General features: G+C 37.9%; 41 protein-coding genes and 1 tRNA gene (2 of these 42 running past the window's edge). 23 read left to right on the plus strand and 19 right to left on the minus strand.

Annotated elements, in window-relative coordinates:
• From DCS32_RS04705 to DCS32_RS04740, 8 genes are all read left to right on the plus strand, one after another.
• Positions 1 to 59, plus strand: partial view of a RagB/SusD family nutrient uptake outer membrane protein gene (locus DCS32_RS04705; RefSeq protein ID WP_108879238.1) — the 3' portion only. Its footprint begins 1,558 nt before the window's first position; 59 of the gene's 1,617 nt are visible here — the last part of the coding sequence; its start codon lies off the left edge, out of view; its stop codon occupies positions 57 to 59.
• Positions 60 to 171: 112 nt separating this feature from the next.
• Complete coding sequence (locus DCS32_RS04710) at positions 172 to 3,426, plus strand: VCBS repeat-containing protein (RefSeq protein ID WP_108877214.1); 3,255 nt, start codon at positions 172 to 174, stop codon at positions 3,424 to 3,426.
• 5 nt (positions 3,427 to 3,431) lie between these two features.
• Positions 3,432 to 6,770, plus strand: coding sequence for a VCBS repeat-containing protein (locus tag DCS32_RS04715; RefSeq protein ID WP_108877215.1), 3,339 nt, complete (start codon positions 3,432 to 3,434; stop codon positions 6,768 to 6,770).
• Between the two features lie 3 nt (positions 6,771 to 6,773).
• Complete coding sequence (locus tag DCS32_RS04720; protein ID WP_108877216.1) at positions 6,774 to 10,013, plus strand: VCBS repeat-containing protein; 3,240 nt, start codon at positions 6,774 to 6,776, stop codon at positions 10,011 to 10,013.
• Positions 10,013 to 11,368 carry a vanadium-dependent haloperoxidase gene (locus tag DCS32_RS04725; protein WP_108877217.1) on the plus strand — a complete coding sequence of 452 codons (1,356 nt, stop codon included), beginning with the start codon at positions 10,013 to 10,015 and terminating at the stop codon, positions 11,366 to 11,368. Before DCS32_RS04720 ends, DCS32_RS04725 begins: the two co-directional genes overlap by 1 nt.
• An 8-nt stretch (positions 11,369 to 11,376) precedes the next feature.
• On the plus strand, positions 11,377 to 12,270 hold the full coding sequence (locus tag DCS32_RS04730; RefSeq protein WP_108877218.1) for a GyrI-like domain-containing protein: 894 nt from the start codon (positions 11,377 to 11,379) through the stop codon (positions 12,268 to 12,270).
• A gap of 1 nt (position 12,271) precedes the next feature.
• Positions 12,272 to 12,841, plus strand: coding sequence for a pentapeptide repeat-containing protein (locus DCS32_RS04735; protein WP_108877219.1), 570 nt, complete (start codon positions 12,272 to 12,274; stop codon positions 12,839 to 12,841).
• A gap of 170 nt (positions 12,842 to 13,011) precedes the next feature.
• Positions 13,012 to 13,617, plus strand: a complete 606-nt coding sequence (locus DCS32_RS04740) for a DUF4230 domain-containing protein (RefSeq protein WP_108877220.1) — start codon at positions 13,012 to 13,014, stop codon at positions 13,615 to 13,617.
• A 76-nt stretch (positions 13,618 to 13,693) separates the two neighbouring features.
• Here DCS32_RS04740 and DCS32_RS04745 read toward each other — a convergent pair whose 3' ends face one another.
• The 3 genes from DCS32_RS04745 to DCS32_RS04755 form a co-directional block, all read right to left on the minus strand.
• Entirely contained in the window at positions 13,694 to 15,985 is a 2,292-nt protein-coding gene (locus tag DCS32_RS04745) for a glycoside hydrolase family 65 protein (protein WP_108877221.1), read from the minus strand.
• An 89-nt stretch (positions 15,986 to 16,074) separates the two neighbouring features.
• On the minus strand, positions 16,075 to 16,731 hold the full coding sequence (gene pgmB / locus DCS32_RS04750) for a beta-phosphoglucomutase (protein WP_108877222.1): 657 nt from the start codon (positions 16,729 to 16,731) through the stop codon (positions 16,075 to 16,077).
• Between the two features lie 78 nt (positions 16,732 to 16,809).
• On the minus strand, positions 16,810 to 17,850 hold the full coding sequence (locus DCS32_RS04755) for a LacI family DNA-binding transcriptional regulator (protein WP_108877223.1): 1,041 nt from the start codon (positions 17,848 to 17,850) through the stop codon (positions 16,810 to 16,812).
• Positions 17,851 to 18,056: 206 nt separating this feature from the next.
• Here DCS32_RS04755 and DCS32_RS04760 point away from each other — a divergent pair, with 206 nt between their 5' ends.
• Genes DCS32_RS04760 through DCS32_RS04770 form a run of 3 tightly spaced genes read left to right on the plus strand, consistent with a single transcriptional unit; the run spans position 18,057 to position 21,923 of the window.
• The gene (locus DCS32_RS04760; RefSeq protein WP_108877224.1) at positions 18,057 to 19,598 is read left to right on the plus strand and encodes a glycoside hydrolase family 32 protein; all 1,542 of its coding nucleotides are present in this window, start codon (positions 18,057 to 18,059) and stop codon (positions 19,596 to 19,598) included.
• 41 nt (positions 19,599 to 19,639) lie between these two features.
• Complete coding sequence (locus tag DCS32_RS04765) at positions 19,640 to 20,989, plus strand: sugar porter family MFS transporter (RefSeq protein WP_108877225.1); 1,350 nt, start codon at positions 19,640 to 19,642, stop codon at positions 20,987 to 20,989.
• The gene (locus tag DCS32_RS04770; protein WP_108877226.1) at positions 20,979 to 21,923 is read left to right on the plus strand and encodes a carbohydrate kinase family protein; all 945 of its coding nucleotides are present in this window, start codon (positions 20,979 to 20,981) and stop codon (positions 21,921 to 21,923) included. Before DCS32_RS04765 ends, DCS32_RS04770 begins: the two co-directional genes overlap by 11 nt.
• 147 nt (positions 21,924 to 22,070) lie before the next feature.
• On the opposite strand, the gene DCS32_RS04775 is transcribed toward DCS32_RS04770, so the two are convergent.
• Positions 22,071 to 22,152 (minus strand) — tRNA-Leu (locus DCS32_RS04775).
• 179 nt (positions 22,153 to 22,331) lie between these two features.
• Complete coding sequence (locus tag DCS32_RS04780) at positions 22,332 to 23,717, minus strand: cell wall anchor protein (protein ID WP_239057563.1); 1,386 nt, start codon at positions 23,715 to 23,717, stop codon at positions 22,332 to 22,334.
• Positions 23,718 to 24,005: 288 nt separating this feature from the next.
• Here DCS32_RS04780 and DCS32_RS04785 point away from each other — a divergent pair, with 288 nt between their 5' ends.
• The 5 genes from DCS32_RS04785 to DCS32_RS04805 all read left to right on the plus strand — a co-directional run bounded on the left by DCS32_RS04785 (position 24,006) and on the right by DCS32_RS04805 (position 30,856).
• On the plus strand, positions 24,006 to 25,394 hold the full coding sequence (locus DCS32_RS04785) for a dipeptidase (RefSeq protein ID WP_108877228.1): 1,389 nt from the start codon (positions 24,006 to 24,008) through the stop codon (positions 25,392 to 25,394).
• A gap of 262 nt (positions 25,395 to 25,656) precedes the next feature.
• The gene (locus DCS32_RS04790; RefSeq protein ID WP_108877229.1) at positions 25,657 to 26,028 is read left to right on the plus strand and encodes a BlaI/MecI/CopY family transcriptional regulator; all 372 of its coding nucleotides are present in this window, start codon (positions 25,657 to 25,659) and stop codon (positions 26,026 to 26,028) included.
• Positions 26,025 to 28,178, plus strand: coding sequence for a M56 family metallopeptidase (locus DCS32_RS04795; protein ID WP_108877230.1), 2,154 nt, complete (start codon positions 26,025 to 26,027; stop codon positions 28,176 to 28,178). Before DCS32_RS04790 ends, DCS32_RS04795 begins: the two co-directional genes overlap by 4 nt.
• An 85-nt stretch (positions 28,179 to 28,263) precedes the next feature.
• Entirely contained in the window at positions 28,264 to 29,541 is a 1,278-nt protein-coding gene (locus tag DCS32_RS04800; RefSeq protein WP_108877231.1) for a mechanosensitive ion channel family protein, read from the plus strand.
• A 211-nt stretch (positions 29,542 to 29,752) separates the two neighbouring features.
• A complete protein-coding gene (locus tag DCS32_RS04805; RefSeq protein WP_108877232.1) occupies positions 29,753 to 30,856 on the plus strand; it encodes a DUF4407 domain-containing protein in 1,104 nt (367 codons plus the stop codon).
• A 59-nt stretch (positions 30,857 to 30,915) separates the two neighbouring features.
• On the opposite strand, the gene dinB is transcribed toward DCS32_RS04805, so the two are convergent.
• Complete coding sequence (gene dinB / locus DCS32_RS04810) at positions 30,916 to 32,028, minus strand: DNA polymerase IV (protein WP_108877233.1); 1,113 nt, start codon at positions 32,026 to 32,028, stop codon at positions 30,916 to 30,918.
• 57 nt (positions 32,029 to 32,085) lie between these two features.
• On the opposite strand from dinB, the gene DCS32_RS04815 reads away from it, so the two are divergent.
• Genes DCS32_RS04815 through DCS32_RS04835 form a run of 5 tightly spaced genes read left to right on the plus strand, consistent with a single transcriptional unit; the run spans position 32,086 to position 34,464 of the window.
• On the plus strand, positions 32,086 to 32,754 hold the full coding sequence (locus DCS32_RS04815) for an NAD(P)H-binding protein (RefSeq protein ID WP_108877234.1): 669 nt from the start codon (positions 32,086 to 32,088) through the stop codon (positions 32,752 to 32,754).
• Positions 32,738 to 33,106: a VOC family protein gene (locus DCS32_RS04820; protein ID WP_108877235.1), complete on the plus strand. Its 369-nt coding sequence runs from the start codon at positions 32,738 to 32,740 to the stop codon at positions 33,104 to 33,106. The genes DCS32_RS04815 and DCS32_RS04820 overlap by 17 nt, the downstream gene beginning before the upstream one ends.
• Before the next feature lie 5 nt (positions 33,107 to 33,111).
• Positions 33,112 to 33,489 (plus strand): VOC family protein, encoded by a 378-nt coding sequence (locus tag DCS32_RS04825; protein WP_108877236.1) that lies wholly within the window; start codon positions 33,112 to 33,114, stop codon positions 33,487 to 33,489.
• A gap of 23 nt (positions 33,490 to 33,512) precedes the next feature.
• Positions 33,513 to 33,980 carry a CYTH domain-containing protein gene (locus tag DCS32_RS04830; protein ID WP_204161800.1) on the plus strand — a complete coding sequence of 156 codons (468 nt, stop codon included), beginning with the start codon at positions 33,513 to 33,515 and terminating at the stop codon, positions 33,978 to 33,980.
• 1 nt (position 33,981) lies between these two features.
• Entirely contained in the window at positions 33,982 to 34,464 is a 483-nt protein-coding gene (locus DCS32_RS04835) for a YciI family protein (protein ID WP_108877238.1), read from the plus strand.
• 3 nt (positions 34,465 to 34,467) lie between these two features.
• Here DCS32_RS04835 and pbpC read toward each other — a convergent pair whose 3' ends face one another.
• The 6 genes from pbpC to ruvC all read right to left on the minus strand — a co-directional run bounded on the left by pbpC (position 34,468) and on the right by ruvC (position 45,501).
• Positions 34,468 to 36,837: a penicillin-binding protein 1C gene (gene pbpC / locus DCS32_RS04840; protein WP_108877239.1), complete on the minus strand. Its 2,370-nt coding sequence runs from the start codon at positions 36,835 to 36,837 to the stop codon at positions 34,468 to 34,470.
• A gap of 2 nt (positions 36,838 to 36,839) precedes the next feature.
• Positions 36,840 to 42,428: an alpha-2-macroglobulin family protein gene (locus DCS32_RS04845; protein WP_108877240.1), complete on the minus strand. Its 5,589-nt coding sequence runs from the start codon at positions 42,426 to 42,428 to the stop codon at positions 36,840 to 36,842.
• Positions 42,429 to 42,642: 214 nt separating this feature from the next.
• On the minus strand, positions 42,643 to 42,957 hold the full coding sequence (locus DCS32_RS04850; protein ID WP_108877241.1) for an antibiotic biosynthesis monooxygenase family protein: 315 nt from the start codon (positions 42,955 to 42,957) through the stop codon (positions 42,643 to 42,645).
• The gene (locus tag DCS32_RS04855) at positions 42,957 to 43,715 is read right to left on the minus strand and encodes a cyclase family protein (protein WP_108879239.1); all 759 of its coding nucleotides are present in this window, start codon (positions 43,713 to 43,715) and stop codon (positions 42,957 to 42,959) included. Before DCS32_RS04855 ends, DCS32_RS04850 begins: the two co-directional genes overlap by 1 nt.
• Before the next feature lie 81 nt (positions 43,716 to 43,796).
• Positions 43,797 to 44,930 (minus strand): radical SAM family heme chaperone HemW, encoded by a 1,134-nt coding sequence (gene hemW / locus DCS32_RS04860; RefSeq protein ID WP_108877242.1) that lies wholly within the window; start codon positions 44,928 to 44,930, stop codon positions 43,797 to 43,799.
• Between the two features lie 16 nt (positions 44,931 to 44,946).
• Positions 44,947 to 45,501, minus strand: coding sequence for a crossover junction endodeoxyribonuclease RuvC (ruvC, locus tag DCS32_RS04865; protein ID WP_108877243.1), 555 nt, complete (start codon positions 45,499 to 45,501; stop codon positions 44,947 to 44,949).
• Positions 45,502 to 45,544: 43 nt separating this feature from the next.
• Here ruvC and DCS32_RS04870 point away from each other — a divergent pair, with 43 nt between their 5' ends.
• Both DCS32_RS04870 and DCS32_RS04875 read left to right on the plus strand, forming a co-directional pair.
• Positions 45,545 to 46,504: a lysylphosphatidylglycerol synthase domain-containing protein gene (locus DCS32_RS04870; RefSeq protein WP_108877244.1), complete on the plus strand. Its 960-nt coding sequence runs from the start codon at positions 45,545 to 45,547 to the stop codon at positions 46,502 to 46,504.
• Between the two features lie 3 nt (positions 46,505 to 46,507).
• Entirely contained in the window at positions 46,508 to 47,644 is a 1,137-nt protein-coding gene (locus DCS32_RS04875; RefSeq protein WP_108877245.1) for a glycosyltransferase, read from the plus strand.
• A gap of 26 nt (positions 47,645 to 47,670) precedes the next feature.
• Here the strand turns inward: DCS32_RS04875 and DCS32_RS04880 are convergent, their stop codons facing one another.
• The 7 genes from DCS32_RS04880 to DCS32_RS04910 all read right to left on the minus strand — a co-directional run.
• Positions 47,671 to 48,132, minus strand: coding sequence for a hypothetical protein (locus DCS32_RS04880; protein WP_162533594.1), 462 nt, complete (start codon positions 48,130 to 48,132; stop codon positions 47,671 to 47,673).
• An 84-nt stretch (positions 48,133 to 48,216) separates the two neighbouring features.
• Positions 48,217 to 49,419 (minus strand): tetratricopeptide repeat protein, encoded by a 1,203-nt coding sequence (locus tag DCS32_RS04885; protein WP_108877247.1) that lies wholly within the window; start codon positions 49,417 to 49,419, stop codon positions 48,217 to 48,219.
• A 3-nt stretch (positions 49,420 to 49,422) separates the two neighbouring features.
• Positions 49,423 to 50,934 carry a M56 family metallopeptidase gene (locus tag DCS32_RS04890; RefSeq protein ID WP_162533595.1) on the minus strand — a complete coding sequence of 504 codons (1,512 nt, stop codon included), beginning with the start codon at positions 50,932 to 50,934 and terminating at the stop codon, positions 49,423 to 49,425.
• An 89-nt stretch (positions 50,935 to 51,023) separates the two neighbouring features.
• Positions 51,024 to 51,383: a BlaI/MecI/CopY family transcriptional regulator gene (locus DCS32_RS04895; protein ID WP_108877249.1), complete on the minus strand. Its 360-nt coding sequence runs from the start codon at positions 51,381 to 51,383 to the stop codon at positions 51,024 to 51,026.
• 445 nt (positions 51,384 to 51,828) lie between these two features.
• Positions 51,829 to 53,778 (minus strand): OmpA family protein, encoded by a 1,950-nt coding sequence (locus tag DCS32_RS04900; RefSeq protein ID WP_108877250.1) that lies wholly within the window; start codon positions 53,776 to 53,778, stop codon positions 51,829 to 51,831.
• Between the two features lie 35 nt (positions 53,779 to 53,813).
• Positions 53,814 to 54,761: a type IX secretion system membrane protein PorP/SprF gene (locus tag DCS32_RS04905; protein ID WP_108877251.1), complete on the minus strand. Its 948-nt coding sequence runs from the start codon at positions 54,759 to 54,761 to the stop codon at positions 53,814 to 53,816.
• A gap of 55 nt (positions 54,762 to 54,816) precedes the next feature.
• Positions 54,817 to 57,671, minus strand: partial view of a gliding motility-associated C-terminal domain-containing protein gene (locus tag DCS32_RS04910; protein ID WP_108877252.1) — the final stretch only. It continues 13,825 nt past the right edge of the window; 2,855 of the gene's 16,680 nt are visible here — the last part of the coding sequence; its start codon lies off the right edge, out of view; its stop codon occupies positions 54,817 to 54,819.

Genomic DNA, 57,671 nt, shown 5'->3' on the forward strand with positions numbered 1-57,671 from the left:
CTATTCCAGCAAGTCAGGTAACATTAAACCCTAATCTTACTCAAAATCCAGGCTACTAAACTTGGTAATTTAATTAGCTTAAAAGAGGGTTAGATAATATCTAGCCCTCTTTTTATATATACAACTTAGACGTACATCATCTTGAAACAGGTTTTTACATTCATAGCTTTAATGTTCTTCATATTTTCATGTAAGAACAAAAAAACAGATGCAAGATTTACACTTAAAACAGATTCAGGAATCACATTCATAAATGACTTATCTCCTGACTCAGATTTAAATATCTTAAACTACCTCTACTATAATAACGGAGCAGGTGTAGCCACTGGAGATTTTGATAATGATGGATTAATAGATATTTACTTTACTTCAAATCAAGGACCTGATAAGCTATATCACAATCAAGCTAATCTCACTTTCAAAGATATTACAGCACAAGCTAGCATCTCTAATGATACTGGCTGGACCACAGGTGTAACTACCGTAGACATAAACAACGATGGCTTATTAGATATCTATATATCCAAAGTAGCTGGTCACCTCAAGCTTGAAGGACATAATCTTCTTTATGTTAATCAAGGTCTCAAAAATGGCCAACTTACCTTTAAAGAGGAATCAAAAAAATACCAATTAAATCTATCTGGATTATTTACCCAATCTGCATTTTTTGATTATGATAATGATGGTGATCTCGACGCCTATATTATGGGGCATTCGTTATATCCCAATGCATATTTTGGACGTGGAAGTCAGCGTACAAAAATAGATAGTATTAATGGCGACAAACTATTAGAGAATCGAGATGGTGTTTTTATAGACGTTTCCGCGAAAGCGAATATATTTTCATCTAGAATAGGTTACGGACTGGGACTTGCCATAAGCGACATAAACAATGATGGTTATCCTGACATTTATATAGGTAATGATTTCTTTGAAGACGACTATCTATACATAAATCAGACGGATGGAACATTTAAGGAGGTAAACACTAGAGAAGGGAAACTAGGACACACTAGCCATTTTTCTATGGGTAATGATATTGCAGATGTCAATAATGATGGTCTTACCGATATTCTATCTGTAGATATGCTACCAGAAGATCTAAAAACTTTAAAATCATCTGGAACGGAATTTAATTTCCCTATTTTCCAAAATCAGTTACGTCAAGGATATCAACCTCAATTTATGCAAAACACCTTGCATATTAATCAAGGGAAAGAACAATTTTCTGAAACTGCTTTTCTAAGTGGTATTTCAAGTACAGAATGGAGCTGGTCTCCCCTACTAGCAGATTTTGATAACGATGGTGATAAAGACATCTATATCACCAATGGTATTGTGGGTGCAACAAATGATATGGATTTTATAAATTTTATATCAAATGAAAATATTCAAAAAAGAATAGGCAGTCGCATGACTGATAAAGAGCTTCCGCTATTAGAAGAAATTCCACAAAAGAAAACGTCCAATTATTTCTTCTCAAATAATGGTGATGGCACATTTAGGAACACCTCAAAGTCGTGGATAAAGAGTACTACCTCCTTTAGTAACGGAAGTAGTTATGCAGATTTAGATAACGATGGCGATCTAGATCTCATCGTAAATAACGTAAATGAACAAGCGTATCTCCTAGAAAACAGAACCCAACAATTAAAAGATAGTGTGCATTATCTAAAAATTCGTTTTAAAGGATCTCCACAAAATACCTTGGGTATAGGAGCAAAAGTTCATGCATACACCTCAACAGACTATCAATATTTTGAAAACTATACTACGAGAGGCTACTTGTCTTCTATTGCGCCCGAGTTATCAATTGGTTTAGGAGAACACAAGAGTATCGATTCGCTCACTGTTATATGGCCGGACGGTAAACTACAAACTTTACAAAATATAAAAGCAGATCAACTAATCACACTTTCTTCTATTGCATCTTCTAAGGTTCCTTTTACAAAAAGAGAGCATATAAAAGAACAAAAAACGGATAGCCTTATCCCATTTAAACATCAAGATAACGCAACACTAGAATTCAGCAGAAATCCACTTGTGCCTTATGCATCTACTAATCTAGGTAAAGCTATTGCAACAGGAGATTTAAATAACGATGGACTTGATGATATAATCGCTCTGGGTTCAAAAAAGCAACAATCCACTACTTATATTCAAAAACCTTCAGGTACCTTTAGAGAACTAAAACTTCCTAAGAGCAAGGAGCATCAAATACATGAGGACATTAATGCTGTCATTGCAGATGTAAATGGTGATTCTTTCAACGACTTAATTATGGTAAGCGGTGGAAATGAAATAAAATCTGGTAAACCCCTTCACCCGCGGTTATATATTAACAATGGAACATCATTCACCTATGATGAAGCTGCATTTTCAGATATAGCAGTAAATGCGTCTACCGTAAAAACCATAGATATCGATAATGATGGAGATCTTGATATATCTATAACGAGTGATGTGGTTCCTCAACAATTTGGCACAACTCCACTCCAATATATTCTTGAGAATAATGGAAAAGGTGTTTTTAAGGATGTAACTGCACAATACAGCACTTCTTTTCAGCGTATAGGAAACGTGCGAGATATTCAATGGATAGATATAGATAATAATGGATATGAGGATGCCGTGGTTATAGGTCACTGGATGTCTCCTGTAATTTTTCTTAATGATGGAACTAAGCTTACAAAACAAGATAATAATGGATTAGAAGCGTCTACAGGGTGGTTCAATTCATTGAAAGTAGCAGATTTTGATAATGATGGAGATTTAGATATCATTGCTGGGAACTGGGGACTTAATTCAAGGCTTACTGCTTCTGCAAATCAACCGTTACAGTTTTATATTCAGGACTTTGATAGTAATGGAAGCTTAGACCCTATTGTAACATATTATTATCAAGGAGAAGAAACTACGATTGCAACAAAGGATGAACTCGTAAAACAGCTACCTCAACTTAATAAGAAATATTTATCTTATAACGCTTTCGCGAAAGCGAGATTTAAAGAAATACTACCTGAAGACAAATTGAAAGAAGCTCAAGTAAAATCTATCACAACACTTGCCTCCATGTATTTTGAGAATGATGGAGACAATAGATTTACAGCACATGAGCTACCACTACTTTCTCAAATCTCATCTGTACATGACATCCTAGTAGATGATGTAAATGATGATGGATACAAAGATGTATTGTTAGTGGGTAATGATTATGAAATAAGTACTCAAATAGGAAGACTAGATGGGTCACAAGGTGTTCTCCTTATCAATGATAAAAAGGGCTTCTTCCGCATAGAAAAACAACCAAAATTTAATATTTTAGGAGCCTCTAGGAGTATACAAACAATTACTATTTCTGGAACCACCTATTACCTTATAGGAAGGAATAATGACACCCCATTATTCATAAAAAAAGACGATTAAACTTTATGGAAACACTACAAAAATATGGGCTTTTATTAATAGTCCTTCCCCTATTATTACTTTCTTGTGATGAGCAGTTTAGCACAAGCCAAAAGAAAGAGAGTGATACATTATTTACAGAGATGTCCTCGGACAGCACAGGAATCAATTTTATAAATAGCATTAAAAATGAATCCGACTTCAACATTTTTAAATACCGAAACTTCTATAATGGCGGTGGTGTTGCCATAGGTGACATCAACAATGACGGTCTAGCCGATATTTATCTCACGGCAAATATGGGTAAGAATAAACTCTTCTTAAATAAAGGAGATTTTAAATTTGAAGATATTTCAGCATATGCTGGAATTGAAGGTAACAAGCCTTGGTCTACAGGAGTAACAATGGCAGATGTAAATGCAGATGGACTTCTTGATATTTATGTAAGTAACGCAGGAAACCTCGAAGAAGATAGTCATGATAATGATTTATACATAAACAATGGCGACCTCACCTTTACTGAAAAAGCAAAGGAATATAACCTAGCGACTTCAGGATTTTCAACCCAAGCTTCCTTTTTTGATTATGATAAAGATGGAGATCTTGATGTATATATCCTTAACAATAGTAACGTACCTGTAAATAGCCTTGGTAATAAAGGACAGCGTGATAAACGCGCTCAAGATTGGGCAAATGTAAATGAAGACATACGCGGCGTAGGAGACTTACTAATGCGTAATGATGGTGGAGTATTTACAGACGTAAGTGAAGAGGCAGGTATTTATGGTTCGTTGATAGGCTTTGGACTGGGTGTCGTAGTTACTGATATTAACCAAGATTTATGGCCAGACATTTACATCTCAAATGATTTCTTTGAGCGTGACTATTTATACATCAACAATCAAGATGGAACATTTACAGAAGAAATAAAAGAATGGACCTCTCACTTATCACTGTCGGCGATGGGAATTGATATTTCTGATATAAATAACGATGGTTTACAAGATATTTTTATCACCGATATGTTGCCCGAAAATGAGCAACGTGTTAAGTCTGTTATGGAGTTTGATGGGTACAATATTTACAAGCGCAAGCAACGTGATGATTTTTACCAGCAGTTTATACAGAATACATTACAAATAAATAATGGTAATGGTTCATTTTCTGAAACTGCATATCATAGTGGAGTGAATGCTACAGACTGGAGTTGGTCTGGACTCGTATTTGACATGGATAATGATGGTTACAGAGATATTTATGTTACAAATGGTATAAATCATGACCTAACAGATCTTGACTTTGTAGACTTCTTTGCAAATGAACTTATAAGAAGTAAAGCTAATGGCAAAACACATCCTGTAGATTCTATTATAAATAAGATGCCAATCAAACCGCTGGCAAATTATGCGTATCACAATCAAAAAGACATCACGTTTAAAAATAAATCTAAGGATTGGGGACTTGCTACACCAAGCATGAGTAATGGTGCAGCCCATGCAGATCTTGATAATGATGGTGACTTAGACATTGTGGTCAATAATGTAAATATGCCTTCCTTTGTGTACCGCAACAACACGAAGGTTGATAAAGATCACAACTATATTAAACTCACTTTTAAAGGAAGTGACAAAAACAAGTTTGCCGTAGGCACCACAGTAAGGCTATACCACAATAATCTTTCTGTATTGCAAGAACTTATACCCTCTCGCGGATTCCAATCATCTATGGATCATGATATGACTATAGGACTAGGAAGCTCTACAACCATAGACTCACTTCGCGTGATATGGCCTAATGACAAAACACAATTCTTAACAAATGTAAAAGCAAACCAAACACTTAGGTTATCAATTACAGATGCTTCTGAAACATATATCCCTGTAAAAAAGAATAAGCCTACATTACTTAAGGAAATTACAAACCCTACACTCATTGCTCACAAAGAGAATAATTATAGTGACTTTGATTTTGAGGGACTCATTGCCAAAAAACTTTCTCAAGAAGGTCCTGCAATTGCAATAGGAGATATAGATAATGATGGCAATGACGATATCTTCATAGGTGGGGCCAAAGGGCAAACTAGCATGCTCTATCTTCATAAAGGGAAAGGTAATCTTGTCCCATCTAGTAAAATTACTTTTGAAAAAGCTGCATTATTTGAAGACACAGCAGCCACTTTTGTAGATGTAAATAATGACGGCTTTTTAGATCTTATTGTATCCACTGGAGGTGGTCAAGTGGATGCGGAGGCTTACTATATTTCTAGACTTTACATAAATAACGGCAATGGAACTTTTAAAGACGCACGTAGTTTACCATCTGCACATCAAAGTGCATCTGTAATTGCATCTAACGACATTGATGGCGATGGAGATATCGATTTATTTATTGGTAGTAGAAGCGTCGCAGGTGTTTATGGTATTGACCCACCGCACGTAATCTTAATTAATGATGGAAAAGGGAATTTCACTAAAGACAATGTGTTATCTAAGCAGCTCAACCCTGCTGGAATGGTAACAGACGCGCTATGGTTAGATCTTGATGGTGACAACAACAAAGAATTAATAACGGTTTCAGACTGGGGAACTCCTACCGCATTTAAAGTCACAAGCGAGTCCATTAAACTTATAGATACTGGACTATCATCTTATGCAGGATGGTGGAATGCTATACAAAGCGCAGATCTGGACAATGATGGCGACTTAGACCTTATACTTGGTAATGATGGAACAAATGTGCATTACAAACCAGGAAGTGACGGCCCGCTTAAAATGTTTATCACAGACTTTGATGGAAATGGTACGATAGAACAAATCACAACCTACTCAGAAGATGGCAAAGACTTTCCAATACATCAAAAGAGCGAAATTACATCACAAATAGTTTCTCTCAAAAAAAGAAATCTGAAAGCATCAGATTATGCAAGGAGATCTATTGATGAGCTTTTTTCCGAAGATATCTTAGCTAATGCAATTGTAAAAGAAGTCAACACTGCCGAAACAATAATTTCAATAAACGAAGGAAATGGAAACTTTACCATGAAAGCATTACCTACCCGAGTACAACTATCTTGTGTTTGTGGTATTACGTGTACAGATGTAAACAATGACGGTAATCTTGATATTTTAATGGGAGGTAATAATTTTGAATTCAAACCTCAGTACTCCCAACTTGACGCTGGATATGCTCATGTGTTACTAGGTGATGGTAAAGCAAATTTTGAATGGCAAAATTACACAGACACCGGATTCTTTGTTCGCGAAGAAATGAAACATCTAAAGTCATTTAAAGATGCTCAAGGCAATGTATTTCTTGTAGCAGCAATTAATGATGGAAAACCTAGAATCTTCACTGCAAATAAATAATTCATGAAGTGGGGAGTTCTATTAGTTCTGTGTTATCTGCTCACTGGTTGTACTAATCAACCAGCACAAGAAGCGCCTGCATTATTTTTAAACCCTACAAGCACGAGTACTGGAATCACTTTTTCAAACAATCTCACAGAAACAGACAGTCTCAATATACTCGACTACTTGTACTTCTATAATGGTGGTGGCACTGCTGTAGGAGATATTAACAATGACGGGTTGCCAGACATCTATCTCTCTGGAAACCAAGTAAAAAATAAGCTCTACCTCAATAATGGCGACCTTACATTTAATGATATCTCGGCTAGTGCTGGCGTAGAAGGCAAAAGCTCTTGGAGTACTGGTGCAATAATGTTTGACGCAAACTCAGATGGACTGTTAGATATCTATGTGCGTGCCGTAGTAGGCATAAATGATTTCCAGGGACACGACGAGCTCTTTATAAATAATGGCGATAAGACCTTTACAGAGCGTGCTGCAGAGTTTGGCCTTGCTTTTCAAAATTATGGAACCACTGCCGCCGTTCTTGATTATGATAAAGATGGTGATCTCGACTTATATATACTCAACCATGCGGTACATACAGAATCCTCATTTGGACATGCCGATTTACGCCTAGAACGCAACGAATTTACGGGAGACAAGCTTCTTAGAAATGACGGAAATACCTTTACAGATGTCAGTGAAGAAATGGGCATTTATGGCGGTATTAATGGTTATGGGCTCGGTATTTCTATTGCAGATTTTAATCAGGATGGTTATCCAGATATTTACGTAGGTAATGATTTTCATGAGGATGACTATTACTATATCAATAAAGGAGGATTACGCTTTCGCGAAAGCTTAAAAGAGCAATTCCCACATACCTCAAGATTTTCAATGGGTAATGACGTAGCCGATATTAATCATGATGGTTTTCCTGATCTCATGTCGCTAGATATGTTACCAGAAGACGAGAACGTCCTAAAGGCATCCGAAGGTGATGATAATATACAGACACAGAAACTGCGTACAGAACGTTTTGGTTACCACTACCAGTTTACTCGTAATATGTTATTTATAAATCAGCCAGGGTATCAATTTCAAGAACGAGCGCTCTCCTCTGGAGTTGCTGTGACAGACTGGAGTTGGAGTGCTCTCTTTGCAGATTTTAATCAAGATGGTAATCAAGACTTATTTATTTCAAATGGTATCCCAAAACGCCCTAATAATCTTGATTTTATTAATTTCATTTCTAGCGGTAAGATTCAAAACAGGCTCAACGAGACTAGGCTTTTAGATAACGAAGCTCTTAATCTTATGCCTAACGGTGCTTCACATAATTATGTCTACCAAGGAAGTAAAGACCTCGTATTTACAGACCAATCTGGAGTATGGATTGACAAAAAACCTACGGTGTCTGGCGCATCTGCGCTTGCAGATCTTGATAATGATGGAGATCTTGATGTCGTTGTTAATAACATCAATCAAGAGGCAACTATCTACGTGAACCAAACTGATACTACCGCAACCTACCTAAAATTAAAATTTGAGTATTCTAAGGATAATTCGCTAGGTATAGGCACTAAGGTTTTTGCATATCAAAATGGAGCCTTACAATATAAAGAATTATACACTGCACAAGGATTTCAGGCATCCTCTGAGCCTATTGTTCACTTTGGTTTTAAAAAGAATACTTCAATAGACTCACTTCGTATTATTTGGCCAGATAACAAGCAGCAAGTGCTATACGATATCCCTACAAATCAAACATTATCCTTATCACCAAAAAATACAACCGCTTTTGACTATAGTTCGCTTCAAATAAAAAGCAAGCCGCTATTTACTAAAGTAGCAGGAAATCTAGGTATAGACTATGTACACAAGGAGGATGCCTATATAGATTTTAACAGGCAGCAATTAATACCTTATCAGATATCTGACCGTGGTCCTGCAACGACAATTGGTGATATAAATGGTGATGGTATTGAAGACGTCTACTTTGGAAGTTCTAAGTTTACACCTTCAGCCGTGTATACTGGAGGAAATAACGCTTTCGCGAAAGCGTACTCAGCCCCACTAAAATCTCTTTCAAAAACTGAAGATGTCGCGGCTACTATCATAAATAATGAAATTATTATAGGTACAGCAGGAGGTGATTTTTCTGAAGTGAACGAGGCTTTAGAAAACTATTATTTAAAAGTATCAGACACCTTAACCTTGGAGATGTCAGGCATACGAGCTAACACCTCAATCATTATCGCAAGCGACTATGATCAAGATGGAGATGAAGATTTATTTGTAGGCAATTATGCCGTTACGGGTGACTTTGGAAAAGTTCCTGCATCGTTTCTTTTAAAGAATGATGGAGGTAAGTTTGTCAAAGATCAAGACAACCCTCTAGGCAAGATAGGCATGGTTACAGATGCCGTCTGGACAGATTTAAATAACGATGGCGCCGAAGATTTAATTGTCATAGGAGAATGGATGCAGCCACTTTTTTACAAAAATGAAGATGGCATTCTTAACAAAGAAGAAGTACTAGACGCTACGCTCAATGGTTTATGGCAAAGAATACAACCGTTTGATATGGATCATGATGGTGATATGGATTACCTTCTTGGCAACTGGGGAACAAACAGTAAGTTTACAGCATCTCCAGCGTTTCCCATGACAATGTATTATTCAGACTTTGATAATAATGGGCAAACAGAAACTGTTGTTACTACGGCAAAAGAAGGAAACTACTACCCTATTCAAAATCTTCAAGAGCTAGGAGCTCAACTTGTATTTCTCAAAAAGAAATATGCAAATAATAATGACTTTGCTGGAGATACCGTGTCCCAAATTTTTGGAGAAAGAGCACTCAATACCGCTCAGCGATTTGAAGTAAACACCTTAGCCTCCGGATATTTAAAAAATGAAAAAGGAATTTTTACTTTTGTACCTTTCACTGGTGAATTGCAAGTAGCGCCTATTATGGATTTCGTGGTTCACGACTTTAATGGCGATGGCCGCGAGGAAGCACTGGCTGGAGGAAATTATTTTGGCACAAAACCATATCACGGCAGGCTAGATTCATTTTCTGGGGCACTCATAGCATCCGAAAATAAAGTAACTTTAGGATATGAACTAGGTCTAGATTTTGCACAAAAATCCATAAGACATTTAAACATTATAACCGTTAACAATATCTCATACTTGCTCGTAACCTTCAATAACGAAGCCGCACAAGTTTATAACATACAAATCCCTGATTAATGAAAACAGCATACCACTTTCTTATAGTTGTCCTTATTACTGCATGCATCACTTCTTGCGCGTCAAAAGATGAGCCTATTGTCATTACTCCAGAGCACTTTCATAATGCAATAGATAAGGTTACCGAGGTTATTATACATGACATTTTCTCACCACCTGTTGCGAGTCGTATTTATGCGTATCCTAATATTGCAGCTTATGAAATACTAGCCGTAAATGATACTCAATTTAACTCTCTTTCTGGACAGCTAGCAGGCCTTAAAAGTATTCCAACTCCATTAAAGGACGCGACTATAAACTTTGAACTTGCAGCACTCGTTGCTCACATGGAAATGAGCAAGCGTCTCATATTTTCTGAGCAAGAAATTGAGACATATAGAGATAGCCTATACACAACATGGAAAGAGAGTAATGAGGATGTTTTTATACAGTCTCGAGATTATGGGCTAGAAGTAGCAGGCCATATCGCACAATGGATGGACGGTGATAACTATAAACAGACGCGCACAATGCCAAAGTTTTCTGTGTATGCAGATGAGCCTTCTCGCTGGCAGCCTACGCCTCCAGCATACATGGACGGCATAGAACCTCACTGGAATAAAATAAGACCATTTACACTTACATCTGCAGACCAATTTAAGCCTGTACCACCACCTGCTTTCTCACTAGAAGAAGATTCAGATTTTTATAAGGAGCTTAAAGAGGTTTATGACATAAGCAAGCAAATCACAAAAGATGGTGACACCTCAGAAGAGATTGCGATTGCTCAGTTTTGGGATTGTAATCCATACGTATCTGTAACTCGTGGTCACTTAATGTTTGCTACCAAGAAGATTACTCCTGGAGGTCACTGGATAGGTATTACAAAGATTGCTTCAAAGAAGGCAGGTTTTGATGTAATGAATACATTACATGCCTATGCAAAAACATCTATCGCCATGAACGATGCGTTTATCTCTTGCTGGGATGAAAAATATCGATCTAACCTGATACGCCCAGAAACACTAATCAACAATCACATAGACGACTCGTGGAAACCTATATTACAAACGCCTCCGTTTCCTGAGTATGTGAGTGGACACTCTGTAGTATCTGGTGCGGCATCTGAGACATTGACTAGCATTTTTGGCGATGACTTTTCTTTTGATGATGATACAGAAATAGCATACGGACTTCCGGTGCGTAGCTTCACATCTTTTAAAGCCGCGGCTGAGGAAGCTGCTGTGAGCCGTATGTATGGAGGAATACACTATCGTGCTGCAGTAGCAATAGGACTAGACCAAGGCAAAAAGCTAGGACAGTTTGTTGTCTCTACACTCGAGATGAAAAATGAAACAATGGTTGCAACTAACTAAGGTTCGAAATGATGAAAAAAGTTATAGCGCTATTATTTATTATCTTAATTGCAGTTGCAGGCTGGTACTTCTTTTTAAAACCAGGAGACTTTACTGCAAAAATAAAAGCCAAAGGAAACCTAGGAACCATCGAGCAATCTATAAAAAACTGGAACGAACGAGCTCTAATTACTGATGTAAAAATAGGAGAGGAAAATATCCAACTTACACAAGAGTTCACAAGGCAAGACTCCACTCATATCTATGAGTGGAATATAGTTAAAATACACGACTCGCTTTCTGAGATTACTGTACACGTAACAGATCCTACACATTCAATAAGCAATCGTTTGCATAGTGTTTTTAAGACTACAGATTTTAAGAAAAGTGCGACGGCAACGGTTTTAGAATTTAATGAACTACTACAAGATCACTTAGACAGAATTACAGTAACTATAATAGGTGAAGAAGAGTTACCAGCAAAGTTTTATGCCTACACAACTTTAGAGGGGTTACAAATTCTCAAAGCAGGCGGAATGATGCGTGACATAAACCACCTCCAAGGCACGATGGCATCTTATGACATAGCACTTGATGGCCGTCCATTTGTACAAATAACAGACTGGAACCGCGAGACAGATAGTATAAAATATCACTTTGCTTTCCCTATAATTGAGCGTGACTCGCTCCCGCAAGTAAAAGATATAAAGTATGGATCAAGACCGGCCACAAAAGCTATTAAAGCTATCTATAATGGCAATTATATCACTTCAGATCGCGCTTGGTATGCCTTACTTAATTATGCAAAAAGCAATAACATCAGAGTAGACCCAAAGCCAACTGAAGTATTTTATAATAATCCTAACATGGGTGGAGACGAGAGCAATTGGAAAACAGAAATCTACATGCCGATAATAAACTAGTATGTCTAACTTTTTTGATGACCAAGATTTTGAATCCATAGATTTTACCTTACAATCCTTTAAAAAAGGTGAGTATGACAATTGCACATTTACAGACTGTAACTTTGAAAATCTTCATGTCTCAAATACAAGCTTTCTAGAATGTACATTCATAGATTGTAACCTTACTAATGTAAAATTTGGCGGCACCACTCTCAATCAAGTTATATTCGATTCGTGCAAGTTATTAGGCGCAGATTTCAGCGTTTGCCAGCCATTTATGTTAGATATACGCTTTCGCGAAAGCATACTACAGCTAGCAAATTTCACACAATTACCTTTAAAAGGAACATCTTTTACTTCTTGCCAAGTTACCGAGGTAGATTTTACTAGTGCAGATTTATCGCAGGCCACATTTACTGGATCAACATTGAGTAAAACCATCTTTGACAATACAAATCTTACTAAAGCAGATTTCATAGGGGCAATCGACTTTACTATTGACACTACAAATAACAATATGAAAGGTGCTATATTTTCTAAAGACAACTTGGAAGGACTCGTAACACACTTACAACTCAATCTTAAGTGAGATTTGTAATACAGAAAAGGGGGTAAATGCCCCTACTAAAAAGCTATCCCTCAAACTATATTTACATCAATAATCAATGAGGGATTAAATTGGGGGATTTATAAACTCATATGGCCACACTAACGTGTGGCTTTTTATTTTATGTACCTTAGTTATGGAAAAACACAACTATGCGTAACATACTTTTTGGTGCAATACTCACCTTACTTATTGTCTTTGGCTTACGTTATTGCGAGCATACTCAAAATGAGAAAGAACAGCTGCGAGCAAATACCGCTCTTATAGAAAAACAAATTAAAAATGTAGGTAAGCTTATTGTTACAGAAGGTAACTATGCACAAGTTTTCACCTATGAAGATTCAAAAAAGTTCTATGTAGATGTACTTTCTGCTACAAAAAAGGCACTAGTGATAGTAAATGCCGAAGCAACCATTGCCTACGATCTTTCTAAGGTTACTACAGAAATTGATGAGGTCACAAAAACTGTAAGCATTACCTATATCCCAGAACCTGAGTTGAAAATTAATCCTAATATAGAATATTACGATGTGCAGCAGGACTACCTCAACCAGTTTAATGCTCGAGATTATAATATCATAAAATCACGCGTACAAAAAGGACTTGAGAAGGAAATTAAAAATTCTACCTTGTACACAAATGCACAAAACAGACTCATCTCGGAGCTGTCTAAAATTTATCTCCTTACTAGTTCGCTAGAATGGACGCTAGAATATAATGGCAATATTATAGATGAAGCACACCCTATTAAACCTTAACAAACTAGTTTTATTAAATAAAAACGCATCATAAAGTGAATCTCTATGATGCGTTTTTTGCTATGTATAAGATAGCTTATGCTTTTACTGTTTGCTCATTACCATTTACAATAATATCTAGCGCTTCTCCGCTCACAAGTGTAAATGCTGTCTCACTTTTATTGACCTCAACCTTAAGAATCTGTCCTCTAAAGTTTACTTTAAAAGAATAAGCTTCCCATGCGTCTGGAATTTTAGTTTCAAAAGATAGTGTGTCATTTTTAACTCGCATTCCTCCAAAGCCTTCTACTACGCTCTGCCAGGTTCCAGCCATACTCGTGATATGTAAACCTTCTTCTACTTCTTTATTGTAATCATCTAGATCAAGTCTTGATGTACGCAAGTAGAATTCGTAAGCCTGGTCCATTCTTCCAAGTTTAGCTGCTTGTATAGCATGCACACATGGCGACAGCGAACTTTCATGTACCGTAAATGGTTCATAGAAATCAAAGTGCTTTTCTAGATTTTCCTGAGTAAAATGATCTTCAAAAAAGTAAAAGCCTTGTAACGTGTCTGCTTGTTTAATATACGGCGAACGCAAGATGCGATCCCAAGACCATTTTTGATTAATAGGTCGGTTGGATTTTGGTAAATCTGCTACAGTGATTAATTCTTTATCTAAGAAGCCATCTTGTTGCAAGAATACGTCATGCTCTTCAGAATATGGGAAATACATCTGTTCTGCCGTAGATTTCCAAGAGAGCATCTCGTCGTAAGACAGATGAGTTTTACCAGATATACGTGACCAGTCTTGCTTTTGAGTATCTCTTATCAATTCTGCTTTCGCAAAAGCGAACTCCATACACCACTTTGCGATATAGTTTGTAAACCAGTTATTGTTTACATTATTTTCATATTCATTAGGCCCTGTAACTCCTAGAATCACATAGGCATTCTTAGCCTTAGAAAAAGTTGCTCGCTGTCTCCAGAAACGTGCCACAGCTATAATCACTTCTAGCCCCATTTCTGGAATATAAGTAGTATCGCCTGTGTAACGCTCATAGTTATAAATAGCATATACCATAGAGCCATTGCGGTGTATCTCCTCAAAGGTAATCTCCCACTCGTTATGACACTCTTCCCCGTTCATTGTGACCATAGGGTATAATGCAGCACCTCCTGAGAAGCCTAGCTTCTCTGCATTCTCAATAGCTTTATCCAGCTGATTATAACGATAGGTGAGTAACTGCCTAGCTACTTGTTGATCCTTAGTTGCCATGTAAAAAGGTATACAATATGCTTCCGTATCCCAATAAGTTGATCCTCCATACTTCTCACCTGTAAATCCTTTTGGACCTATATTAAGGCGGCTATCTTGTCCCGTATATGTTTGATTGAGATGAAAGATATTAAAGCGTATACCTTGTTGCGCCTTTACGTCACCATCTATAGTAATATCAGACATTTCCCAGGTCTTCGCCCACACCTCCTTTTGAAATTGTTGTAACGCATCAAAACCAACTGCAGCTGCTTCATTAATTACAGTCGTAGCAGCGTTTACAAGATTATCTTGCTCATGATTAAGGCTACTTACATATCCTCCTAATTTATGAATACTAAACGTTTCTCCTTGAGAGATTTCTGTTTCATAAACATGCCCAATATATGTTTCTGTAGTATTAGTACGCTTTCGCGAAAGCGCAACCTTTCTACCATCTATATTAAAGCTATTATGCATCATAGTGCACACATGAAACTCTGTCTTCATGGTGTGTGCCGTGATAAAAGCCATATCACCATCTTCTGAAACCTCTAGCGTGTTCCAAAACTTATCATCCCAATTAGAATCTTCATTAGTTATGCCGCTATCTAAATATGGTTCATAACTTATAGTTGCATCTTTATTAATAGGTGTTACTTCGTAGTTAATAGCACCTAGCTCATCCATTTTCATGCTCAAAAAGCGAGTAGACTTTACTGTAATATCTACATCATTTTGTAAGGTCGCATTAAAGCTTCTGTACAATACACCGCTTTTCATATCAAGTTCGCGACGGAAATCTTTTACCTCTTTACACGTATGTAAATCTAGGCTCTCACCATTTACAGTCACTTTTATACCTATCCAGCTAGGAGCATTGAGCACTTTTGCAAAGTATTCTGGATATCCATTTTTCCACCAGCCTACACGAGTTTTATCTGGATAATAAACACCTCCTATATAGCTTCCTTGAAAAGTTGCTCCGCTATAATCTTCTTCAAAATTTGCGCGTTGCCCCATGGCTCCATTTCCCAGTGCCATTAAACTCTCTGAAGATTTTATGTTATCTGGGTTCCATCCCTCTTCTATAATGGACCAACTATTTGGTGTGATATAATCTATATGCATACTCTCAATAAAATTTTAAACAATAGTCCTAACCCTACAAATTAGTGCGACAGAACGTTTATTAAATAAATTGTTATTTTTCTAGTACCTTATGCTTCAATAAGTGAGGATAAAAATGCGTCACTCATTTCTGTAAAGTCTGTAAATACATAATCTGCTTCATGTAATACATCTTTTTCTCCTATACCTATACTTACCATTCCAGCAGCATTTGCCGCCTGTACTCCCGCAATAGAATCTTCAAAAACAATACAATCTGTACGTTCTATTTTTAAAGCCTCTCCTCCTTTTAAAAATACTTCTGGATCTGGCTTTGCAGCCGTTACATCATTACCATCTACAATAGCCTCAAATTTCTGTATGAGATTAAGTTTTGTTAAGATAGGCCTAGCGTTTTTACTAGCACTGCCAAGAGCGACACCTTGATTCTTTTCGTGTAAAAAGTTTAATACACGTACTACATCTGGAAGAATCTCACTATCATCCATTCCCTCTATATATTTGAGGTATTCTTCATTCTTCTGTATAAGCCAGTGTTCTTTTTGTTCTTGCGTAGCTTCGTAGGATGCTAGATCAAGTAAGATTTCAAGCGATCGCACACGGCTTACTCCTTTAAAAAGTTCGTTCTGTTCTTCTGTAAAATCAAAGTTCATTTCCTTAGCGAGATTGCGCCATGCCAAGTAATGAAATTTTGCTGTATCTACTATTACGCCATCTAGGTCAAATAAGAATGCTTTTTTTTTCAATGTCAAGTTATTTTCATGCCTATTGGTTTATGGATAAACCAATCGCTTTTGTGATTTTAATTTTTCGCGAAAGCGTTATTATTTAATTCGCTTCGTACTCTCTCGTTCTACAAGACTCGTTTCTATATAAGCCGTTGTGTATTCCTCTATTTCCTCTTCTGGACGTTCTAATTTATTGATAAGAAGCTCTGCTGCCTTGCGTCCCATTTGTTCTCCGTGCTGGCTTACTGTAGTGAGGCTAGGTACAAAGTGCTGTGACAACTCACCATCTGAGAAGCTCACGATACTCACATCTTCAGGTATGCTTTTGTCTGCCTCCATAATATATTTGGCAGCGGTCACAGCAAAAATTTCATTTATCGTAAATACACCATCTATGTCCTTCCCTTTTAAGAAATGTTTGATACGTGCTTTTGCCTTATCATTGAGCTCATCTATAGCATCTAGTTTTAAAATAAGATCTGGATCTATTTTTATACCTGCAGATTCTAATGCTTCTATGTAACCCTTTGTTCTTAATTTACCTATCGTTATATAGTCATCTGTAGTGATGATAGCTATTTTTTTACAGCCTGTTTTTATCAAGTGGTTTACGCCTAGCTTTGCTCCCTCGCGGTCATCTATAAGTACTTTGTCACAAGGTATCTCATCTACTACACGATCAAACATTACAACAGGCATTCCTTGATCAATAGCCTCTGTTAGGTGTCTAAAGTCGTCCTTTTGCATTGTTTCTTTTGATAAAGAAAGGATAAATCCATCTGTACTACCATTTGCGAGTAGCTCCATATTAAGGACCTCTTTATCAAAATCATTATTAGAAAGGGTGATAATCACATTGTAATTGTGCTCTCTCGCCATTTGCTCAACTCCACGTATTACAGTGGTAAAAAAGTGATGCACTATTTGCGGTATAATAATCCCGATAGTGCGTGTCTTCCTGTTTTTAAGACTTAACGCGATATTATTAGGCTTATAATTATACAGCTTTGCAAAGGCTTTAATCTTCTGGCGTGTGTCTTCACTTATTTCTGCACTATCACGCAGTGCTTTTGAGACAGTAGAGATAGAAACATCAAGTTCTTTGGCAATTAATTTTAAGGTGAGTTTTCTTTTCATAATGGTATCGTAAAAATAGGCTTACTAAAAGCTATAGTACAATTTAAACAAATCCTTTTGGGTACGAAAACGATGTATTCTTAATAAGTTATTATATTTATTATCAAAATGTGAATTTTTGCTCTATTTTAGGATGTTTTAAATAGCATTTAGATCATTTTAAATTAATCTACTTGTTCAATTTATGTCTAAAAACTAGTCAAAACATGAAGCAGCTTCTTATCATTCTTGCACTTTTTACTCTTATAGGTTGTAAAGAAAAAACAACTCCTGTAAATGAAGTGGCAGTGGTAGAAGACCGCTTTCGCGAAAATTATCGCCCTCAATACCACTTCACTCCTCCCACAATGTGGATGAATGACCCTAACGGCCTCATATACCACAACGGCACTTATCACTTATTTTATCAGCATTACCCAGAAGACATTGTCTGGGGACCTATGCACTGGGGTCACGCCACCTCAAAAGACCTTATCTCTTGGGAGCACAAACCCATTGCCTTATATCCTGATGAGCTAGGTCTTATCTTTTCTGGTAGCGCTGTGATGGATATACATAACACCTCTGGCTTAGGGACAAAAGACAATCCTCCTATGGTTGCTATTTTCACCTATCACCTTATGGAAGGTGAAAAAGCAGGACGCAAAGATTTTCAAACTCAGGGTATAGCTTATAGTCTAGATGAAGGTGAAACTTGGAAAAAATACAGTGGCAACCCTGTTATAAGTAATGACGGAAACATCAAAGACTTTAGAGATCCTAAAGTATTCTGGGATGAAAATACTGAGCAATGGGTGATGACACTTGTCGCTGGCGATCACGCCAAATTTTATAGTAGCCCAAATCTCAAATACTGGACTCTTATGAGTGAGTTTGGAAAAAATATAGGGGCACATGGTGGAGTTTGGGAATGTCCCGATTTATTTCCATTACAGATTGCAGGAAGTGATGAGACAAAATGGGCATTACTAATCAGTATAAACCCAGGAGCACCTAATGGAGGTTCTGGGACGCAATACTTCATTGGTGATTTTGATGGAACTACATTTACCCCAAATCAAACAGAAACAAAATGGCTAGATTATGGGACAGATAATTATGCTGGCGTCACATATAACGGCCTAGCAGATAATGACCGAACATTTATAGGATGGATGAGTAACTGGAACTATGCTAGAGATACACCTACAGAAGTATGGCGCAGTGCAATGACGCTTTCACGAAAGCTAACGCTTCATAAAAACGAAGAAAATGGATATTATTTAAAAAATTATCCTGTACCATCGATTGAAAATTACAATTATGATAAAGTGACACATGAAACAATGAATGATGGCATGTCACTTTCCAGTGATAATTATAATGAACAACGATTAGATTTTATAATTCCTGGAGAATTAGACACATTTACATTGACATTTTCTAATGCAAATAACGATTCTCTCAAATTTGGGTATAACGCTGAAGGTCAATTTTGGCTAGACCGCACCTCATCTGGACTAACAGATTTCTCCACTACATTTGCCGAAAAAACTCATATCGCACCAGCAATTTTAGATGATAATATGGACGTATCAATTTCCATTTTTATGGATGCTTCCTCTATAGAAATATTTATAGATGGTGGAAGTACTGTGTTTACAGATCAAATTTTTCCTACCACGCCATTTACTGCACTCACATTTACAAGTGAGGATGCTACAATCGCAAATTTAAAAGTGAGTAAAATAAAACGAATCTGGAAGTAGTGTACTAGAACATCACCTCTCACAACCATAAAAAAAAGCATATGAAAGAAATTACAAAATGGAGTATCACCGTAGCCTTAGCCGGATTTTTATTTGGGTTTGACACGGTAGTAATAAGTGGGGCAAACTCACCTATTAAAGAACTATGGAACCTATCTCCATTTATGCATGGCACTTTCATTATGAGTATGGCTTTATGGGGAACCGTGATAGGATCATTGTTAGGTGGCCTTCCTACAAAAATGCTGGGAAGAAAGAAGACATTATTCTGGATAGGCATTTTATTTTTTGCCTCTGCCCTAGGATGCGCACTTACTCAAGATCCGTATACCTTTTCTGCCTTTCGATTTATAGGAGGCATAGGTGTAGGAGTATCGTCTGTAGCTGCACCTATTTATATCACAGAGATAAGCTCAGAGTCTAATCGTGGCAAACTAGGTGGGTTATATCAATTTTGGCTAGTATTTGGTATTCTCATTGCCTTTGTATCAAACTGGTTACTCAAAGGCGTAGACGGCACAAACGACTGGCGATGGATGCTAGGTGTAGAAGCTATACCTGCACTTATATACACTCTTATGGTAATGAAAGTGCCTAACAGCCCGAGGTGGCTCGTACTACAGAAAAAAGATGATGCAGGCGCAATGCTTGTTTTACAAAAAATATATGAAGGAGCTGGGGCTGCACAGTCTAGACTAGAAGAAATAAAACTAGATTTACAGCAAACTAAAACCTCAGAAAATCTTTTCCAAAAGAAATATTCAAAAGTACTATGGCTAGGATTTCTCATTGCATTTTTTAATCAGTTATCTGGAATCAACTTTGTGCTATACTACGCGCCTCAAATCTTAGAACAAGCAGGTTTAGGGGGAACCGAGTCACTTTTTAATTCCATCTCTATAGGGATTGTAAATCTCATATTTACTTTTATAGGAATACGTTTACTTGATAAACTAGGTAGAAGGCAACTCATTATCATAGGCTCCATAGGCTACATTATAAGTCTAATTATGGTAGGTATATGTTTCCAGATGGAGCTAAGCGCTACATTGTTACTTATATTTATCTGCACATTTGTTGCATCACACGCTATAGGTCAGGGAGCTGTAATATGGGTATTTCTCTCAGAAATATATCCCAACCGCGTGCGAGCTTATGGTCAATCATGGGGAACTAGTACCCACTGGGTATTTGCAGCTATCATCACACTCGTGACACCATTTTTTATAGATGATAAAGAAGGGATCATGAGGGACCATCTTTGGAATATTTATTATTTCTTTGCAGGGATGATGGTACTCCAATTGATATGGGCAATTACATATATGCCAGAAACCAAAGGACGCACCCTTGAAGAACTAGAAAAAGACCTTGTAGACCATGCCAAATAATCCACTTAAAGTTGCCTGTTATGGCGAAATCCTTTGGGATGTATTTCCAGATAAAAAACATCTAGGTGGCGCTCCACTCAATGTGGCGTTGCGCTTACACTCTTTTGGAGTAGATGTAGCTATGATTTCCACCCTAGGTAATGATGCTTTAGGCAAAGAAGCACTTGCCGAAATTAAAGAGCTTGGGTTAAAAACCAAATATATTCAACGCAATGATAAGCCTACGGGTCAAGTAACCGTTAATCTTGATAAGAAAGGTGTTGCTTCTTACGAAATAGGAGACAATGCTGCTTGGGATAACATTGCATGGACAGAAGATAATGTAGCAGCAGTTACAAATGCAGACGCCTTGATTATAGGGAGTCTCGTTTTTCGCGAAAGCGTAAATCTTGACACTCTGCTACTTGACGCAGAAGAAGAAATTACACCTCCTGTAAATCTTGAAGCAATAGAAGTACTTATAGAACGATCTAAGTTTACGGTTTTTGACTTAAATCTTCGTGCTCCACATTACGATCTTGAGGTCGTAGTAGGGCTCATGGAAGCGGCAGATATGATAAAGCTCAACGATGAAGAGCTAGAGCTTGTTGTGCTAGCAATGGGTATAGAGGCCGAGACGCTGGAGGATGAGCTTAAAATGCTTAGTGCGATGACAGAGACTCCTACCGTTTGCGTTACACTAGGTGCAGAGGGAGCGATGTTATTACATAAAGGTGGCATCCACACTCAAGTAGGTTTTAAAACTAAAGTGGCAGACACCGTAGGTGCTGGAGATAGTTTTCTAGCAACCTTAGTCTTTGGTTTATTATCTGGAGAAACGGCAGATGATGCACTTGAGGTAGCTTGTGCTATGGGCAGCTTAGTAGCTGGTAAACCTGGTGCAAATCCAACGGTGCATAATGATGAAGTAAATGATCTACTTGATGATATTTAGTAATCACGCTTTCGCGAAAATTTGAATTCAATATATTTCGTAAGTATACAAAACAACAAAGCCGACTTTTCAAAGGTCGGCTTTGTTGTTTTGTGTTCTGAAAGTTTATTGCAAAAGAAAACCTCCCAATTTCTTGAGAGGTTTTTGTACGGGCGAGAAGACTCGAACTTCCACACCGTGAGGCACCAGATCCTAAGTCTGGCGTGTCTACCAATTCCACCACGCCCGCATTTCAATACATCGTCACGTAATAACTTCGTAACGGGGTGCAAATATAATACTTTTTTTCAATCTCAAAATAAATAATTGAAAAAAAATACATTTTATTCTCGCATCCTCCAAATAAATCAACAGTTACTCATGCTAGTTTATTGATTATGAAGCCTGTGAATCGCTTTAAAATAATCCTTATCGAATTGTTAAATTTTCTGAAAATACAATAAGCGTATCTGTACCACTTCCGGTTAATCGTTGCGCGTATATTTCTATAAAATCTCCACTCTCCATAGTGACAACCGTATTTATAGACACAGATTGTATTTGTGTATCATTTTCAATAAGCACCAATGCATCAGAATCATCTACTACAGCTCCATTTTTTGCGATTATAAAACTATAAAAGTTACCTGCAGCGCCTGAGACGCGAACGGATAATGATGCACTAACTTGAAAATTTCTAATTTTCTTACCTTCATATATCAATCTATTATTTGCCGCATTTGATTGAAAACGAAATAACTCTGTATTATCAAAAGCTCCATTACCTACTATTGGAACCGCTGTACTACTAGTTATGCTTTGAGAAAAGCCAGTAGTTATTGCCGCAGTACTGTAAAAATTGGCAGTAGATTGATCATCAGTCTCTGTAGGAATACCTGAGCAGTTAACATTCCAGTCTGTAGTAAAACTAAAATCCGTATAACTTCCAGTAGTATATCCAGACACTAATGTCCCAGCGCCTACAAAGCTTAGTCCATTTAAACTAGCCTCATTAACAATAGTAGGATTTGCACTTACATCTATTCCTACTTCACCTGCGTCTGCTTCTATCCTACCACTTGACATTTGAAAATTATTAAAGGTTCCTGAAACAGTCGCAAATGTTCCCGTATTTGAAGTCGTCCAAAAAACATTACTCATAAGCAAAGAACCAATATCAGATAGATCAAAACCATCATTGTTATTTACGTATTGAGCAATACTAAAAAAAGCCGTTCCTAGAGAATGTAATGTCCCCATAGTGCTAGCCCCAGTGAACACAGTATTATTAACTACCAATAAGTCTGACCCCGTCCCAGTAATATCAAAAATAGGAGCGTTTCCTCCTGATATGGTGATATTTCTTATTCTACCCGGCGATCCTTGAAAAAGTGCTACTCCAGAAGTATTAGCCAGTATATCTTGAGAAGAATCTACTCCTTCAATGTAAGCACCATTCATATTTATAGGAGCACCCAAAACAATTGTTCCATTAATTTCGTATAGAAAATTTGAATTTAATAAATAAGTAGAACCACCACCAGCAGCAAGCTCTTCTGCCAGATCTGATGCATCCTTAACTAATTTATAATTTACTCTAGAATTATTAATACTTATTCTCTGCCATCCGCCTTCATAATAATAAAAAGATTCCAAAGTAATATCGTAAACTAACAATCCTTGTGCTGGAGTTGATATGGCTAATCTCTGTGTAGACGTCATTCTAGGTGTCAAAAGCCCCCCTACTTCAGATTGTATATCAAGAACCGCTGATGGGTCAGGACTAGTTGTGTTGATTCCAACCTGTGCTGTCATATTTAAAGTCAAAAAACAGCCCAGAAAAGATAAAAATGTAATTGTATACCTCATGATGTTTTTAGGTAAAAGTAAATTTTAACACTAATAATCACGTTGTAATTAACATTTTAATCGATGAAATACACAATATTTTATTATTTTAATTATAAATGCATTTTTTTAATGATTTGTTACTTGTAATATTTCACACAAAATGAAAGTTATAAAGTAAAAATATATTATCTAAAAAGTTACAGGCTCCTAAAGAATTTCTCTTATTTGTACTTTTGAAAAAATTACTATTTGATGAAAAATTCTAAAGAATATATAGCTGAACATAAAGATCGATTCTTAAACGAACTTATTGAGTTATTAAAATTACCAAGTGTGAGCGCAGATCCAGCATTTGCGTCATCTACTAAAGAAACAGCAGAAACTGTAGCGCAGAGTTTACGTGATGCTGGCTGCGATACAGTAGAAATTTGTGAGACCCCTGGATACCCAATTGTGTATGCAGATAAGATTATAGATAAAAACTTACCTACAGTTCTCGTGTATGGTCACTATGATGTACAACCAGCAGATCCTATAGAACTATGGGATTCTCCACCATTTGAACCTGTAATTAAAAAAACAGATAAACATCCAGACGGTGCCATCTTTGCACGTGGCGCTTGTGATGACAAGGGGCAAATGTATATGCACGTAAAAGCGCTTGAGTATATGGTTGCAAATGATAGACTTCCTTGTAATGTGAAGTTTATGATAGAAGGTGAAGAAGAAGTAGGAAGCGCAAACCTTGCTTGGTATCTGGAACGTAATCAAGAAAAACTTGCAAATGATGTCATCCTTATCTCAGATACTGGAATGATTGCAAATGATATTCCATCTATCACAACCGGTCTACGCGGTTTAAGTTATGTGGAGGTAGAAGTTACTGGACCTAACCGCGACCTTCACTCTGGTCTTTATGGTGGTGCCGTAGCAAACCCCATTAATGTCTTATCAAAAATGATTGCCTCACTACACGATGAGAATAATCACATCACGGTTAAGGGCTTTTATGACAAGGTAGAGGAACTCACACAGGCAGAGCGCGATAAAATGGGTGAAGCACCATTCTCACTTGATGAGTATAAAGAAGCCCTAGACATAGATGCTGTTTATGGAGAAAAGGGGTACACTACAAATGAACGTAACTCTATACGCCCTACCCTAGACGTAAACGGTATCTGGGGAGGATATACTGGAGAAGGAGCCAAAACAGTGATTGCCAGCAAGGCGTATGCAAAAATATCAATGCGACTAGTCCCACACCAAGAGTGGGAAGAAATTACAGAACTCTTTAAAACACATTTTGAAGGTATTGCACCTGCCGGAGTGACTGTAAAAGTAACACCGCATCACGGAGGTCAAGGCTATGTAACTCCTATAGATAATATGGCATATCAAGCTGCCGAGAAGGCTTATGAGCAAACTTTTGGAAAAACACCTATACCGCAACGCAGTGGAGGTAGTATTCCGATTGTAGCTTTATTTGAAAAAGAACTTAAAAGTAAAACTATCCTTATGGGCTTTGGATTAGATAGTGATGCCATACACTCACCTAATGAGCATTTTGGCGTATGGAATTATTTAAAAGGAATAGAAACCATTCCTTATTTCTATCAGTATTTTACAGAGATGAGTAAGTAATCACATTTCTTATTTTAAAAAAGCGTTTTGGTAATCTAGTAATTACTAAGGCGCTTTTTTATTCCACTATTTTTCAAAAAACGAAGCCAGACAATAGACAGAAGCCTATCTCCTATTGATATGAAGTAGGGTAATTACGCTTTCGCGAAAGCATAAAAAAGCACACTTACAAACAGTTATCTTAAAACATCTTAACTCTACACTTGTAGAATTAAAATATTATTCTACATTTGTAGAGTACATTCTAACACTGTAGAACATTATGGCACTATCCACTTCTGAAGAACAGCTTATGCAAATGCTCTGGAACCAGGAAAAGGCTTTTATGAAAGATCTCATAGAGGCATATCCAGACCCAAAGCCAGCGACCACAACAATCGCAACGCTACTTAAGCGTATGCAAGACAAGAAGTTTGTAGATTATAAACAGTACGGCCGTTCTAGGGAATACTTTCCTCTTGTAAAGAAGACAGATTACTTCTCAAAACACGTAAATGGGCTGATTAAAAATTTCTTTAATGATAGCGCTGGGCAGTTTGCTTCATTCTTTACCCGTGAGACAGATCTCTCACAGCAAGAACTAGAGGAGTTAAAACAAATCATAGATAACCAACTTAAAGCCAAAAAGAAATGATACTCATCTATCTCTTAAAAAGCGCTTTATGCTTGGGCATCTTGTTTGGGTTTTATAAGCTAGCGCTAGAAGGAAAAGCGATGCACCACTTTAAAAGGTTTTTCCTCCTATCAAGTCTTGTATTTTCATTTACCATACCGCTTATCACCTTTACATACCAAGCAGCAAAAGCATCACAGATTACTCCAATATTTCAAGAATATGTTGAGACAGTTTCTGCTCCCGTTCAGGCTCCTCAAGTTACTGGTGTAGATTACACAAGCACTGTTATCTGGGGAATATACCTTCTAGGGGTATTCATTTTTGGAACTCGTTTTATTGTAAATCTTGTGCGCTTAAAGAGAAAGATACATCAGGCAGAGCTTCACCCATCATCACACTTTACGCTTGCTTTACTCGAGCAAGTGATGGCACCACACTCTTTTCTTAAGTGGGTTTTTGTAAACAGACAATCATACATACATAAGGAAATAGCTCCAGAAGTACTTGCTCACGAGGCAACTCACGTGCGCCAAAAGCACTCCTTAGATATTATTGCCATAGAATTTATACAGGTTATTTTCTGGTTTAATCCGCTGGTGTGGCTTTATAAAAGTTCTATAAAATTAAATCACGAATTTCTAGCAGATCAAGGTGCCATAGCTACTGATAGTAATATTGCTATATATCAAAATATACTCTTAAGTTATGCAAGCAGTGCTCATCACACTGCGCTCGAGAGTCCTTTTAATTATTCATTAACAAAAAAACGAATCATTATGTTATCACAATCATTTAGTCGCAAAAAGGTAGTGCTGCGCGCATTGCTACTCATTCCTGTAGTTGCAATTTGCCTACTATTCTTTAATCAAGGAATCATTGCTCAAGAAGCACCTAAAAATCAAAAAACACCTCAAACTTCAACCTACACCTCACAATTCATAGATGGAGCAGAACGCAATGGAAGAAATGCACTCGTTATTGAAGTGAAAAATGACAGTATTTATGTAAATGGACAATATAGTCCGCTTGATACTTTTCGCGAAAGCATAAATAACATCACCGCACAGTGGACAAAAGAAGAATTCGCAGCGCCTGTGAGATCTATGATTTTCGAGGGCAATACAGAAGCTTTCATCAATAAAGCAGAAGCTGTTTTTAGACAAACACAACTGTATAAAGCAAATAACAACTTACAACTTATCCCACCACCGCCACCAGCACCTAGAGGAGAGCTTCCTCCGCCACCACCACCGCCATCTCCAGAAGAACATTTACTTAAAATGAACAAACTGGGCAGCCTTTTTATCTATGACGGCAAGGAAGTGACTTATGAAGAAGCTATACGCCTTGCAAAAAGTGGTGTAACAGAAATTAAAACACCGTATCCATACAGCAATCCACCCAAAACTTTTATAGGAAGTACAGAGCCAATTAAACCTAAAGTAGGTAAAAAAGTAGGTGCCACCCACTCAAGCCAAAAAGGGCGGGAATACGTTTTTAAAGATCCTAATACGTACCAGACTATTTATCAAGAAGTCATAGATCCAGCTAGCAGTGTATCGCAAGAGTCGTACCCTAAGAGTGTTGGTTTTACAGTAAGTACAATAGACGAGGTATCAGAAAAAATACAATTTACCGAGACAGCAGATAAAGAACTCGCTTCATTTTTAGAAGAAAATAATATTGACAATAAGGATGTTACTCATATTAGTACTAGTTACAGCAAACCAAACAAATCAACACGCGTAATGCAACGAACTAGTCACATTAAAACTAAAGTAGTTGGAGAACAAGACGCTATTTCAACTCAAAAAAGCAACCATTTCGAAGTGAATGCAAGTTATGATGAAAATGGTTCTTTATCAAAAAACATCGAAGAGCACGCCCTAAATGGCGGTACTTTTGAGTTTAAAGGGAAAGAAATTACTAAAGAGCAAGCATTACAAAAGATAAAAGAAAAAAACACTTCTACTCAGACATCATCACTTCATAACAAAATGATTATAATCAAAGATTTTTTTACTAGTAATGCAAATTATTACTTGAATGATAAACTACTATCTGAAGATGAATTCAACCAATTAGATGCTAGTTATAAATCAGTACTTATATCAAGAGGTTCCGAAAAGAAGAAACCGTCTTTCAAATTTGTGAAAATCAAAGAATAATTACAAGCTATACTTCACACAGCTTATTTCTTAAAACAAAGCCAATAGCAAAGCCATTCATATAGATATATGTAGCTTTGCGGCAATGGATTATAAAAAGGAATTAAGCTGTTTTTTTTACGACTACTTCGTAGTCTGGGGAATATCTGATGATGTTGCTAAATATCTGAATGCTCTCGTTTTAGGTGTTCTCCTTGTTATTTTAGTTTTATTGGTTGACAGGCTTTTTCGCAAGGTATTGAGGACCATCGCTTACCGCTTTTCAAAAGGGTCAAAAACTAATTTTGATGATCTTCTTATTGAAAATAGAGTTCCTCGCAGGTTAGCTCATATTTTACCGCTCTATCTCATGTTAGGCTTTATGCCTATCGTTTTAGGCGACTTTCCAGAGATCCAACGTTTATTTTCTATACTACTTACCCTCGTAGGTATTATACTTGCCTTGCGTATTATACGTGCGTTTCTGCATACTTTACGAGATTATTTTAAAACCGTTCCCGGTCTTAGGGATAAGCCTATAGATAGTTACATTCAAGTCTTCATGATTATCGCATGGATTCTTATGATTTTCTATGCCATAAGTTTACTTACAGATGTTTCTATAGGTGCTGCCTTAGGAACTTTTGGAGCGGCATCTGCTATTATTCTCCTTATTTTTAAGGATACCATTCTTGGTTTTGTAGCTAGTATTCAGGTTGCCATTAATGATATGGTGCGCATAGGTGACTGGATTACTTTTGAAAAATTTGGCGCAGATGGTGATGTGATTGAAATCAATCTTTCTACTGTAAAAGTGCAAAACTTTGACATGACCATTACTACAATTCCTACCTACTCTCTGATTTCAGATTCTTTTAAGAACTGGAGAGGGATGACAGATAGCCCTGGACGTCGTATCAAAAGGTCGTTATTAATCAAACAGGATAGTATCAAATTTTTATCTAACGATGATATAGAGAGACTCAAAAAGATTGGCCTCGTATCTAGTTACTTGATTAATATGCAAGGCAAACTAGACAGACTCAATGCAGATGATGATATTGATCGCTCTTTACAAATAAACGGTGTAAACCTTACTAATATAGGGCTCTTCCGTAAGTACATGGAAACTTATATCCAAAATCACAGCGCTATTAACAAGGAGATGCTTCTTATGTGTCGCCAACTTGCACCTACCGCTCAGGGTGTTCCTCTTGAGGTGTACTGTTTTAGCAAAGATAAAAAGTGGGAAAATTATGAGTACATCATGGCAGATCTCTTTGATCATTTCCTAGCTGCCGTATCTTACTTTGATTTGGAATTATTTGAATACCCAAGTGGTGACAATTCTCCAAAATTTATTGACTCTTCAGATTTTGAGTAGGTACGCTTTCGCGAAAGCGTAAAAGAATTAAACTGCAACATTTTACAATTTATACAGTCTCTATATCATAGAGACTGGCAACCGCGTGCGCTACCCTAAAAATTAACACATACGAAAAGTTGCCAAAGCATCGTTCTATACACCACACACATCATCAATCATCTTGCTGGACCTCAATCACCCAGCGACTACTAAATAAACGAACCGTACTATGATTCAATCTTTCTTTATCCTCTGCTCTGGAGCAGATCGTGACGTGCTAGATACCTGCTCTCGTGGAGAAAAAAATAAATATGCAGGTATAGGTGCTACTGTATTTTTTACAGCAGTACTTGCAACCATCGCAGCAACCTATGCGCTTTTTACCGTTTTTGATAATGTGTATAGAGCCATACTTTTTGGCTTATTGTGGGGACTAGTTATTTTTAATCTTGATCGGTTTATTGTCTCCACACTTAAGAAACGCGACCAGTGGTGGAAAGAATTTGGGATGTCAATACCTAGACTTATTCTTGCGGTCATTATCGCTGTAGTAATCTCAAAACCACTGGAACTTAAAATCTTTGAAAAAGAAATAGACCGCGTGATGCTCAGTCAAAAAAATGAGTTTACCGTTCAAAATCAAGGAGAGATACTCGCGCAGTACACCCCAGAAATCAATAAACTGGATGACCAAATAGCTGCCGCAAAACAAGAAATCGCTACCAAAGAGACAGAAGTAAATAACCTATATGAAATCTACATAGACGAGGCAGAAGGCACTGCTGGGACAGAACTTCTAGGCAAAGGACCCGTATATCAAGAAAAACGTGATAAACACGACGCTGCGCTTGCGGAGCTCGCTCTTCTTAAAACCACTAATGCAGAAAAAATAGCTCAAGCCGAAGTGCAAAAAATACAACTGCGCGATGAGTTCAACACTGCTGTAAGCACTAGTCAACCTATCATTAATAACTTTGACGGACTAATGGCCCGCATAGACGCGATGAAAGAATTACCGTGGTTACCCTCGCTATTTATTTTCTTACTCTTTCTTGCGATAGAGACAGCTCCCATATTTTCTAAGCTCATCTCGCCTATGGGTGAGTATGATATAAAGCTTGCAGACCACGAGCTTACCATAAAAGAATGGAGCGCACAAAAAGCCTTACAACGTAAGATACTTACAGAGACAGATCACATTGTAAATGATCGCGTGTATACAGACATCGCTCAAGATGAAGAGCTATACAACTACAAGAAAAAAATGGCTAAAGAAATTATGAAACGCCAGCAGGATGCCTTTTACAGGCGGCAAACTAAAATTTTGGGATAATAAATTTGATTCTTCTTCCTAAGATGAATTTTAGGTAGAATCTTTAGAAATGTGAGTGGCTAAAAGGTAAAGCGCATCTGTACATCGATCTCTTCTTCTTTTACAGCCTTTTCTGCATCCTTCTTTTTACGGTCTTCGGTATTGAGATTAGACAGTGAGATTCCTAAAAGGCGCACGCTATTTTTCATTTTCTCTTGATAAAGCAAATCCTTTGCAGTTTCTAAAATAATTTCCTTTGACCGCACATAGAGCTCTAGTGTTTTAGACCGAGTTTGTAATGTAAAGTCTGAGTACTTTATTTTTAGGGTAATAGTCTTCCCTGCGACTTGACTTTTAGCGAGACGCTTCTCTACCTCTTCTGCAATAAGATCTAATTTTTCGAGCATAAAAATCTCCGAAGTGATGTTTTCAGAAAAGGTACGCTCGGCGGCTAGTGACTTTCTAATACGGTTAGGTCTCACCTCACTATACTGGATTCCACGCACGATATCGTAATAATAAGCACCACTCTTCCCGAAGTTTTCAGAGAGATATTCCTTAGATTTCATCTTCATATCCATGCCTGTAAAGATGCCATGTAAGTACATCTTCTCGGCAGTCTTCTTACCTATACCGTAAAATTTTCTAATATCTAATTTCTCAAGAAACTCAATAACTTCCTCTGGCGGGATTGTCTTTTGGCCGTTAGGCTTATTAATATCGCTGGCAACCTTGGCAATAAACTTATTGATGCTTATTCCAGCACTCGCATCTAGTCCTGTTTTTTCTTTAATGCGTTGTCGTATCCACGAGGCAATAACAGTTGCGCTAGGCATTCCTATTTTATTTTCGGTAACATCTAGGTAGGCTTCATCAAGAGATAGTGGCTCTACAAGATCAGTAAACTCATAAAAAACCTCTCGTATCTGTGCCGAAATTTCTTTGTACCTGTCAAAATTGGTCTTCACAAAGATGAGCTCGGGACACAGTTTTCGCGCAAGCGCACCCGCCATAGCAGACCGCACGCCATACTTACGAGCCTCATAACTCGCTGCACTCACCACGCCACGCTCTCCACCGCCACCTACAGCAATAGCTTTACCTCGTAAATCCGGGTTATCCAGCTGCTCTACAGATGCATAAAATGCATCCATATCTACGTGAATTATCTTTTTTATAGGCAGCTCAGACATTGTATGCAAGTTACAAAGTACTCAGAAGGTTTTGTACTATAAATCGTAACTTTGAGTATGTCTAAAACAGCAATCATACTCGGCGCCACAGGTCTTACTGGCGAACTTTTAACAGAGTTACTCATAAAAGACCCAGCATTTTCTAATGTAAAAATCTTTACAAGGCGGCCTACCCCTTTTACACACGAAAAGGTAGAAGAGATTATCTGTGACTTGCTAGATACAAATACCTTCAAGAAGCAATTTACAGGCGATGTCGTTTATTGTTGCATAGGCACCACAAAAGCTCAAACGCCAGATAGAGATAAGTATCGCGCTATAGACTACGGCATTCCTATTCACACTGCCGAGCTAGCAAAACAAAATGGGATAGCAAGTTATATGGTTATTTCTTCGGCGGGAACTTCCGCTAAGAGTCCGTTTTTCTATGTGCGCACAAAAGGTGAAATGGAGCGCGACTTGAGTAAGGTAGGAATTGAGAACACCTACATTCTTAAACCTGCTTTTATAAACGGCCGCCCAGATGACGCCCGAAAAGGCGAGAAAGCGCTCAAAATGATGATGGCCGTTATGGACTTCTTTATGGTAGGACCTCTCAAAAAGTGGAAGTCTACACAAGCAAAAGATATTGCTAGAGCAATGGCACAACTTGCAAAACAAACAGTAACCCACACAAACATCACAAATATTGAGATTAAAGAACTAAGCAGTGCCTATAGAGTTTAATCATATCACAATTCCGTCTCGAGACCTTGAAGCTGCAATTGCGTTTTATACAGGCATTGGTATGGAACTTATTGAACACGAGCCTCAGCATCACGCACATTTTGAAAACAAGGAACACGAAGTCATTTTTACAGCTTATTTTAATCCCAAGCTTCCAGTACAACCCGTAACCGTTTACTTTGAAACAGACAGTATTGAGAGGTTTGAATTACGCTTTCGCGAAAGCGTACTCATCCCCACCATATACAGAGACTGGGGTGGCAAGGACTTAACACTACGAGATCCCGATGGGAATAATGTGGTGCTTTACCAAAAGGATACACCTACCACCGTAACTCCTTGGCAAAAATAAACGCTATGAACCTCAACCAAATCACCGTACCGTCACTAGATCTTGTAACTTCCATTGCTTTTTATGAGCAACTGGGAATGCGCCTTATTGTAAAAGCCTTGCCACATTATGCACGTTTTGAATGCCCCGAAGGAGATGCTACATTTTCTATACATATTGTAGATGAGCTACCTACAGGTGCTGGGGTAACGGTATATTTTGAAACAGAGCGTTTAGATCAAGAAGTGGCACGATTACAAGGGGAGAATGTTACTTTTGACCTATTGCCCACAGACCAGTCGTGGTTGTGGCGAGAGGCAAGACTTAAGGATCCAGATGGGAATCAAATTATTCTTTACTACGCTGGTGATAATCGCAAAAACCCGCCGTGGCGCGTTAACTAAAGGCTAGATATAACAGCAACATTATGTTAGAAATAGAACGAAAATTCCTAGTAACCTCAGCAGCTTTTAAAGAAGTTGCTCAAAAGGCAACTCGCATTACTCAAGGATATCTAAGTACAGATCCTGAGCGAACTGTAAGAGTGCGCATTAAAGGCGAGAAAGGCTTTCTTACCATTAAAGGAAAATCAAACGATAGCGGTACTACGCGTGTAGAAGTAGAAGAAGAAATCGCAGTAGACAAGGCGCAAATGCTTCTATCACTATGTCTTCCCGGAGTTATAGATAAAACACGTTACGAGTATACCGTAGGTAATCACACCTGGGAAATAGATGAATTTTATGGAGAAAACGAAGGACTCACCGTTGCCGAAATCGAACTTAACTCTGAAAAAGAAGATTTTACAACACCAGAATGGATAGGTCAAGAAGTGACTGGAGATAACAAGTATTATAACTCGCAGCTATCTAAGAATCCTTTTAAGGATTGGTAATATGAAAATTACATTCACTTTCTTAGCACTCGTACTACTATTAAGTTGTCAATCTAAGGTTGAGACAAACACTAGCACAGTCGCAGCTTCACCTACTAAAGCACAACAAATTGCAGATCTTAAAGCCAATGGTTTTGAGATATTCGATTATTACGATAATGATATTCAGGACACGATAATTATGCAAAAGTACTTTTTAGCTTTTCTCAATACAGGACCTAATAGATCACAGGATGAGGAAGAAGCTACAAAGATTCAGAAAGGACACCGCGCACATCTAGGTCGTATGTACGAGTTAGGCTATGCGGATATATCTGGACCTCTAGAAGATAGCTTAGGGGTGACCCAAGGAATTACAATTTACAATGTCCCAAATCTTGCTACAGCAGATAGTCTAGTACGCTTAGATCCCGCAGTACAAAGTGGCCGACTGGTAGTAGATATAAAACCGCTTTGGGCTGGAAAAGGCTTTGCTTTGAGATAAACATTACCCTCTAGAAATCTCAATTTGCTTCTTGATTTCATTACCCTGAGCATCTACTACGGTGAGTGTATAATTTCCTACTTCTGGTGCAATGGCTAGTTCATGAAAAACTTCGGTACTGCCTATAAAGTTATTATCTAAATACCAGAAAAGCTTCGTCTCTGGATTGCGATGAGCTACTTTAAGCACCACATCATTTATTGCCGAATCAAAATTCTTAGGTAAAATAACGCCTTCATTATTTTTGGGATATATAAAAACCATGGGTTGCTCTCCTGAGAATCCGCAATTGGGGAGGTAAGGTGGTAACTCTTTGTAATCTGGATACTTTCCTGAATAATAAAAAGCTAACGAGGCCGGTAACGCAAAGTAATTTTTAGACTTCATTTTATCTAGTTCATAACAATCAGAATTAACGCGATAGGTCTCACTATGATCTACATATACCTGTTTATGATATGGACAGGCAGCACTATGCTCTCCAGCAACAGGAGCCAGAATACTTTCTGTAAGCGGGCAATAGACGCTCGCTTTCATTCCGCTTTTTGTGCATACATTTATTTCGTCAAGGGCGTCATAAGGCGTGTCAAACCAATTAGCACTCATGGGTAAGCTACGAAGTATATCAAAAAATAAAGGCGCGGCTGCTTGAATACCGGTGATACCTGGCCTGCCTTCTCCATCTGCATTCCCTACCCAAACACCTATTGCATATTGAGGTGTAACTCCAACTGCCCATGCATCTTTAAAGCCAAAACTTGTCCCTGTTTTCCAAGCTATGGGCTGCGCATCTTCATAAAACTGCCAGTTCTCCTCACCATTAGGCCTATTTACCGTACGCAATGTTTCTAACGTATTATATATTGCTCCTGCAGAAAAGACACTTGGCTCACTATGTAAACTCTCCTCGTTCTTATCACAGGTAGCACAACGCTTGCGCAACGTGTAATCCTCAAATGAAGACGCCGAGTACTCACTACTCGACTTATTAAATGTATGCAGTGTGTTTGCCATTCCTGCATAGGTTTTTGTCAATTCAAACAGGCTACTCTCTGCTCCACCTAGTATCATAGCCAGTCCATAATGAGAAGCCGGTTTATTAATTCCGCCCAGGTTCATTTCCTTAAGATTTCCATAGAATTTATCGAGACCGTATTGTCGTAACAAACGCACAGCAGGAACATTAAGCGATCGAGCCAAAGCAACATCTGCAGCTACTGCGCCACTGTATTCATTATTAAAATTTTGTGGTTGGTAATTATTAATACTCGTGGGAATATCTGCCACTAGGGTTTTAGGCAATAGCATGCCTTCGTCTAGCATTCCGGCATATAAAAAAGGTTTCAGCGTGCTTCCTATGCTTCGTGACTTTGTTACTATATCAACATCCTTTTGATGCGCAGCATCTGTAGGTGCGTTTCCCACATAACCCACTACTTCCTTAGTGTTTACATCTATTACAACCATGGCAAGGTTGTAAATCTCATTCTGCTTTAACTGTCCATAATGCTCTTTTGCCAGTCTATTTAATGAGCGTTGCAATGGTGCTTTTATAGTAGTCTGGATGCGCTTTCCTTCAGATTCTTGTTTTATTCGCTCTACCAGATGTGGTGCTAGTTGTGGTAATGGATAGGGTTTTCCTGGGAGTTTTTCAAGGAGTGACAACTCATAGGTTGTCTTATCTATTTCTCCAGTTTTCCAGAGTTTTTTAAGGAGCTCATTACGCTTTCGCGAAAGCGTTACCTCATTTTTACCCGGTCGCACCATACTAGGATTGTTAGGCAACACAGCTAGTGCAGCCATCTGCCCCCAACTTAACTGTCCTGCAGGCAGTCCAAAATATCGCCAAGCGGCAGTCTCTAATCCTACCACATTACCCCCGAAAGGTGCGTAGGTCGCATACATATTAAGAATCTCCTCTTTAGCATATCCAGCTTCGAGCCTTGTTGCCTTTATAAGTTCGACTAGCTTTTCCATGTAAGAACGTTCTGTTCCTTTTCTAGAAAGTCTAATTACTTGTTGTGTAATGGTACTGCCACCACGACGCTTATCTGTTGTGATATTTCCCCAGATAGCCTTCCCCATAGCCACGGGATTAAACCCGGGATGCGTATAAAAATACTCATCTTCAAAAAGAAGAATACACTTCTCAAACTTTACAGGAACACTGTCTAGCGCAGGAAAACGCCACTGCCCATCACCCGCAATACGCGCACCCAGCAACTCACCTTCTGCACTCTCCACCACTGTCGCGTGCGGATCTTCAAACAATGGTGAAGGCAAAGAGAACAACCAATACATAAAAAATCCCGCCAATATAATGAGCTTGACTTTATGAGATTTTAAAAACTGTATGATGGATGTTCTGGTCATTACTATTTCTCAATCGATACCCAATTACCTTTGTTTCTTGCATAATATTTTGAATCATACATTGCTTCTACCTGAGTGCCCGGCAAGTAATACCTACCTAAGTAACTTGCATTGAGACGCACTGTAAACGTTTTTGTGCTGGATTTACTCATATCAAAATAAAAGTTGACTCTATCATCTCTTATATCTGTATAGCGTGCGCTACCTTCTATACCGCCTTGTGCATCTGTAAAGCGTGTATTTACAATTTCCCACCCGCTTGGAAAGATTTGTGTGAGTGCGATATTATCTACATAGTCGCGACTGTTATTACTTACTGTAATTTTTGCAGTAAACTCCTCTCCTTGACGTAGCTTATTAACCGCAATAGGATTTCCTGATCCATCTACAAAGGTGGTGTTTACTCGCAGATTTTTACTATCTGTGAGCTCTTTACCTAGGGGTAATTTTCCACTCTGTACTAAGCGCACAAACACAGTATTTTCTTTCTGATTTTTAAGTGTGATGCTATTCTTACCATCTTGTGTCTTGAGATCTCTGAGCGCTATGGCTTGTGGCGTGTTTATCACCACTTCCTTATCATTTTTCATCATAGACAACTGCATGGCTTTACCTCCGTTTTTAGTCACCATTTTTGCCATAGCTAGTAACGCATAACTTGTTTCTTGCGTACTCAACCATCTATCTGACGCTAGCGTTTTGGCAATTGATATCGCCAATTCTTTTTGCTTAGCATCATTCATAACCACCATTGTTTCTAGTGCCATCGCTCTGTTACGATATACAGAACCATAGGTGTGGTAGTCATAATTTTTGGGCGTAAAATCAATATTTGCCGTTACTGTTAGTTCGCGAGCTACTTTCTCCTGCCCCACAAGAGCATAGGCTCCTGCTAGTCTCCATTTGCTCTCGTTTGATAGGTTTCCGTTTTCGCGCAAGCGGTTCATTGCAGCAAGATCTGGCTGTCCAGCTAGAGCAAGTGTATATAAACGATACGCTTGTATTAAGGTGGCATTATAGGCGTATTGCCCTGATCTCCACTCGCGAGCTGCCTTTTTCTGAAAACGCAACCAATTACTCATAAAGGTGAGTGGTAGTGCATACCCCTTCTTTTGAGCTTCTATCATAAAATGACCTGCGTAACTTGTACCCCAGTCATCTGCTTGAGATTCTCCTTGCCAGTAACCGAGGCCTCCATCTGCATTCTGGAATCTTCCTAAACGGGTAATTCCGTTTTTGATATGTTCTTGTGACTCGGCTTTTTGCTCATAAGTCAGATCAAAAATATCACTCAAGAACAATTGCGGAAATACGCCAGATGTAGTTTGCTCTACACAACCGTGTGGATAGCGTATCAAATATTGCATACGCTTTGTAAAATCCATAGGTGGTAATGTAGAAAACTCCAAAGCGCTTTCATTAGTCCCTGCCACACCATACGTCTCATAATCAATAGTAAGGTTACTGCTAGAGTCTAGTTCGTAATCGGTTACTTGTTGCGTGATAGGGTTTGGGTTTTCTACGTCTATTTCTACTTCATATGTTGCACGCTCTCCGTGACCTTCTACAATAATCTGTATGGTTTGCACTCCTGTTGCAGCTTGCATATCAAACTCAAACGGCACTATTTTTTCTCTCTCCCGATAGCTATCGGGATGCGTGAAATTTACCGTTTTCACATTTCCGTCAGACGCTTTAAAAGCTTCAGAAGTTTTTATCGTAATCTTAGCTTGCTTGATTTTACTTTCCATGGCAAACACGGTAACGGGTAAGGTCACGTGTTCTCCCGGAGATAACTTTCGCGGAAGCGAACCTAAAACCATAAGCGGTTTACGCACAGCCACCGTTTTGTCTGATTTACCGTAAGCACTTTTTGTGGCATCTCCAGCAATCACCATCGCACGTACAGAGCCTACATAATTTGACATTTTTATAGTGTGTGATTTCGTTTCATTTTCGCTTAAAGCGAAAGGACCTAAGAAGGTAACAACAGGTTTAAAACGTTCTGCTTTTCGGTTTTTGGCAGCACTTCCTGCATCACCTCCACCTATTGCATAAATATTATCTACACTACCCGAGTATGCACCGATTACGTAATCATACATATCGAACGACTTCACACCAAGCGCTTCCCTACTGTAAAAATGCTTGTGGATTTCTGGTGTTTGAAATCTCGTAAGATCTAGCAAACCGTCATCTACCACAGCAACGGTATAAGTCATTGCTTTACTATTTTTCTCACTTACCTTTATCGTATAATTCTCTTCTGGTTTGAGAACATCTGGCATGGATATTTGTGGTTGCAATACCGTATTAATATCCTCCACAAGCAACGGAATCACACCATATAACCTGATAGGCAAATCATTTGCCGACTGTTCATGAGGTTGCAATAATGCAATATTTACATACACATTAGGCGCCATCTCTGAGGTAACAGGAATACGTACTTCCGTTTCTCCTTTGACTGCATCTACCCAGTACGTTTCTAGTATGCTCGTACCATTTTCAATACTTACAAGCGCTCTTCCTGCCGATGATGACGGGAATTTAATAATGGCTTTTTCTCCCACATTATACTTCTCTTTATCTGCAGAGAATACGAGCATCTTTGCACTCTCTGGATCACTTTGTAAACCACTCCAGTTTCTATAGAAATATGCGATGCGTCCAGTGGCGTGACCACTCTCTGGGTCTAGAATTCTAATGAGATAACGACCGCTTTCTTTTTCTGGAATATTTACATTAAAACTCGTTTTCCCATTTGCTCCAGAAGTAACCGTGAAGTTCTGTACGGGCGTGTGCACAGTGCCTGTCTCGTAGCTTGAGTAATTATCATTATTACGATTCCACCACCAGCGCCATTCCATTTTAAAGACTTTTACTTCCAGCTTACGATTGCCCGCTGGATTCCCTTGTGCATCTGTAGTTGCGAGGTCAAATGTTGTATTCTCATCTGTATAGTAGCTGCCATAGGCTCTACTTTCTGGTGAACGTAAGCCTACAAAATGCTCAAAAGGCGACACATCTTTACTTATAACATCTAGTGAAAAATCACCACCACCTTCATATGCCTTTGTCACAAACGTAGCTTTAAGCATTCCTGGGGCGCGCTTACTGAGTTCTAGTTTCTTATTGATGTTAGTACTTCCTTCATTATCCAGTGTACCATCTAGCACATTAATCTCAACCTCATCAAAACGACGGATAGGATCATAAAAATTATATTTAGGGAACTTCTTGAAACCACTATTTGAACTGCGGATGGTAGCGTCACTTACAATTTTGAGATTGCGTGCTGGTGCTCCGTGAAGCCATTTTACGGTTGCAGTACCTTCTATATTGCCACTTGCATCAAGTATCTCATCCTGAAACTCTAAGTTAACTTTGAGTCGGTTAGGCTTTATAGTTTCTACTTTAAGAGACTTATAAAATGTAGCTCCACCTACAGAGATGGTTGCATTATAATTTCCGGTAGGAGCCGTTTGTGTTGTAGGTACAGGGAAATGATAAAAATTATTTAAGGACTGTGCATCTGTATTTCCAGCGAGCACTTTTCTGTACATTAATTTGCCTCTAGCATCTGTTACTTCCAGTTTTACTGGATGATCCTTAGGCAGCGGATTTGCTTTATCATCTAGAGCAAAAGTTAAGTGAATGGTATCTCCAGGACGATGCACACCGCGTTCTAAATACGTAAATCCTTTTAGTCCTCTTTCTAGTTGGTTTCCAGAAATATCAAACTTACTCATAGACAAACTATGCCCATCTTCTAGTTTTAAATATGCATGATTGTTATCCTTTACTGCTACGGCAAAAACTGCATGACCATCAGGAGTTACTTTTGCAATACCTGTCGCATCTGTAGTCACCTTTGCTATTGCTTGCTTTTGATAATTATAAAGGGTGATTTTTGTATTTGCTTCTGGGGTAGTTGTAATAATATCTGCCGCTGCAAAGAGGTAAGAATTGTCTTTTCCTTTCTTAACTATAAGACCAAGATCAGAACCTAGCAGGTTACTATTTATAAACCTCCCTTCTTGATAATAAGCAGGGTGGCAAGGATTATCTTCTTGCTCCCAGTTATACACTTGCTTACGCCATCTATAAATGCGGTTATCCCAGTATTGCTCTTCTCTAGCATCCTCATCATCACTCTCTGCTTCTGTGTATGAGTCGTCATAGTAATCCCCATCATAATAATCATCATAGCTATCATCATCTACAGCGGTAAATGTATCATCTGTACATTCAAAGATTGCGTATGCTGGCTTATAACTTATCTCTATACGATATAGTGCTCCTGGATCTGCCTTAAATACCGTAGAGAGATCAATACCATGAGCTTTCCACTGCCCATTATCTAGGTCTTCTTTATTTGCTATTTGTATGGTTTTCTTTGCTATCCTGCGACCTACTCTTTTTAGGTTATAGGTGCTTGCATCATTGAGTTGTCCATCTTGTAAAAACTGTAACACATTGTTTTCAAAAATCTTAATGATCCTTACATCTACGTGGCTCAAGCTTGCGGCTTCAAAGTAAAAAGGAGTACTTGCGGAATTAGGTAAAATCACACCATTAGTTATTGCACGCACAGCAGGTTTTACCTGCTCAAAACTTACTGATTCTTGAAACTGCTCTTTAAGCCTATATCCATCTGTACTTTTAATTCCTTCAAAAACCTCAACCAGTGCATTTCCTACAATTTTAGTCTCTGGATATACAGTAAGTACGTTACCATTTACTTCAAAGCGAAGATTACCACCTTGCTGGATAGTTACCAGTCCGGCAAAGTTTTGCTTGTCTTGTATAGGGTCAGAAAAGTTAATTGCCAGTGAGGCATTTGCTCCTCTAGTTTGATCAATACCTATAATTTTAAAGTTATTACGACCAGGAATTTCTACGGTATTTTCTCCTTTAGTTTCTTTTGCTCCTATCTCTTTACCATTCCACGATACTTCAATTTTTGAGTCCTCTTCGGCTCTAGAGATACTGTCTATTCTAAAGGAATGAAATCTAGCATAAGCATCTTGGCTAAACCATTTGATAGATAATGCGTTTCCATTTTGTGTAGCATTTATGAGTTGTTGCGCTTTCGCGAAAGCGATATCATCACTCCCCTCTATCTGTCCTTCTAGATAGTTATATTCTTTACTATATGATTGTATTGCACGCAGGTTCACCTTAAAATCTGGCGTGATAGTCTTGAATGTAAATTGAAACTTCTCCATTCCAGACGCTAGATCATCGTAGAGTTTATCTAACAATACAGTCACCACATACTCCACATTTGCCTCTAGTGGTTCACTAGGCACAAACTCTAGTAATCGCTGGTTGCGTATTGTTAGTTTACCTGAAACACTAGGGCTTATTTTAAGTATATCATCAGGTAATTCCTGATCTAATTCAAACTGAGTAAGCGCTTTTGCAAGTTCCACACGTATAGGATTCTTCACAGACTGTCTACCTTCTGTAGTGTACGAGATGTAATCCTTGTACTTAAATAAATTATCTGTAGGTGCTGGAGTTTTATCGCAAGAAATGGCAAATAAGAACAAGGTAATGACGGTGAGCAGATGGTTTTTACGCATTGATTGTGATGGTGTTAGGTGTCCAAAACTAAGGGTTACTTATTGATAAACAAACAAGTTATTCCTCAAATTTTGGGTGCTCAAAAGTATACCAAAAGGCAGCAGATTTTAAGCAAATTAGTAACTGATTGAATTTAGATTCAGGTAGTGTGGTTATTTGTTGAACGGGAATGTTAAAACGTGTAGTATAAGCGTGTTAACTTTTGGGAGTACTTTAACTTTTATTAAAAGAGTACTCGCGCTCTACTTTACAAATCCTGACCGTATAATTATCGTACCAGTCTGATTTACCCATGCGCTGGGCACCTTGATGTTCTGCTTGTGCTTTCCAGTGAGCGATATCCTTTAATGTTTTCCAGTAAGAGACGGTAATCCCGAGATGATCACCATCATTCCTTGCTCCCTCTACTCCTAGAAAACCCGGCATTGTTGCTGCAATCTCCTCCATAAGATCTGCGGCTTGTTTGTAACCTCTCGTGCTACTGGTTTGTGTAGATGTAAAAATTACAGCGTAGTAAGGTGCTTGCATTATTCAGTTTCTATTTTGTACAACACAGGCTTACTTGGTGTCGCATCGTTCTCAAAAGAGGCAATTTGTAAATTGAGAAGATATCTACCATCTGCAACTTTATGAGGCACGTAAATCATCTCTGTGATGGTTGCATCCAGACGTATATTTTCTTCTACATTCCAGAATGCATGATGTGCTTTAAGAGCACCGCCATCTTTCTCTTTATCTACACTTGGAAGATCTATGAGGAGGTGTTTGATTCCGCTTTCGCGAAAGCGTACCATTGCTTTTTCTTCTATAAACGGCCAGTTTGTGTGAGACCAATTCATTGATTTCTTTTCGCGTGCATTAGGCAGTGTGCGTATGACCAAAGCTTCTGGAGATTTACCTTTAAGTACACTGTGGAACTGCTTATCTCTTAGTATAAAATCGTCTTCGTCGTTATCTAAGGGTTCTGGGATTACAGTAATTACCTCTGCCACAAAAAAAAATGTCTTCAGGTTTTTATTGATACTGTGCACCTTTTCTGTAATGTGTCCAGCGGTCTCTGTATGTGTGCCGTGAGAATGTGGATTAAACGTTATTGTAGTGAAGTTTACATCTCCACCTTCACTCACTTTACCTATCCACTCGCCATCTGTGACTGTCTCAAACGTAGGCGGATCAATATACCATGCCAGCGGATTCTTCTTAGGAGTAAGAGGAATCGAGAGATCAATAGGTTTTAAAAGATCGACCTTAAAAGTTTCTTTATTATGGGTTATTGTTGCAAGCATAGCGTAATTCAAAAGAAGACTAAAGATAAAAATACTCAAGTGATTTACCTAGACACATTAAGCTCATTGCTATAAGCTATGCTACTTTAAGTTGAGTATAAATAAGTCACTAGCAATACCATCGCTTAGGAACTTCCCTTTTTTTGACACATACACACGGTCACCTTCTATAAACAAAAGATGTTCTTCTACATGCTTTTGCGAATACTCAATAAAATAGTCTCTATACTTATCGCCATATAAAGTGGCTATCTCTGTAAGTGAAACCCCAAACTGCGTGCGCAATCTAGTCATCACATACTCATTATATTGATCTGTAAGCGACAGCTCTTCTACCTCCTGTGGCAACTGACCAGTTGTTACTGCTTTAATATACTTCGGGTTGTTATTAATATTCCACGCGCGGCGCTTTCCATCATAACTATGTGCAGAAGGCCCTATCCCTATATATTTTTTTCCTTGCCAGTAGGCCGTATTGTTTCTAGAATGGAAACCAGGCTTTGCAAAGTTTGAAAACTCATAGTTCTCATAACCTGCTTCTTCCATTTTACGTATTAAAAGCTCATGATGTTCTTGAGCAACTTCGTCCTCTACGGGTGGTACAATTCCTTTTTTGATAAAGTTCTCTAATGCTGTCTTAGGTTCTACGGTAAGTGCGTATGCAGATATATGAGGTACATCAAGTTTTAGGGCTTGATCAATGTTATCTTCCCAGCGCTCATTAGTCATCCTAGGGATTCCGTAAATGAGATCGAGCGAACTATTAGGAAATTGTTTTCTTGAAAGCACTAGGCAATCTATGGCTTCTTTAGCGTTATGCGCACGGTTCATTAATTTGAGATCTTCTTCAAAAAACGACTGTACGCCTATACTTAACCTGTTAATTCTTGATGCCGCTAGTTCGCTTATTTTCTCTGGAGTAAGATCATCAGGATTTGCTTCTAGCGTAATTTCTGGATTTTCTTCAATCGTATAATGCGTATAACAGGCATCTATAATCTGTTCAATCTCTGCAGTGTTCAAAACAGAAGGTGTACCTCCACCAAAGTAAACATTAGACACTTCATCATTTTCAAACTCACCTTTACGCATCTCAAGTTCGCTTATGATAGCCGTAATCATTTCCTCCTTTTTACCCATGGTGGTCGAAAAGTGAAAATCACAATAGTGACACGCTTGCTTGCAAAATGGTATGTGAATGTAGATGGACGCCATAATTTCTAAAAGAATATTACTTTTTTACCCGCTTTTCATTCTGCTTTACAAAGCTTTCCCAGCCAGAATAGCTTTTACCTATTTCTACTTTTCCAGAGTTGTAATAATGACAGACTGCAGCTGCGAGTCCATCTGTGGAGTCTAAGTTTTTAGGTAAGGTTTTTAGTTTCAATAAAGATTGCAGCATTCTTGCCACTTGCTCCTTACTCGCATTACCGTTTCCAGTAACTGCCATTTTTATCTTTTTAGGAAGATATTCTGTGATGGGGATTTCTCTAGATAATCCTGCAGCCATCGCCACACCTTGTGCTCTACCTAGCTTGAGCATACTCTGTACATTCTTACCAAAAAATGGTGCCTCTATCGCAATCTCATCTGGGTGATAGGTATCAATTAATTGGATAGTTCGCTCAAAAATGAGCTTAAGTTTTACGTAAGGATCACTATATTTCTGCAGCAACAACTCGTTAAGCAGCATGAATTCCATCTTCTTTCCGACCACTTTTATTAATCCAAAACCCATAATTGTAGTTCCTGGATCAATACCTAATATGATTCTTTCGTCTGCCACTGCTTTTATTGTTACTTTGTGCTCATCCTTAACAAAGAAATGAATGCCTAGATTATCTCACAAAGCTACGCAATTACTCTGGGCGACTCTTAAGATTCTCATTGTAGTACTCGCTGGATATTTTATTTATAGCAAACTCAACCGAAGCGGACTAATTAATCTCCAGTTTCAACTTTTTGAAATAAACACGTCATCGTTATATTTCTATATTATAATAATACTACTATTTACCCGTGCCAATTGGCTTTTTGAGTTTAAGAAATGGCAAGTTTTAGTAGGTTACTTAAGGCAGTTAAGCTTTCGCGAAAGCGCACAACAAACCCTTACGGCTCATCTTGCTGGTTTTGTAACTCCTGCAAAAGCGGGTGATTATGGTGCCAAAGCGCTGTATTACCCCAAAGAGCAACGCAAAAAAATACTCTTCTTAAACTTTATAGGAAATATGTATCAGCTGCAGGCAACGCTTGTAGTTGGCTTTATAGGCTTAGGTATATTAGCGTTATTTACAAGTGGCACTGCAATCTTTTTCTGGGGTCTAAGTATTTTTATGACACTGGTATTTTATCAAATATTACCAAAAATTCTCAGACGTTTCAACTGGTCATTAAAAGGAAATGCATGGCATAAAATCAAGAGCTTTTGGAAGGTCATACCTAAAGATATCAAACGCAAGACTCGTTTATATTCTTTTATACGTTATGCAATATTTGCACATCAATTTTATATCATTTTACTGATGTTGGGAGCAGATATCCCCTACGTATTTGCCATGTCGTGTATTGCGGCAATGTATATTTTAAGTTCTTTAATACCTGTGATGCAACTACTGGATGTAGTAGTACGGGGCGGAGTTGCTGTCTTTGTGTTTAGCTGGTATTTTGTGCCGGAAGAAATTGTGTTAAGCACCGTGCTCATTATGTGGTTATGCAATGTCGTGTTGCCACTCTTGCCAGGAACTATCTTCTTGTTCAAAAATAAAAAGCGCTCAAGCTCAGCCCTATAAAAGATGATCTGGATACTACTTTTTGTTTTTGTTTCTTACGGTATGATCATACTTGGCTTCGCCATTAAAATAAAGCATGCTGGTACTTTTGATAATCATACTAGAGCGCATAGAAACAGATTTACAGTAATTGTACCATTTAGAAATGAATCTAAGAACCTGCCACGATTATTAGCCTCACTAGCAACTATAGATTACCCTACATCTAACTGGGAACTTATTCTTGTAAATGATGACTCTACAGACAACTCCCTTGAAGTGATTGATCAATGCCTCAGGAGTTATCAGATTTCTAATGTGATTATTATTAATAATCTGCGTGCTACAGCATCCCCTAAAAAAGATGCGTTGCAAACTGCTATTAATAAGGGAACACACAACTGGATTGTGACGACAGATGCAGATTGCTACGTCCCTACACAATGGCTTGCCACACTAGATGCTGCGATACAACAAGAGCAACCACTTATGGTCATTATGCCGGTTGCTATTGCGACCACAGCGCAACCCACCTTGTTAACTGCATATGAGCAATTGGACTTTTTAAGCCTGATGGGAGCAACCGCTGGAAGCTTTTATTTTGGTCTTCCTTTTTTATGCAACGGAGCAAATCTTGCGTATGATAAAGATGCCTTTGTAAAGGTGCAAGGATTTGCTAATAATGATCATATAGCGAGTGGAGATGATCATTTTTTACTAGAGAAATTTCAAGAAACTTTTAAAAATAAGATAAGTTATTTACGCTCCCCAGATGCCATTGTAACCACACAGCCACAAGAGTTATGGAGTGCATTTATAGCGCAGCGCACACGATGGGCAGCCAAGTCTAGCGCTTACACGTTTTGGTTCTCAAAACTCATGGGCTTATTAGTCGTGAGCGTTAATCTTATGAGTGGCTTAGGTTTGATTTATCTCGCTTTCGCGAAAGCGGAAACTCAATCTCTAATCATCATCGCACTGCTGTTGAAAATAATCGCCGATGGCATTCTCATCGCAACCGAAGCTCAGTTTCACAAGAAACTTAACTATTTGAAATGGTATCCTATTGTGATGATTTGTTATCCATTTTTAAGCACTTACATAGCCTTAAAATCGCTTACTAGCAGTTACCAATGGAAAGGTAGATACTACACGAAATAATAGCCAATAACACTATCTAAAGTTATTTATTCCACCTTGAGTACTACGGGAATTTTAAATTTTGTCTTTACAGGGACCCCTTGTTTTGTGGCTGCTTTAGCTTGAGGAAGTCGTTTGGCCGCTTCATGAATCCACTGCTCTAGTTTTGGGATTTCTGTGCGAATTTCTGGTGTAATGGCAAGGGTGTCAATACAGTATTTACCTTTTTCATTTACTACAAAATTGACTACAATCGTATCGTTGAGTTCTCTATTTACAACAATCGTGTGTTTACCAAAAGACTCGTAAAAAGTGCTCGTTACTGTCTGCTCAAAACATACTCTCAACGCCTCCCCTTCTGCTTGTGAGCTACATGTATCAAAGGTAGGATAGCCGTCTACTTTATGAAGATCTATGGCCTTCCAGCTTTCTGAAAGATACTCGGAAGATGAGATTTTTTTTGTTTCTATACGGTCGCAAGAAGTCATTACAGCTATTGCTGTAATCATTACTAAACCACGATATAATAAGCCTCTCATACGTACTTCGAAAGTACGATTTTTAAATCTCGTTTAAAAGTGCTGTAAATAGGGCTAGTCCTGTGCTTTTTTGGCTTCAAAAATTTCTCTTTTAAGGATTACAATTCTCTCCTGAGCTATTCTTATCAAATATGGCTTTGATTTTGACTTTTCAGATTGAGTAACAAACTTCTCATACAACTGGACCACCTCTTCCTTATCTTCATAATAATTATCGGCTGCTACGGCAATGGCATATACCGCATCAAGGTTATCAGGATCTTCTTTAACTGCTAGTTGATAGTGCTTCATTGCCTTAGTGAATTCTTTCTTAAACTCATAAGCCCTACCTAACGTAAAGTACACGTCATCAAGTGGCAAATCTTTATACCTAAGCGCTCTGGTAGAATAATCAACGGCCTTATCATATTCTCTATTAAAGTTATATAGCCTAGCGAGGGTGATAAGTGTTCCCCAGTCTTCGTCATCATAAGCGAGTACTTCTTCATAAGCTTCTATAGCTTCTAGATACATTCTCTTCTCGTAATAAGCACGTCCTAGTTTATTTCTCACAAAAGCAGTATCCACTCCTAAATCTAGAAGATTATTAAACAAATCTATAGCCTCAACCCACCATCCTTTAATGTAATAGTTTTGAGCTAAGACATTAATTATCTTAATATTCTCTGGGTAACTTTCAAGTGCTTTATCTGAAATCTTTTCTACAATGTCGTATTCCTTAAGACCTAGATGATGCCTTGCAAGTTCATACATCGCATTTTGGTGTGTTGAATCTAGTTGCACTGCCTTTGCAAATGCTTTTTCTGAACTGTCTATCTTTTCATTATCTACTTTTTTATTTAAAACTATGGTATCCTTGGCCGCAGTCTTTTTAAGTGCTCGTCCCCATTGATAATAATACTCAGGATTAGTAGGAAACCTCTTTGCTAAATCAGAAAAAATAGAGTCTGCAAGATCATGCTTTGATTTTGACAGTAACAACCTTCCATATTCTGTTTGAGCTATGGGTTGTTTGTCATTGAGGTCTAACGATTTTTTGTAATATACTAGCGCATCGTTTTTTACTCCTTTACCGTTGTATGCTCTTGCTATTTGCAAATATGTTCTAGCCGAAGGATTTTTTATAGATTCATACTGAGCAATTGCTTTTGTATAATCTCCCACGGCATATAAACTATCTGCAATAGCCAAAGCCGGAGCTTGTGCTCCGGCTTTTGAAAATGCTATGATACTTATAAGTATAATTAGTTTTCTCATAGGTTACTCTGCTATTTTAAAAGTAATAGGTAAGCTATAAAGAACTCCTACTTCTTCGCCTTTTTGACTTCCAGGTTTCATTTGAGGTAGGTTGTAAATAACTCTTCTAGCTTCTTCTGCTATATCTGGATGTGAGCCGCGTGCCTCAACATTATCTACCTGTCCTTTTTTATTAATTCTAAATGAAACAAACACTCTATTAATTCCTGTAAGACCTAATGGCTTAGCAATACTTGTATTGAAATTAGCATTAACATACTTTGAGACTTTATCTGACATACATGTCTTTTTATCTTCATTACCTTCTAGTTCATTACAACCAGGATAGGTAGGAACATTATCTATAACTGCAAATGGTATTTCGAGTTCCTCTTGAGTTTCGACAACTTCTACTTCTTCAGAGGAATAAATTCCTGAAGCTGCAAAGCTAGGATCTCCCTTTCTCATTTCCTTTAACTCCTCAAAAGTGTAGGCCTTTATATTATACCTTTCTGCAAGTTTGGTTACTGATTCTTTTAAAGACATCATCAACAATATATTGGGGCCAGCACCATCCTGTTCGTTGCCCCCTTTGTTTTTTACTTGTTCTACGATATCATTAATTTCTAGTGATTTATCATCTCGAAGTTCCTTAATAAATTTCATTTCATTAGATGAAATCTTTGTAGAATCTTTAACTATAACACTATATAAGCCATTACCGTTCTCAAATTTTGACACAATTAATGTAAAATTTTTATTACTACTTTCATGTTCAGAATTTTGTGCCCAAGAAACCTGCACAAGCATTGCTAGTATAAGGGGCACTATAATGACGTACTTGATGAGAGCACTCTTTTTTGATTTTGATTTTTGTAGCATAATAATTCGATTTTTGATTAATGATTGATTGAAAAATGTATTTGTAAAAGAAAGGTTGTTAGTGCCAAAGGCAGTATTTAACAACTCTTCATAGTAAGCCTTTTTTGACGTGGCTGCTGTTGCTTTTTGATCGGCTAGATATTCATGTACGGTACTTATCAGTTTTTGATTGAAATATATTAATGGATTGAACCAAAAAATAATTTTCATAATCTCAAAAAAGATGAGATCCCAAGTATGACCCTGTTTTGCGTGTATTTGCTCGTGGGTAAGAATTTGCTTTCGCGAAAGCGTATCTATATCCTCTCCAATAAATATGTACTTAAAAAAAGTAAATGCTTCTGTACTGTTAGGGACGTTAATAATGTGCTCCCCACGTTTTTTAAAAGATAGATAGCTGATAAAGCTTTTAACCTTTATCACAAGAAGTAGTGTACTTATTGCCATGCCTGAGATGTAAATACTCAACCACGGAATAACAAAGGAGTTTGTTTGTTCTGTTGCTTGACTAATAGTTGCTTCTCCGACTACTACCTCTGGTAACATGACAGACATCACCTCCATAGGAACGACTGTTTGTAATGTGGCAATTTTTATAAAAGGTAGCACTAGCGCGATAATGGGTGTCGCTAGAAGGTAAATTCTATTATACACAAAGAATGTTTCCTTTCTTAATAGCAGGTAATATATTGCTAAGAATATTGCTTGAAAACAGATGGCTTGGATTACATACGATACCATGACTATTCGTTTTTATTGATTTCTTTTAGGATCGCTTCGAGGTCCTGAACACCTACGTCATTCTTCTTTACAAAGAAGCTCACCATACTCTTAAAACTACCATTAAAGTAATTATCCATCATTTTGTGCATGGAGTCATTACTGTATACCTCTTTTGTAACTAGTGGATAATAGAGATAGCCTCTTCCTTCTTTCTCATGACCTACAAAACCCTTGTTTTCTAAAATTCTTATGATGGTTGAAATGGTATTATATGCAGGTTTTGGCGCTGGCATTTGCTCAATGAGTGTTGCCACATTTGCTTTTTGGGCTATCCACAATAGTTGCATCACCTCTTCTTCAGCCTTAGTAAGTTGTTTCATAGTTGAGTTTTGTATTCCGCTAGATTATAATCATTTACAACCCTTATACCTATTAATTACTCAAATATAACTAAAACATTAGTTTAAACTAATGTTTTAGTTTAAAATTTTTGCAATGTCTTTTAGCCTACTAACAATACATAGAAATTAAAATAATAAGTTTACTGCGGTGTGCGATGTCCAAGTCTCTATACCATGACTAAGTGGAGCGCTCGTTATGGCATTACTGCTCAATTGCAGCAGTTGCCAAGAAAATGAGTCAAAACTTCTTTAAATGAGCTTAAAACCTTCTTGATTGCAAATTAACATTTGGTAGATTCCTTGTATTAAAACAGCATCCTCTGTAGTACTAGTTGGATTTATATAACGCTTTCGCGAAAGCGTACACACAAAAAAGCCCCCTCTTCAAAAGAAAAGGGGGCCTTGTATTATGAAAAGAAATTTATTAGTTACTAATCACTATAAACTCTGAACGTCTATTAAGTTGATGCTCTTCTTCTGAACACTTAACTCCATTAGAACATGTATTTACTGGTTGCTTTTCTCCATATCCCTGTCCGGTGATTCTAGAAGAGCTTATGCCTTGTTCAATAATATATGCCACTGTCGATTTTGCACGCTTATCTGACAAGCTTAGGTTATAAGAATCCTTACCTCTACTGTCCGTATGAGATCTCGCATCTAAAACCATGGTAGGATACTCACGCATCACTGCTATAACTTTTTCTAATTCTAGCGCAGCGTCTGGACGAATATTAAAACGATCAAAATCGAAATAGATTGGATTAAGTTCCAAAACCTTTGCAAGATCATCACCTACATTGATTGGTTTTTGGAGAAGGCTCAACACTAAGTCGTTTGTAAGTGTCCCAGTTACATCTGGAGTTGTAGTTATAGCCTCTGCAGTACTATATTCTTCTTTTGAAGCACGTATAACATACTGCGTAACACATGTTGCCTCAAATGCATAAGCTCCTGCAGCTGTTGCTTGAACCGCCTCAATTACCGTACCTTCACTATCTATAAGCTGCACTGTTGCTTCTGGAATAGGGTTGCCGCTATCTTTATCTGTAACCACACCAACTAGTTTAATATCACAAGGTATTTCTTCTTTCAAGAACCTGTAAATATCATCACTTCCCATACCGCGCTTACGGTTTGAAGCAAAGTAACCTACTTGCGTATCCTCATTTAATATAAAAGTAAAGTCATCAAAAGAACTATTAATAGGCTCACCTATATTGCTAATAACTTCTTTTTCACTACTATTTGTTCTAGGTGTTGTTGCAAATACATCAAGACCTCCAAAACCTGGATGGCCGTCTGATCCAAAGTACAATACTCCCTTTGAGCTCATGAATGGAAAAGTCTCTCTTCCCTCTGTATTTATAGGTCTTCCTAAGTTTATAGGTGTTCCTACAGAATCTGTTTCATTTACTGTTGCAACCCATATATCCGAAAGTCCTACAGTTCCAGGCATGTCTGATGCAAAATATAGTTTACTATCATCTGCATTTAGCGTAGGGTGTGCTGTAGAGTACTCGTCACTGTTAAATGGCATCTCTACAGGTGTAGACCATTTTCCATTTGCTTTTTTAGACTTATAAATTTTAAGCTTATTTGTTCCATTCTTTGATTTACGGTAATTTCCTTTATTGAAATTATTTCTAGTAAAATATACCGTGTTACCGTCTTTTGTAAATGCTGTAGTACTCTCGTGAAATTTTGAATTTAGTTCTCTACTAAACGCTTTAGGCTTAGTGTAAGATCCTGAACTTGATCCAACTTTAGACTCATATAGGTCTAAGAACGGTTCATTATTCCATTTGTGAATTTTCTTTGTTGCGCCACCAGTATCACGTGATGATGCAAATATGAGTTTTCCTTCATATTCTGTAGGAGCAAAATCTGAGTATCTAGAATTAATACTACGTATATCTTCTATGGTATACTTACTTTTTTTATAATCGATATTGCTAAGATAGTTAGGCTCTTCTGTAAAAAGCTCTGCTCTTAAATCATCACTATTAACCTCATTAAACTTAGCCATCATCTCATCTGCACGGTCATAGCTTTTAAGGGCACGTAGTGTTTGAGCAAAACGAAAATAGTATTCTGGTTTTATCTCCTCTGCATAGTTGCTTACCAGCTTATTGTACCATACTTCGGCTTCGACGTACTTTGCATTGAAATAATAACTATCTGCTATCTTTTGAAAAAGATCGGCAGATTTATATCCTTTCTCTGCAACCTCTAGGTAAATTTTTCTAGCATCTACAAAGGCATATTGATCAAACTTTTTATCTGCTTTATCAATTTTTCCTTCTTGAGCATTTACTGTAAGAACTCCTAGGAATAGGAGGCTAAGGCAAAAACAAATTATATTTTTCATCATGTAATCAAATTAAATATACTGCTAGAGTATACGTATTAAAAGAATCTAGGGGTAAGCATTCTATCATACTCATTAAAGAGTTCAAAACGAAGAAAAACTTCGAAACTTCCATCATTGTAAACAGTTTCTCCAAGGTCTGTACTCTCACGATCATAAGCAAGACCGATAAGCATACTATCTGACACTTGAAAACCTACAAGACCACTTAAAGCTGCGCTCCATCTATAAGCTGCTCCTAAGTGTAACTTTTCCATTACTAGAAAATTTGCTGTAAGATCAACCTGCAATGGCGCACCTGCAACTAATTTTACGAGCGTACTAGGCTTAAATTTAAGCTGATCGTTTATATCAAAAGTATAGCCCATTATTCCATAATAGTTAATACGCTCTTCTGCAATAAAGCTAGCGGAATTACTATTATTACTTTCATCAAAATGCTCGGTTTGAATTAGATTAGGCGCACTCAATCCCGCATAAAATCTATCCGTATGGTAATATAATCCAGCACCAATTATGGGAGAAATTTTATTATCTATATTTTGAGAAAATCTAGGATCTGTAACATCAAACAATGTCAATTTAGAAAAGTCTACATCTAAAACATGACCTCCTGCCTTTAATCCAAAACTTAATTTTCCTGAATTTGAAGTATTTATCGTGTAGCTAAAGTCTGCACCAATATACGTTTCTTGAGCTGGTCCTAGTGCATCATTTACTATAGATAATCCTAACCCTACTTTACCTTCACCTATAGGTGAGTGAATACTTAAACTTTGGGTTCTAGGAGCGCCTTCAAGACCTACCCACTGACTTCTATGAAGTCCAACAATACTCGTAACACCTCTATTTCCAGCATAAGCTGGATTTATAGCAACTGTATTGTACATATACTGAGTATACTGCGGGTCTTGTTGTGCAGTTAGCGTAAATGTACTTAGTACTAGTATTGCTAAGAAAGCAACTGTTAATATTATATTTTTCATATATACATCTAATAAAATCGTTGAGTGCGTAGCGCACTCAACGATTTAAAATTATTTATCTAGTTAAGTATAGATATCCAGAATTATTGATAGTCTCTCCTACTGAATTTACGTATTCTAATATCCAGTAATACGTTCCTACAGGTAAGAATTTATCTTGAGATATCGTAGTTCTACCCTCTGATAATCCTATGAAAGCTTTACCATCAGACCCATACCCTTCTGCATTATATACTTCTACACCCCATCTATTAAAGATTCTTAATCTATTTTCTGGGAAGTTTTCTATTCCTTGAATCCTAAATGAATCGTTACGCCCATCTCCGTTCATTGAGATACCATTGTTAAAGATAAGACCAGAACTTTGGCTTAGTACAGTAACTGTAGGATCATCATCACCAGTTGTGTCTGTTACATCATCAGATATATCTGAGATTTCTAGACCATTATTAGTCAATCCTATCGCTAGTGCAGTATTTACAACCTCACCATTAGTAACATCCTGTTGAGTAATAATGTATACCGCTGTAAATGTAACTGATTCACCTGGAAGTAAACTTACTGCATCACCTATCACTTCTACCATCTCATCTGTAACTATAACGTCATTTAATATCACGTTACCAGTATTTATAACATCAAAGGTATAAAGAATCTGATCACCTGCGTTTGCAAACCCATCTTGATTAAAATCTTGGAAAACTCCATTCTTAGTAATCATGATATCCGGAGACTGATCTAAGATAGTCACTGTAGGATCTTCAAAATCTCCATCACCATCAACATCTACGTTTGTTGTATCAGTTGGATCATCAGATTGATCTGTAATTGTATTACCCGCCTGATCAGTTCCTTCTGCAGTCGCAACGTTTACAACTCCTCCAGCTTCTATATCATCTTGAGTGATTGTATATGTTCCAGTAAATGTAGCACTCTCACTTATTGCTAATACCGCAACTGGACCTTCATTGATAATTATTAATGGATCTACAACGATAACATTAGTAAGGTCTTCGTTTCCATTATTTGTAACTGTTAAAGTATAAGTGATAGTATCACCAGCATCAACTACATCATTGCCATTTGAATCATTTACAATGCCCACTTTAACAAGATCTAGATTAGGTGTTGTAACTGGAGCGTCGTTATCTGTAATTGTTACTGTTCCACTTGGATCTGTATTATCAGTGTTACCACTTGTTACTGTACCATCTACTGTGAATGTCTCATCTTCCTCATCAAGCATATCATCCGTAATTGGAATCACAACTTCACCAGTAGTCTCTCCAGCAGGAATTGTTACTGTTACAATAGTCTCAGTATAATCATCCTCACCAGCAGTACCCGTTGTAGTTACAATCTCGATAACAGTATCCTCATCACTTGGGTTACTCAACGTTACAGGAATTGTTACCGTCCCAGCTCCTTCATCTACCACTACATCTTCGATAGTCACCGTTGGCGCACCATCGTTATCTGTAATAGTAACTGTTCCACTAGGGTCTGTATTGGCAGTGTTACCACTTGTTACTGTTCCATCTACTGTGAATGTCTCATCTTCCTCATCAAGCATATCATCCGTAATTGGAATCACAACTTCACCAGTAGTCTCTCCAGCAGGAATTGTTACCGTTACAATAGTCTCTTCAAAATCATCCTCACCAGCAGTACCAGTCGTAGTTACAATCTCGATAACAGTATCCTCATCACTTGGGTTACTCAACGTTACAGGAATTGTTACCGTACCAGCATCTTCGTTTACTACTACATCTTCGATTGTTACTGTTGGAGCATCGTCGTTATCTACAATAGTTACCGTTCCACTTGGGTCTGTATTATCAGTGTTACCACTTGTTACTGTACCATCTACCGTGAAAATCTCATCTTCCTCGTCAAGCATATCATCCGTAATTGGAATCACAACTTCACCAGTAGTCTCTCCAGCAGGAATTGTTACTGTTACAATAGTCTCAGTATAATCATCCTCGCCAGCAGTACCCGTCGTCGTTACAATCTCGATAACAGTATCCTCATCACTTGGGTTACTCAACGTTACAGGAATTGTTACCGTTCCAGCATCTTCATCTACCACTACATCTTCAATAGTTACCGTTGGTGCACCATCGTTATCTGTAATTGTTACATCTCCACTTGGATCTGTATTGGCAGTGTTACCACTTGTTACTGTTCCATCTACTGTGAATGTCTCATCTTCCTCATCAAGCATATCATCCGTAATTGGAATCACAACTTCACCAGTAGTCTCTCCAGCAGGAATCGTTACCGTTACAATAGTCTCAGTATAATCATCCTCGCCAGCAGTACCAGTCGTAGTTACAATCTCGATAACAGTATCCTCATCACTTGGGTTACTCAACGTTACAGGAATTGTTACCGTTCCAGCTCCTTCATCTACAATTACATCTTCAATAGTTACCGTTGGTGCACCATCGTTATCTGTAATAGTTACCGTTCCGCTAGGATCTGTATTATCAGTATTACCACTTGTTACTGTTCCATCTACTGTAAAAATCTCATCATCCTCATCTAATGTATCATCAGTGATTGGAATTACAACCTCACCAGTAGTCTCTCCAGCAGGAATCGTTACCGTTACAATAGTCTCTATGTAATCATCATCTCCAGCAGTACCAGTCGTCGTTACAATCTCGATAACAGTATCCTCATCACTTGGGTTACTTAATGTTACAGGAATTGTTACTGTTCCAGCTCCTTCATCTACAATTACATCTTCAATAGTTACCGTTGGTGCACCATCGTTATCTGTAATTGTTACATCTCCACTTGGATCTGTATTGGCAGTGTTACCACTTGTTACTGTTCCATCTACTGTGAAAATCTCATCTTCCTCGTCAAGCATATCATCCGTAATTGGAATCACAACTTCAC

It is taken from the genome of Dokdonia sp. Dokd-P16 (genome assembly GCF_003095655.1).
Taxonomy (GTDB): Bacteria; Bacteroidota; Bacteroidia; order Flavobacteriales; family Flavobacteriaceae; genus Dokdonia.

Coding starts and splice junctions, on each gene's coding strand:
- DCS32_RS04710 (WP_108877214.1), top strand. CDS start 172: ATGTTCTTCATATTTTCATGTAAGAACAAAAAAACAGATGCAAGATTT.
- DCS32_RS04715 (WP_108877215.1), top strand. CDS start 3,432: ATGGAAACACTACAAAAATATGGGCTTTTATTAATAGTCCTTCCCCTA.
- DCS32_RS04720 (WP_108877216.1), top strand. CDS start 6,774: ATGAAGTGGGGAGTTCTATTAGTTCTGTGTTATCTGCTCACTGGTTGT.
- DCS32_RS04725 (WP_108877217.1), top strand. CDS start 10,013: ATGAAAACAGCATACCACTTTCTTATAGTTGTCCTTATTACTGCATGC.
- DCS32_RS04730 (WP_108877218.1), top strand. CDS start 11,377: ATGATGAAAAAAGTTATAGCGCTATTATTTATTATCTTAATTGCAGTT.
- DCS32_RS04735 (WP_108877219.1), top strand. CDS start 12,272: ATGTCTAACTTTTTTGATGACCAAGATTTTGAATCCATAGATTTTACC.
- DCS32_RS04740 (WP_108877220.1), top strand. CDS start 13,012: ATGCGTAACATACTTTTTGGTGCAATACTCACCTTACTTATTGTCTTT.
- DCS32_RS04745 (WP_108877221.1), bottom strand. CDS start 15,985: ATGCATATAGATTATATCACACCAAATAGTTGGTCCATTATAGAAGAG.
- DCS32_RS04755 (WP_108877223.1), bottom strand. CDS start 17,850: ATGAAAAGAAAACTCACCTTAAAATTAATTGCCAAAGAACTTGATGTT.
- DCS32_RS04760 (WP_108877224.1), top strand. CDS start 18,057: ATGAAGCAGCTTCTTATCATTCTTGCACTTTTTACTCTTATAGGTTGT.
- DCS32_RS04765 (WP_108877225.1), top strand. CDS start 19,640: ATGAAAGAAATTACAAAATGGAGTATCACCGTAGCCTTAGCCGGATTT.
- DCS32_RS04770 (WP_108877226.1), top strand. CDS start 20,979: ATGCCAAATAATCCACTTAAAGTTGCCTGTTATGGCGAAATCCTTTGG.
- DCS32_RS04780 (WP_239057563.1), bottom strand. CDS start 23,717: ATGACAGCACAGGTTGGAATCAACACAACTAGTCCTGACCCATCAGCG.
- DCS32_RS04785 (WP_108877228.1), top strand. CDS start 24,006: ATGAAAAATTCTAAAGAATATATAGCTGAACATAAAGATCGATTCTTA.
- DCS32_RS04790 (WP_108877229.1), top strand. CDS start 25,657: ATGGCACTATCCACTTCTGAAGAACAGCTTATGCAAATGCTCTGGAAC.
- DCS32_RS04795 (WP_108877230.1), top strand. CDS start 26,025: ATGATACTCATCTATCTCTTAAAAAGCGCTTTATGCTTGGGCATCTTG.
- DCS32_RS04800 (WP_108877231.1), top strand. CDS start 28,264: ATGGATTATAAAAAGGAATTAAGCTGTTTTTTTTACGACTACTTCGTA.
- DCS32_RS04805 (WP_108877232.1), top strand. CDS start 29,753: ATGATTCAATCTTTCTTTATCCTCTGCTCTGGAGCAGATCGTGACGTG.
- dinB (WP_108877233.1), bottom strand. CDS start 32,028: ATGTCTGAGCTGCCTATAAAAAAGATAATTCACGTAGATATGGATGCA.
- DCS32_RS04815 (WP_108877234.1), top strand. CDS start 32,086: ATGTCTAAAACAGCAATCATACTCGGCGCCACAGGTCTTACTGGCGAA.
- DCS32_RS04825 (WP_108877236.1), top strand. CDS start 33,112: ATGAACCTCAACCAAATCACCGTACCGTCACTAGATCTTGTAACTTCC.
- DCS32_RS04830 (WP_204161800.1), top strand. CDS start 33,513: ATGTTAGAAATAGAACGAAAATTCCTAGTAACCTCAGCAGCTTTTAAA.
- DCS32_RS04835 (WP_108877238.1), top strand. CDS start 33,982: ATGAAAATTACATTCACTTTCTTAGCACTCGTACTACTATTAAGTTGT.
- pbpC (WP_108877239.1), bottom strand. CDS start 36,837: ATGACCAGAACATCCATCATACAGTTTTTAAAATCTCATAAAGTCAAG.
- DCS32_RS04845 (WP_108877240.1), bottom strand. CDS start 42,428: ATGCGTAAAAACCATCTGCTCACCGTCATTACCTTGTTCTTATTTGCC.
- DCS32_RS04850 (WP_108877241.1), bottom strand. CDS start 42,957: ATGCAAGCACCTTACTACGCTGTAATTTTTACATCTACACAAACCAGT.
- DCS32_RS04855 (WP_108879239.1), bottom strand. CDS start 43,715: ATGCTTGCAACAATAACCCATAATAAAGAAACTTTTAAGGTCGATCTT.
- hemW (WP_108877242.1), bottom strand. CDS start 44,930: ATGGCGTCCATCTACATTCACATACCATTTTGCAAGCAAGCGTGTCAC.
- DCS32_RS04870 (WP_108877244.1), top strand. CDS start 45,545: ATGCCTAGATTATCTCACAAAGCTACGCAATTACTCTGGGCGACTCTT.
- DCS32_RS04875 (WP_108877245.1), top strand. CDS start 46,508: ATGATCTGGATACTACTTTTTGTTTTTGTTTCTTACGGTATGATCATA.
- DCS32_RS04880 (WP_162533594.1), bottom strand. CDS start 48,132: ATGATTACAGCAATAGCTGTAATGACTTCTTGCGACCGTATAGAAACA.
- DCS32_RS04885 (WP_108877247.1), bottom strand. CDS start 49,419: ATGAGAAAACTAATTATACTTATAAGTATCATAGCATTTTCAAAAGCC.
- DCS32_RS04895 (WP_108877249.1), bottom strand. CDS start 51,383: ATGAAACAACTTACTAAGGCTGAAGAAGAGGTGATGCAACTATTGTGG.
- DCS32_RS04900 (WP_108877250.1), bottom strand. CDS start 53,778: ATGATGAAAAATATAATTTGTTTTTGCCTTAGCCTCCTATTCCTAGGA.
- DCS32_RS04905 (WP_108877251.1), bottom strand. CDS start 54,761: ATGAAAAATATAATATTAACAGTTGCTTTCTTAGCAATACTAGTACTA.